The 57671-nt window shown below is 69.5% G+C and carries 44 protein-coding genes and 3 pseudogenes (1 of these 47 running past the window's edge); 26 read left to right on the forward strand and 21 right to left on the reverse strand.

Annotated elements, in window-relative coordinates:
* Window positions 1-747 precede the first annotated feature (747 nt).
* Window positions 748-1212, reverse strand: coding sequence for a hypothetical protein (locus tag C7M71_RS00005; RefSeq protein ID WP_111489427.1), 465 nt, complete (start codon window positions 1210-1212; stop codon window positions 748-750).
* A 472-nt stretch (window positions 1213-1684) separates the two neighbouring features.
* On the opposite strand from C7M71_RS00005, the gene C7M71_RS00010 reads away from it, so the two are divergent.
* A complete protein-coding gene (locus C7M71_RS00010; RefSeq protein ID WP_111489426.1) occupies window positions 1685-1924 on the forward strand; it encodes a hypothetical protein in 240 nt (79 codons plus the stop codon).
* Window positions 1921-2775, forward strand: a complete 855-nt coding sequence (locus C7M71_RS00015; protein ID WP_111489425.1) for a hypothetical protein — start codon at window positions 1921-1923, stop codon at window positions 2773-2775. Before C7M71_RS00010 ends, C7M71_RS00015 begins: the two co-directional genes overlap by 4 nt.
* A 325-nt stretch (window positions 2776-3100) precedes the next feature.
* Here the strand turns inward: C7M71_RS00015 and C7M71_RS00020 are convergent, their stop codons facing one another.
* Complete coding sequence (locus C7M71_RS00020) at window positions 3101-3418, reverse strand: hypothetical protein (RefSeq protein WP_111489424.1); 318 nt, start codon at window positions 3416-3418, stop codon at window positions 3101-3103.
* A 117-nt stretch (window positions 3419-3535) separates the two neighbouring features.
* Between C7M71_RS00020 and C7M71_RS00025 the strand changes: the two genes are divergently transcribed.
* A complete protein-coding gene (locus C7M71_RS00025; RefSeq protein ID WP_111489423.1) occupies window positions 3536-4618 on the forward strand; it encodes a CHAT domain-containing protein in 1083 nt (360 codons plus the stop codon).
* Window positions 4619-4712: 94 nt separating this feature from the next.
* Here C7M71_RS00025 and C7M71_RS00030 read toward each other — a convergent pair whose 3' ends face one another.
* From C7M71_RS00030 to C7M71_RS33040, 12 genes and pseudogenes are all read right to left on the reverse strand, one after another.
* Window positions 4713-5471: a hypothetical protein gene (locus C7M71_RS00030; RefSeq protein ID WP_162824073.1), complete on the reverse strand. Its 759-nt coding sequence runs from the start codon at window positions 5469-5471 to the stop codon at window positions 4713-4715.
* A gap of 101 nt (window positions 5472-5572) precedes the next feature.
* Window positions 5573-5746: a hypothetical protein gene (locus C7M71_RS30410; RefSeq protein WP_162824074.1), complete on the reverse strand. Its 174-nt coding sequence runs from the start codon at window positions 5744-5746 to the stop codon at window positions 5573-5575.
* Window positions 5740-6585 (reverse strand): hypothetical protein, encoded by an 846-nt coding sequence (locus C7M71_RS00035; RefSeq protein ID WP_111489421.1) that lies wholly within the window; start codon window positions 6583-6585, stop codon window positions 5740-5742. Before C7M71_RS00035 ends, C7M71_RS30410 begins: the two co-directional genes overlap by 7 nt.
* Window positions 6586-6670: 85 nt before the next feature.
* A complete protein-coding gene (locus tag C7M71_RS00040) occupies window positions 6671-9025 on the reverse strand; it encodes a DEAD/DEAH box helicase (protein ID WP_111489420.1) in 2355 nt (784 codons plus the stop codon).
* A 120-nt stretch (window positions 9026-9145) separates the two neighbouring features.
* Window positions 9146-9853, reverse strand: coding sequence for a helix-turn-helix domain containing protein (locus tag C7M71_RS00045; RefSeq protein WP_111489419.1), 708 nt, complete (start codon window positions 9851-9853; stop codon window positions 9146-9148).
* A complete protein-coding gene (locus C7M71_RS00050; RefSeq protein WP_111489418.1) occupies window positions 9850-12144 on the reverse strand; it encodes a hypothetical protein in 2295 nt (764 codons plus the stop codon). The genes C7M71_RS00045 and C7M71_RS00050 overlap by 4 nt, the downstream gene beginning before the upstream one ends.
* 7 nt (window positions 12145-12151) lie before the next feature.
* Complete coding sequence (locus C7M71_RS31170) at window positions 12152-12727, reverse strand: DNA-binding protein (RefSeq protein WP_229758420.1); 576 nt, start codon at window positions 12725-12727, stop codon at window positions 12152-12154.
* Window positions 12728-13115: 388 nt separating this feature from the next.
* On the reverse strand, window positions 13116-13595 hold the full coding sequence (locus tag C7M71_RS30415) for a hypothetical protein (protein ID WP_162824075.1): 480 nt from the start codon (window positions 13593-13595) through the stop codon (window positions 13116-13118).
* Between the two features lie 268 nt (window positions 13596-13863).
* Window positions 13864-15813, reverse strand: a complete 1950-nt coding sequence (locus C7M71_RS00060; protein WP_111489417.1) for a DUF3732 domain-containing protein — start codon at window positions 15811-15813, stop codon at window positions 13864-13866.
* A gap of 31 nt (window positions 15814-15844) precedes the next feature.
* Window positions 15845-16330 (reverse strand): three component ABC system middle component, encoded by a 486-nt coding sequence (locus C7M71_RS00065; RefSeq protein WP_111489416.1) that lies wholly within the window; start codon window positions 16328-16330, stop codon window positions 15845-15847.
* Entirely contained in the window at window positions 16327-17277 is a 951-nt protein-coding gene (locus C7M71_RS31175; protein ID WP_229758421.1) for an ABC-three component system protein, read from the reverse strand. The genes C7M71_RS00065 and C7M71_RS31175 overlap by 4 nt, the downstream gene beginning before the upstream one ends.
* A gap of 109 nt (window positions 17278-17386) precedes the next feature.
* A pseudogene (locus tag C7M71_RS33040) lies at window positions 17387-17926 on the reverse strand (DEAD/DEAH box helicase family protein); the annotation flags it as partial.
* A 557-nt stretch (window positions 17927-18483) separates the two neighbouring features.
* On the opposite strand from C7M71_RS33040, the gene C7M71_RS00080 reads away from it, so the two are divergent.
* The 5 genes from C7M71_RS00080 to C7M71_RS00100 all read left to right on the forward strand — a co-directional run bounded on the left by C7M71_RS00080 (window position 18484) and on the right by C7M71_RS00100 (window position 23082).
* Entirely contained in the window at window positions 18484-18894 is a 411-nt protein-coding gene (locus C7M71_RS00080; protein WP_111489413.1) for a TniQ family protein, read from the forward strand.
* Window positions 18891-19487, forward strand: a complete 597-nt coding sequence (locus C7M71_RS00085; RefSeq protein WP_114914109.1) for a hypothetical protein — start codon at window positions 18891-18893, stop codon at window positions 19485-19487. Before C7M71_RS00080 ends, C7M71_RS00085 begins: the two co-directional genes overlap by 4 nt.
* Window positions 19488-19622: 135 nt before the next feature.
* Window positions 19623-20324, forward strand: coding sequence for a TnsA-like heteromeric transposase endonuclease subunit (locus C7M71_RS00090; protein WP_111489411.1), 702 nt, complete (start codon window positions 19623-19625; stop codon window positions 20322-20324).
* Window positions 20321-22729 carry a Mu transposase C-terminal domain-containing protein gene (locus tag C7M71_RS00095; protein ID WP_111489410.1) on the forward strand — a complete coding sequence of 803 codons (2409 nt, stop codon included), beginning with the start codon at window positions 20321-20323 and terminating at the stop codon, window positions 22727-22729. Before C7M71_RS00090 ends, C7M71_RS00095 begins: the two co-directional genes overlap by 4 nt.
* The gene (locus tag C7M71_RS00100; protein ID WP_111489409.1) at window positions 22726-23082 is read left to right on the forward strand and encodes a hypothetical protein; all 357 of its coding nucleotides are present in this window, start codon (window positions 22726-22728) and stop codon (window positions 23080-23082) included. Before C7M71_RS00095 ends, C7M71_RS00100 begins: the two co-directional genes overlap by 4 nt.
* Window positions 23083-23203: 121 nt before the next feature.
* Here C7M71_RS00100 and C7M71_RS00105 read toward each other — a convergent pair whose 3' ends face one another.
* A complete protein-coding gene (locus tag C7M71_RS00105; protein ID WP_229758422.1) occupies window positions 23204-24325 on the reverse strand; it encodes a tyrosine-type recombinase/integrase in 1122 nt (373 codons plus the stop codon).
* 282 nt (window positions 24326-24607) lie between these two features.
* Between C7M71_RS00105 and C7M71_RS31180 the strand changes: the two genes are divergently transcribed.
* From C7M71_RS31180 to tpg, 6 genes are all read left to right on the forward strand, one after another.
* Window positions 24608-24982 (forward strand): KTSC domain-containing protein, encoded by a 375-nt coding sequence (locus tag C7M71_RS31180; protein ID WP_229758423.1) that lies wholly within the window; start codon window positions 24608-24610, stop codon window positions 24980-24982.
* A 45-nt stretch (window positions 24983-25027) separates the two neighbouring features.
* On the forward strand, window positions 25028-26881 hold the full coding sequence (locus C7M71_RS00115; protein WP_111489408.1) for an AAA family ATPase: 1854 nt from the start codon (window positions 25028-25030) through the stop codon (window positions 26879-26881).
* A gap of 545 nt (window positions 26882-27426) precedes the next feature.
* Complete coding sequence (locus C7M71_RS00125) at window positions 27427-30576, forward strand: ATP-binding protein (protein ID WP_111489406.1); 3150 nt, start codon at window positions 27427-27429, stop codon at window positions 30574-30576.
* Between the two features lie 140 nt (window positions 30577-30716).
* The gene (locus C7M71_RS00130; RefSeq protein ID WP_407675841.1) at window positions 30717-32945 is read left to right on the forward strand and encodes a DEAD/DEAH box helicase; all 2229 of its coding nucleotides are present in this window, start codon (window positions 30717-30719) and stop codon (window positions 32943-32945) included.
* 277 nt (window positions 32946-33222) lie between these two features.
* Window positions 33223-34188: a hypothetical protein gene (locus tag C7M71_RS00135; protein WP_111489405.1), complete on the forward strand. Its 966-nt coding sequence runs from the start codon at window positions 33223-33225 to the stop codon at window positions 34186-34188.
* A 292-nt stretch (window positions 34189-34480) separates the two neighbouring features.
* Window positions 34481-35035, forward strand: coding sequence for a telomere-protecting terminal protein Tpg (gene tpg, locus C7M71_RS33045; RefSeq protein WP_111489404.1), 555 nt, complete (start codon window positions 34481-34483; stop codon window positions 35033-35035).
* Window positions 35036-35067: 32 nt separating this feature from the next.
* Here tpg and C7M71_RS00145 read toward each other — a convergent pair whose 3' ends face one another.
* From C7M71_RS00145 to C7M71_RS32415, 4 genes are all read right to left on the reverse strand, one after another.
* Window positions 35068-36180 (reverse strand): hypothetical protein, encoded by a 1113-nt coding sequence (locus C7M71_RS00145; protein ID WP_229758425.1) that lies wholly within the window; start codon window positions 36178-36180, stop codon window positions 35068-35070.
* Window positions 36181-36193: 13 nt separating this feature from the next.
* Window positions 36194-36937 carry an ATP-binding protein gene (locus C7M71_RS00150; protein ID WP_111489403.1) on the reverse strand — a complete coding sequence of 248 codons (744 nt, stop codon included), beginning with the start codon at window positions 36935-36937 and terminating at the stop codon, window positions 36194-36196.
* Window positions 36934-38763, reverse strand: coding sequence for a transposase family protein (locus tag C7M71_RS00155; protein ID WP_229758426.1), 1830 nt, complete (start codon window positions 38761-38763; stop codon window positions 36934-36936). Before C7M71_RS00155 ends, C7M71_RS00150 begins: the two co-directional genes overlap by 4 nt.
* A gap of 326 nt (window positions 38764-39089) precedes the next feature.
* Window positions 39090-40127, reverse strand: coding sequence for an ATP-binding protein (locus C7M71_RS32415; protein WP_162824076.1), 1038 nt, complete (start codon window positions 40125-40127; stop codon window positions 39090-39092).
* A 357-nt stretch (window positions 40128-40484) separates the two neighbouring features.
* Between C7M71_RS32415 and C7M71_RS00170 the strand changes: the two genes are divergently transcribed.
* The 9 genes and pseudogenes from C7M71_RS00170 to C7M71_RS33055 form a co-directional block, all read left to right on the forward strand.
* Window positions 40485-42746: a preprotein translocase subunit SecA gene (locus C7M71_RS00170; protein WP_229758427.1), complete on the forward strand. Its 2262-nt coding sequence runs from the start codon at window positions 40485-40487 to the stop codon at window positions 42744-42746.
* Window positions 42747-43366: 620 nt separating this feature from the next.
* A complete protein-coding gene (locus tag C7M71_RS00175) occupies window positions 43367-43732 on the forward strand; it encodes a hypothetical protein (RefSeq protein ID WP_111489400.1) in 366 nt (121 codons plus the stop codon).
* 197 nt (window positions 43733-43929) lie between these two features.
* Entirely contained in the window at window positions 43930-44154 is a 225-nt protein-coding gene (locus tag C7M71_RS30925; RefSeq protein WP_175607611.1) for a hypothetical protein, read from the forward strand.
* A 293-nt stretch (window positions 44155-44447) separates the two neighbouring features.
* Window positions 44448-44771, forward strand: a pseudogene (locus C7M71_RS33050) (DDE-type integrase/transposase/recombinase); the annotation flags it as partial.
* A 148-nt stretch (window positions 44772-44919) separates the two neighbouring features.
* Window positions 44920-45165, forward strand: a complete 246-nt coding sequence (locus C7M71_RS31200) for a hypothetical protein (protein WP_229758428.1) — start codon at window positions 44920-44922, stop codon at window positions 45163-45165.
* 365 nt (window positions 45166-45530) lie between these two features.
* A complete protein-coding gene (locus C7M71_RS00195) occupies window positions 45531-47027 on the forward strand; it encodes a TniQ family protein (protein WP_229758429.1) in 1497 nt (498 codons plus the stop codon).
* 89 nt (window positions 47028-47116) lie between these two features.
* A complete protein-coding gene (locus tag C7M71_RS00200; protein WP_111489398.1) occupies window positions 47117-47893 on the forward strand; it encodes a TnsA-like heteromeric transposase endonuclease subunit in 777 nt (258 codons plus the stop codon).
* The gene (locus C7M71_RS00205; protein WP_111489397.1) at window positions 47890-50025 is read left to right on the forward strand and encodes a Mu transposase C-terminal domain-containing protein; all 2136 of its coding nucleotides are present in this window, start codon (window positions 47890-47892) and stop codon (window positions 50023-50025) included. The genes C7M71_RS00200 and C7M71_RS00205 overlap by 4 nt, the downstream gene beginning before the upstream one ends.
* 83 nt (window positions 50026-50108) lie before the next feature.
* Window positions 50109-50375, forward strand: a pseudogene (locus tag C7M71_RS33055) (ATP/GTP-binding protein); the annotation flags it as partial.
* Here C7M71_RS33055 and istA read toward each other — a convergent pair.
* Complete coding sequence (istA, locus tag C7M71_RS00215) at window positions 50316-51425, reverse strand: IS21 family transposase (protein WP_407675962.1); 1110 nt, start codon at window positions 51423-51425, stop codon at window positions 50316-50318. The pseudogene C7M71_RS33055 and the gene istA overlap by 60 nt on opposite strands.
* Window positions 51426-51606: 181 nt before the next feature.
* Between istA and C7M71_RS00220 the strand changes: the two genes are divergently transcribed.
* The 3 genes from C7M71_RS00220 to C7M71_RS00230 all read left to right on the forward strand — a co-directional run bounded on the left by C7M71_RS00220 (window position 51607) and on the right by C7M71_RS00230 (window position 57177).
* On the forward strand, window positions 51607-53199 hold the full coding sequence (locus C7M71_RS00220) for an ISL3 family transposase (RefSeq protein WP_111495531.1): 1593 nt from the start codon (window positions 51607-51609) through the stop codon (window positions 53197-53199).
* 448 nt (window positions 53200-53647) lie between these two features.
* Complete coding sequence (locus C7M71_RS00225) at window positions 53648-55672, forward strand: ATP-binding protein (protein WP_162824078.1); 2025 nt, start codon at window positions 53648-53650, stop codon at window positions 55670-55672.
* Entirely contained in the window at window positions 55582-57177 is a 1596-nt protein-coding gene (locus tag C7M71_RS00230) for a hypothetical protein (RefSeq protein WP_111493789.1), read from the forward strand. Before C7M71_RS00225 ends, C7M71_RS00230 begins: the two co-directional genes overlap by 91 nt.
* Window positions 57178-57596: 419 nt before the next feature.
* On the opposite strand, the gene C7M71_RS00235 is transcribed toward C7M71_RS00230, so the two are convergent.
* Window positions 57597-57671 carry the final stretch of a hypothetical protein gene (locus C7M71_RS00235; RefSeq protein WP_162824079.1) on the reverse strand. It continues 393 nt past the right edge of the window, so the window shows 75 of its 468 coding nt (coding positions 394-468); the start codon falls outside the window, past its right edge; its stop codon occupies window positions 57597-57599.

Here is a 57671-nt window from a genome sequence, read left to right on the forward strand (position 1 = left end):
CTGCGGCCCTCGGCGTTGACGATGTGTCGCGGACTTCGGGTACTGGCCACACCCCCACCCCCGGGAGTCCTCCCCCGGTCCCGGCCGGTGGCCGGTTCAGCCTTGCCGTTGCTGGGCCGACGGCCCATCCGCCACCCCGGGGGCGGGGCCTGCGGCCCTCGGGGGGCACCGCTGGGCCCCCGGTCCCGTCCGAGCCTCACCGGCCCCGGTCGCGGGCCCTCACCAGCGACCCGGACAGCGGCCCCTGACGAGCCCTCAACCGAGAATCCCAGACCGCTTTCCTAGAGACGTTCGGCGCGTTTCCGACGGCACTTACCGGAACGCCGAACGGCCCTATCCTACCGATCCAAAAACGGGGGAATGACGCGAACACAAGCCGTTACGGCAACCGCCCTTACGGCCCTATCCGGCGACGCCCTAAGCCGGAATACGGATTCCCCTCCGCTGTCCTTTCAGGGCGAAATCCGAAAGCACCACACGGCGCGGCAGGCAGAAACCGCATTCCGGCGCGCAGGAAAGGGGCATACGGCCCCAGAACTGACACCACGGCCGCCCTTCCAGGTGCAGCCAGAAAATCCCACCAAGCGCCAACCCGGCAATCTTCGGAGCAGCACCACCAAACCGAACGCCGGGGCCCCGAACTGCTGCCCGAGCGCAGCCCCGCGACGTCCTGGACGGTGGCCGAGCCAGGCCAGCGCGACGGCCTGACGGCCGACCAGGACGCAGCCGTGCAGGCGTCGGGTGTCCTCACCTGGCTGGCCTCCTGACTTTCAGCACACGGCGGCCACTCTCCTTGGCCTCCCGCAGCTTGATCACCTCGGCAGGGTCCGGGTCGAGCAACTGCACAAGACTCTCTGCTCCGTGCTTCACGCTAAGCGCGTGCGCAAGGCCGACGAGGAGCTTCAGGTCCTCGTCGTTCTTGACCCCTCGCGCCACGGCCATCAGGTGGCGCAGCCGCTCGGGGACCGTGTCATCCGGTCTGACTCCGCACCACTGCTCGGCAACCATCTCCGCCACCCTGCGCTCCGGAACTTCCAGCGCCTTGGCCATGCGCGGGTACAGGCCCGGCTCCGGCGGGATCTTGATCTCGTTCCATCGCGCCTTGTTCCACCAGGTCACAGACGGTTTCAGGTCACAATCGACCGCCATCTCCTGGTAGGTCTTTCCCGCTTCGTTGAGGTGGGCCACCCGCTCGCTGAATACGTTCGCCATGGCGAGAGCATCAACTCAAAAATACGATCCGTCAACTTTCGATGATGACGCCTGCGGCCGTGCGCCCTCCACGAGCAGCCACCAGGCGGCCTGACGGCCACCCAGCCGCCCAACCGGAACAGCGGCGCCCAGCAGCCCCCGGACGGCGGCGCAGCACCGCCCAGACACAACAGGCCCGAAACGACCGCGCGGCCGAGACGGATGCACCAGCGGGACGGCCTGGCGGCCGACCAGAACGACGACCGGGCCCAGCGGCGGGCGAGCAGGCGGGCGCCGGGGAGGCGGGCATGGACAGCCGTTGCTCGCTTCTGGTTGTTGAGCTGCACACACCTACGGAGTGCGGAAAGTACGTCAGGGGCGGCGTGGGCCGTGGGCGGCTCGCGTAGTCAGGCCGGGCGCTGTCACCATCGCCTCATTGCACCGGGCCGACTCCCCGCCCGGCCACCCGTATCTCTCGTCTGGAGGCGCCACCATGCCCACCGAGTCCGCCCCCGGTGCCGAGCTTGAGCCGGTCCCGCCCGGCCCCGCTCGTCTTGGGGCCGGCGAGACCGCCGTCCTCATCACCGCGATCACCGCGGTGACCGTCCTGACCATCATGCAGCGCCCGATCCCCGGCATTCTGATCGCACTCACCTCGGTCCCCTGTCTGCTCCTCGTCCCTGGCCGCGTGGGCCGTCTGTTCGCCGCGCTCGCCACCAGCAACCGCGGATGACCACCTCCGCCCGACCCGCCGGCGCTCGCCCGTCGGCCGAGACTCAGGAACTGGCGGCGCTGCGCGGCTGGCTGCGTGGTGTGAAGCGCCGCATGACCTTCGAGGGCCTCGCGCGCCGGGCCAGCGGGAAGAAGCTGCCCATCTCCGAGTGCACCCTGCGCCGGGCGCTGGACGGCCGGCTGCCCACCCGCTACGCCGTTCTGGCGTTCGCCCGGGGCGCTGGCGCCGACGAGAAGACGGCCGAGCGGATGTGGGCTGCGGCCTCGGAGGCGGGCGCGAACCTGGTGGTACCCCGGGCCCGTCCACCACATGTGCCCGGCCGGATCACCACCCAGGCCGGACTGGCCCGGGCCCTGACCCGGCTGAAGTCGGACGCTCGCCTGAGCCTGCGTCAAATCGCTGCCGCCCCCGAGGCCGCTGGCCTGCTCACCCGTAGTTCCCTGCACAACGCCCTGACCGGTCGGCGGCTGCCCTCCGAGCAATGGCTGGCCGCCTTCACGGCCAGCTGCGCAGCCGGCAACGTTGCCGTCCTCGTAGCGCTCATTGATACCCGCCACCGGATCTTGGCCGGACCGCGCCCACCAGCGGTATATCCGTGCGAGATCGTCGAACTTGCCGACTCGCGGCGCCAACGCGACGAAGCCGCCCGCCCCTGGCTCGCCGAACCCGAGCTCGACTGGTACGACCAGCAGTTGCGCGACGAAGAAGAGGCCGAGTTCCAACGGCAGATCGCCTGGGTCGACGACCTCACCAAGGACGAACTCGACGAGCTCGCGCACGAGGCTCAGACCACAGCGCAGCAAAACGACAGGCCATCACTCGCCGATCTACTGAACCGCTACCGCGCCTGACCAATCCACCCCGACCAGCACCACCCGGCGCCGACCCCGCAGACCCGAACACCAACCCCGCCACCACCCCAATACCGCAAATCCGAACCGAATTCAGACCACCATCCGTCAACCAATCCAATAAAACGAACAGACGGAATTACTGACCGAATTCACCCCCGAATACAGGACCGCAACACCCGACCGCCCTCCAAGCCGCCCCACCATCACACGCAGTCACTGCCCCTCGGACAACACCCACCCCGTCGGCACCTCCAGCGGACACCAGAAAAGGTCCAGACAACTCGGCCTCCGTCCCCGTTCCACACCCGCCACAGCCAACAGGTCACACCTGACGGGCCCTCGCCGGGTAGAGCTTCGCGTGCAACACCCGCACCTCCCACCACGGATCGTCCGGAGTGGAGACCAACGCGGCCACCAGCTCGCGCCTGGTCGGGACAGGCAGCACCAACGGGCCCAAGTCCTCTGCGGCGCGGGCCTGTTCGCAGTCGGGACACTCCAGCCGGCCCGGCCGGGCCTCCTGGCGCAGCTCCAGCTTCGAGCCCTCCTTCCCACCGATCGAGCCCCGGCACGTCCAGCACGGGCGCAGCGCGGCGTTGGCCGTGCGGGCGGCCTCCAACCGTTCCTCGGCCTCCCGCTCCACTGGACGACACAGTCGAGCGGATGCGCGTCCTCGGAGCACAGATCTGTCCGACCCGACCGGTAGCGTCAAACGGTTGGCGCTGCATGTGTTCAACCGCGTCGGCCGATTGGAGATCCAGTGAGTTCGAGCCAGTACCGCAGCCAGCTGGAACGCAAACAGCGACAGCAGGCGGATGCCGTGGCCAAGGCCGCGGACTTGCGCAAGAAGGAAGCAGGCCACCGAGCCGACGCCGCCAAGGAACGTCAGGCAGCAAGCCGGACCAGTTCGCCCGGCACCTCGAAGACCAAGCTGAACCAGGCGACCAGGTCCGAGGAGAAGGCCAACGTGGCGGGCAAGAGCGCCGCAGAGGTGGAGAAGAAGGCAGCCGGGTTCGCCAAGGAAGCGGCAGGCCTTCTGGTCAAACTCGCGAAGGCCGAGGCGGGCGAGCGGGCAGCCGCGGACAGGCGTCGCGCGCAGGTGGAACGGGTGGCGCAGCAGGCGACGGTCGTACGGCAGGCCAGGGTGGATGCCCGGTTGGATGCAGCGGAGGCACAGGTGGAGGAAATCGCGCGGGAGTTCCGGGTGCCGAAGGCGGAGCCGCTACGGATCCTGATGCTGGGGGCGTCGAGCGAGAGTGACCCCCTACGGGTCGGGCGCGAGCAAAGCCGGATCCGGAACGCGGTGCGCAGCTCGCTGCATCGCGACCTGGTCGAGTTCGACGTGCGCGGGTCGGCGACGACTGCCGATCTGCTGGACGGGCTCACCGGGTTCCGGCCCCATGTGGTCCACTTCACCGGGCACAGCGCGGAGCATCTGCTGGTCTTCGAGCAAGACGTCGACGCGCCCAACGACGGGCTTGTGGTCTCGGCCGGGGCGTTCGGCCGGGCGCTGGCGGCCACCGACAACCCGCCGCTGCTGGTCGTCCTGAACTCCTGCAGCTCGGCACCCCAGGCGCAGCGGCTGGTGGACCAGGAGGTGGTTCCGTTCGCGATCGGGATGTCCGACACCATCGGCGATCTCGACGCGATCAGCTACGCGGCGCAGCTCTACGCGGCCATCGCCAACGGGCAGTCCATCACGAGTGCCAGCGCCTCCGGGCAGGTTGCGGTCGAGATGGCCGGCCTGGATGACCACGATCTGCCCACGCTGTTCCATGCGCCTGACGCCGACCCGCGCGCCGCTGTCCTGGTCAAGCCTCCGGCGGCACAGCCAGTCCAGTGACACGCTGCTGAACAGCGAGGTGGCGGCCCACCGTGTGGTGGGCCGCCACCTCGCTGTTCAGCATCAGAATGCTCCGCTCATCAGCTGCGCAGCGTCAATCTGTGGGCTCTGTCGAGTTCGGGCCCACCCAGAGCGAGACCATCGGAATCTCCTCTGTAGTGCTTACCCCTGGTCCCCACCCTCCGATCACAGTGACCCCTGGGGTGTGCTGGAGCGGTCCGTCGAAGAAGCCGCACCGTATGCCGAAGTACAGGCGGTGGTCCATTTTCTCGCGCTCGAAGTACAGCAGCTGAGCATCCTGGAGGAACTGGTACCGATCGCGCATTTTCTGTTCGTCGGTGCCGGTGAAAATGGCCACGTTGAGTCGCGCGGTGCCCTGGCCGGGGGCCGGGACCACGTAGTCGATGTTGGTCGTGGTCGCTTCGAGTCCCCGTTCCAGCAGCGGAAGTTCCGCAAGGTCGAAGCAGACGATGGACGCGACGTGGCCGCCGGCCGGATCGTCCAGGGGAAGGCCGTGTACGGCGGGAAGGCGGTTCCGCGGGCGGCGGGGCCCGACGTAGACGTGGGTCTGCCCGGTGTGGTGCAGGGAGATCTTCGCCTCGTCGAACACGGCGTTGACCTCGCGGTCGGCGGTTACCGTCATGTCGGCGCCCAGGGGGACTGCCTGCGTCACCGCACCCTTCGCCGTCCATCCCTGCCCGAGGAAGGGGCGAATGTAGAGGCTGGCGTCACCCGGATTGTTGGAGCGGGCCCAAGACAGGTGCGCCACCTTGGCGAGCCCGTCGTCGCGTTGGGCAATGATGTGGACCGTCTCAAGACCGTGGTCGGTACCGGGCTGCGGCTGCGCTGTCACGGCCGACACGATAGGCCGCGAAGCCCTTGCACGGCCCCCGATTTTCGGCGGCGGTCTCATTGCGGCGCGCTCGATCGGTCAGCGGCCCGCAGGTCCCGTGGTCAGAACCGGCTGCGCTGTACGACAGGCCGGGCCAGCGGGGGCTGCTCGGTGCCGCGCAGCGCGAGGGCCGCGGTACGGGTGCGCTCCAGCCAGCTCATGACCTGGCGCAGCGTGGCGGGGTCGAGGTGCCGTGTGAGGTCGCGGACGGCCTGGTGGTCGTCGTCGGTCAGCATGTAGAGGCCGGCGCGGTCGAGAGCGGTGTAGAGGGGCTGGGCTGCGGTGCCGCCGAGTCGGCGGTGGGCGGTGTCGGTGATCTGGCGAGCCTGGTGGGCGGCCTCGCGGGCGCATTCGGCGACGTCCTGCCGGTGGCCTCCCGGCGCAGTGCGTGCTGGAGGGCGGTGTCGTGGTCGGGGTCGTAGCGCTCGGCCCGGGTGGCGGCGGTGTGGTCGCGGACGCGCTGCCACTCGGCGCAGGTATCGGCCGCGGTGGCGTAGGCGCTCTCGTCTCCGGCGTCGGCGTGCCGGTCGGCGACGCGCTCGTCGTCCCGGGCCCGGTGCAGGGTCTGCTGGATGGTCTCCAGGGTCATCCCGGCCGCCTGGCGGCGGACCCGGGCGCGGACGGCGCCGAGCAGGGCGTGCTCCTGGTCGTCGGGCTCGTCCTCGCCCTCCTCGGCGAACGGGTCGCACTGGTCGGCCTTGGCGGGGTGCTGGGCGAGGGCGGCGTGCAAAGTCGCACCGGCCTTCCACGCTTCGGCGTGCACGACGGGTTCCGTCACAGCGAGGCCTGGGCGGGCGCTGCCGACGATCCGGCCCTCGACCAGGGCCACCCAGCCGTCCAAGCCCTCGACGTCCTTCTCCACCCAGCCGCGGGCCAGGCTGGCGCCGTGGTGGAGGGTGCGGATGCCGTCGTAGCCGCTCCAGCGCAGCCACATCGCGCCGCGCACCAGCGGGGAGTCCAGGATCGGGCGGCCCAGATCCCGGTCGGCGGGCGCGGGCCGGCTGCTGCATGGGGCCAGCTCCAGCCGTTCAGGCGCGGCGGCGCGGGCCGGTTCGGGGCGGGTGGTGTCGGTCATCGCGCAGTACCTCCGGAAGTCGGGAACGAGGTGCGACAGCCGTCCCGGCCTGGTGGGCCGAGACCGCGGGGGCGTGCGGTGCAGGTCAGTCGGTGACGGTCTCGGCGTACCGGGTGAGCGCGTCCAGGAGCGCGGCCTGGTGGTCGGTCAGCTTGCCCTCGGTGCGGGCCTTGTCCTGCTTGCGCAGCCAGGTGCCGGGCCGGAACGTCGGGTCGTCGGCGGCTCCGGTGCGGTTGGCGGGGCCGTCGAGGGTTCCGCCGGCGGCGAGGTAGGCGAGCAGGCGGCGGTAGGAGCGATTCCAGTCCGGGTCCAGGCGCCACAGCTCGTCCAGCGCGTCGAGCTTGGCGACCTGGTCGGTGGTGAGGCTCGCGGCCTTGCGCTGGCGGCGCATCCAGGCGCCGACCGCGTAGTCGTCGAGCTTCGCGGTCGCCGGGATCGCCAGGTGGCCGTGCTGGCGGTGGAACGCGGCGGCGTACGCGTAGCCGCGTTCCCAGGCGTTGGCGTTCTTCGACCAGATCATGCCGAGCGCGTCCAGCTCGCTGACCCGGGCGGCATCGAGCAGGCCCTGGCCGTTCAGGTGGCGCTGGCGGGTGAGCCAGGAGATCAGCTCGGCGTGCTTGGCCTTGTCGGTGGGGTCGAGGTGGCCGTGCTGCAGGTGGAACACGGCGGCGACCGCGTGCATCCGCTGCCATTCGACTGCCCGGGGGTTGAACGCCCGCAGCTTGACGGTCTGGAGGATCTTCGCGGCGTGCTGGCAGGCGTTGATCCGCAGCCACTCGATCGGCGACTCGGCCAGTACTGGCGGCTGCTCCCCCTCGCTGCCGGGCTCGGCGGCCTCGGCCGGCTTGGCCGCGGTGGTGTGCGCGGCGGGCTGCGAACGCGCGCCGCGCAGCTCGGTGAGCCGGCCGACCACCCGGGCGTCGTGCGCCGCGAGGGCGCGCAGGACCCGCCAGATCGTACGGAAGGAGGATGCCTCGATCTCGGCATCGGCCTCAGCCTTCACGGCCTCGCCCGCGTCGTGGACCTCGGCCGGGTCCGCGGCCGCCGTGTCGTCGCCCACCTCCGGGGTGGGCAGGTACACCGGGATGATGACCCAGGACACCTTGCCCTGCCGGTAGGACTGGCGCAGCGCCCTGCCCACCGCCTGGACGATGTCGATTACGCTCGACTTCGGATCCGCGAAGCACACGGCATCCACTGCTCTGACGTCGATTCCTTCCGACAGGAGCCGAGCGTTGCAGAGGATCCCGCACTCTTCTCCGTCGTCGCCGGTGTGGGCCTTGAACTCGGTGAAGGCGGCGCGGCGGTCCTTGAGGCGGTCGGTGCCCGCCACCGCCTTCGCCCAGATGCGCTCCGGACGGTCCTTGTCCTCCAGCAGCTGGGAGGCGTCCAGCAGGCTGGCGGCGAACTCTCGCGCCGCGCTGACGCGGGAGTGGAAGGTGATGACCCGGCGCAGGCCGAGGTCGGCGACCGCGCGCAGCACCGCGATCTGCAACGCGAGGCGCAGCAGTTCCTCGTTGCTGCGCTGGGAGCGCAGGTCGGCGACGGCGGGCAGGTTCAGCAGCTCGCGCAGGTCCTCGTCCGTCACCACCGGCACCAGGACGCGGTAGTCGGCGAGGTAGCCGTGCTCGATTCCCTGGCCGAGGGTCCAGGTGAAGCAGGTCTTGCCGTAGATGGCCTCCGAGTCCATGGAGCACAGGACGGGCAGCTTCTCCGCGCCCTCGGCGTCGGCGAGGTCGGCCAGGCCGTCCTTCGCCCGCCGGTCGTCCGCGATCCTGGGGGTCGCGGTGAAGTACAGCCGGCGCTTCGCCGGGACCTGGGCGTCGTCGTGGATCGCGGCCCACGCCTTCCCCTCGGCACCGGCCGTACGGTGGGCCTCGTCGATGACCACCAGGTCCCAGGTCGGCAGGCGGAAGTCGCGGTGGGCCTGGACGATGCGCTCCAGCGAGGCGTAGGTGGCGTACACGGTGACCGGCTCGTCGGCCTTCTCCTTGGCGACCAGGTCGGCGATCCGGGCCGCCTGCGTGGTCACCTGGGCGTGGACGCGCCCGCCGGCCTCCGCGCTCTCCAGCGCCTCCTCGCGCGAACAGGCCGCGATGGCCAGGCCGCGGCGGCCGCCCCGCAGCGACCAGGCTTCGGCGGTCTGCTCCAGCAGCTCGATCGTCGGCACCAGCACCAGCACCCGTCCGCGCGCGACCAGGCGCCGGGCACACCCGGCCGCGATGAGGGTCTTGCCGGAGCCGGTCGCCGCGATGACGGTGGCGCGGCCGCCGTCCTTCACCTCGCGCACCGCGGCCGCCACCGCGTCCTTCTGGAACCAGTGCAGCGGCAGCGGGTTCACCGTGGCGGTGCCGGACGGCTGCGCGGGGACCGGCTGGGCGGCTGCGGCGCGGAACGCGGCCGGTACGTCCTGCTCGGCGGTGGCGGTGGTGGTCTCCACGGCGGCGGTTTCTCCTTCGGATGCTGAGACGGCGGGGCCGGTACGGGTGGTGCTGTGGAAGGGTCGGTGCGGGCGGCTTCTCCCCGGGGCCAGGTCATGGTTGGGGAGAGGCCGCCCGCACTACTGCTGGTCCTCGGGGATCCAGCCGCGGACCTCGAGGTAGGCGATGTCGGCGTCCTCGACCGCGCGGCCGGTCTCCACCAGCCACTCCCGCATCGCCTCGGTCACGTCGCCGTGGTGCTCGGCGACCCGCTGGGACCACTCGGCGGCGTCGAACCCGCCGGTGGAGGCGGAGCCGTAGGTGCGCTCCTCGGTGCCGTCCGCGCGGGGGATGAACCCGCGCCGCACGCCGCCGGAGTCCTTCTCCGACCCGGCCGAGTAGACGTACTGGTTGGCCTTCATCCGCACGGTGAAGGCGAGGCGGCCGCCGGCCTGGCCGGTCTCGTGGACAACCGGGGCGAGGTGGGAGGCACCGGACTTGATGGCCTGCTTGCCCGCGCGGCCGGCCATCGACTCGCCTGGCTTGCCGACCGTGTCCTTGCCCCGCACCCGGGCCTTCTGGCCCGCCTTGGTGGTGCGGCGCTTCGTGTTCGCCTCCGCGATCCCGGACAGCGCCTCGGTGTCGCGCTCGCCGCCGCGCACCGCGCGCACGACCTGGCGCAGCGCGCCGACGAACGCCTTGCCCTTGCCCTTGGTGAAGAACTGGCTCACCAGCGAGGTGTCCCGGCCGAGCATCTTGGCGACCTGGCGCTTGCTGTAGCCCTGGTCCAGCAGCTCCTGGGTCAGCCTCGCGGCCTCGTTCGGCTGGTTCGGGTCGGCCGGGCTCACTGGTCAGCTCCCTTCGCGGCGAGTTCGGCGCGGCCCAGGCCGCGCAGCTTCAGGTACTCCTCCTGGCTGGTCGGGTGCTCGACGGGGCCGGTGAGGTGGCCCTTGAGAAGGTAGTCGCCCGGCTCGCCCCGGTAGGGCCACATCTGGCGCTCCGTCAAGGCGATGCCGTCGGTGCCGAAGTACACGACGCTGCCCGGCTTGGCGTGCAGGGCCCCGGCGTAGCCGATGACCTCCTTGCCCTGGCGGTACTTCATGTCCAGCAGCGCCGCCCGGGCCCCCGACCACACGTAGGCCGCCCACTCGGGGTGGGCGTACGGGTCGCGGGAGAAGCCGGCCTGCCGCTGCCACGTCACCACGCTCTCGTCCTGGCCCAGGATCTCCACCCCGGTCGGCAGCGCCTCGCCGATCGGCGTGGTGCCGGAGACCAGGCGCGGGCGCTGCGCGAAACCGCCGAGGCCGAACAGCAGCACCGAGCGAACGGCGCGGGAGGCGAGGTACGCGGCGGTGCGCTGGCGCTCGTCGCCGTGCAGCTTCGACAGATTGGTCAGGTCCGCCCAGGCCGCCTTCAACCGCTTGCCCCACTCGTCCAGCGGCTTGCCGTCCTCGAACAGCAGGCCGCCGAGGACCTCGATCCGCCAGGGAGCGAGGTGGTTCGACAGCGCGAGGTGGATCTCCGCGCCGCCCGCCCACGTCACGAAGGTCTCCCCCGGCGTCGAGGGGTAGACCCAGGCGCGGTCCCCGGTCACCGGGGCCGGGAGCAGGCCGACGTGGTTCCACCCGGCCGGGACGGTCACCCGCACGTTCCAGTGCGAGCACGACATCAGCGCCTTCGTCTGCTCGACCTCGCTCATCGCGGCGAACGCGGCCGCGGTGATCCGGCGCGGGGTACCCACCGGGGACTTCCACAGGTGCTTGGCGTAGGCGAAGGTGCGGTCGTACTCCACCAGCGCCGGGAGCTGCTCCGGCACCCGCGGCGGCAGGATCAACTCGGTGCGGCCCTGCCCACCGGTCGCGTGCAGCAGCCCGCGCAGCTCCTCGGACAGGACCGGGTAGCCGCCCGCCCACTTGCCCGTGGTGGGGATGGTGCGCGACCACAGGTCCCGGCCGGTCTGCGACGGGGAACCCATGAGCACCGCGTCGTCCCAGTGACGGCGCAGCGCCTGCCACAACAGCGTGAACGCCTGACGGCAGGTCACCACGTCCGCGCCGTCCGGGTCGAACCACTCCCCCATGCTCCGGATCTCGGTGCTGCCGCTGTCCGGCGCGCTCGCGGGGGCGTAGCGGCCCACCGGCTGGCGCTGGTGGACGAAGTGCCCGGCGAGCTTGTCCCGGCCCGACCCGACGGCGGTGGTCCACCGCTCGGACGGGGCGTTCAGCCAGGCGGCGACCGCGTCCTTGAGCGTGGAGTAACGCTCGGCGCCGTCGTGCCACGGCGCACCGGCGGTGATGTAGACCCGCTCGGTGCCGGGGGCGGTGGCCTGGACGGCGTCCAGGATCTCGCCCGGGGTGCGGGCGCCGAGGTCGACCCGGACGACCTGGTCGCGGATCGCGAGCATCCCGGCGGCCGCGTCCAGGAACACCGTGGCGCGGGCCTGCTGCGTGAAATTGGGGCGCTTGGAGACCAGGCCCGTGGTGACAGCCTCGAACCGCGCACCCGCCGGACCCTCGGGAAGGGTGGGCAGCTCACGCGGACCGGCCTCGACCACCGGACGCGGCGCGGCAGCGACCGGCGCGACCGGATGCTGCCCAATGGCGCCGGGGATCGATGTAGTGGTGCGGTCGGAGGCTGCCTGTACGCCGGGTTCTGTCTCCCCGGGGGCCGATGTGGCCGATCCTGTCTGCAGCACGGCGAGCTGCTCGGCGCCGACCTGGTCCTCGACCTCGGTCGGCGCCTCGGTCACCGGGACGGCCGGGGCCAACTGCTCGACGGCAGGGGCCGGGCGCGTCAGCGTCGGGGCGACCGCAACGGCAGGCTCGGCCTCCGGCACCTCGGGCGCCGGAGTCGGGGCGGCGGCCTGGCCGTCGGCCTTGGCGGCGCGAACGGCGGCCGGGGTCGGGTCCAGCAACGGGGCGATCCGCACGACGTCACCCACCGACAGACCCGAGGCCTTCGCGATGGCCGGCGCTTGGGCGCCCTCGTACCCCGCCAGGCCGGCAACCCGGCGCGCACGCCGGTCGGTCAGCTTGTCCAGCTCCTTCTGCGCGGCCGCGACCGTCTTCTCGGCGGCCGTGATCTCGATGCGCAGCTCGCGCAGACCGGCGAGCTCGGCGGTGTACGTCTTACGGTCCATCAGCGGGTCACTCCCCCTCGGTGGCGGGCTGGTCGGCGGTGGTCGTGGTGGGGACGTAGGCGATCGGGCCGCCGGAGACGGACGGCAGGCGGGTGCCCAGCAGCAAGCCCGCCAGCCGGGCGTACTCCGGGTCGGTCGGGTCTGCGGTGTTGGCGGGAGCAGTGAGGTCGGTCAGGTAGCCGGCCAGCCGTGCCTTCGGGAAGCGGTAGCGCCCGGTGGTACCGACGGTGCCGTCGGCCTCCCACTCCTGAATGCCGGTCAGTACCGCGACGACGAACCCGGCGACCGTCACCGGCAGCACGGCGCCGGCCGCGACCCGGGCCGGGTCGCACCGCCACCAGCCGGACAGCGCGGCCAGCAGCTGCGCCTGGTCCAGTGCGGTGCCGAAGCCGATCCAGTCGCGGTCCGGCTCGTCCACCCGGGCCGGGGCGTCCGAGCGCAGCACCGCCACCTCGGGCGTGCCGAACACGGTCAGGTCGGCGGCCGGGCGGGCCTGCAACTGCTGGAGAGCGGCCAGCGGGAACACCTGCCGACCGGTGTCGCGCACGCCGGGGACCACCCCCGTGGCCATCAGTTTCTTCACCGTCGGGATCGAGCACCCCAGGGCCGTCCCGGCTTGACCGGTCGTCACGAACACACCCACACCCTCCACGCCTATTGATCTAACTTGAAACGCTAGGGCGACTCTACGCCTCCCCACCGACACTTTCCACGCCTTTTTAGTAAGCCGTACAAGCATGCCCAGTGAGGTGATCCGCCCCGGTTTGTCAATACCTGGTGGGACCGTGATCGGTTACCAACCCCGGAAGGAGGTGAAGAAGATGACTCCTCGCCAGCAGAAAGCCACGGTGCTCCGCAGTGCGGCCCCTTGGTCGACACCTACGTGCTCGGCAACCTCGCCAAGGGCCAGGCGCGCGTGCCCGGCCTCAACGCGACCCAGCTCACCGCGCTGAGCGCGGACATCGCGTTCGCTATGCGCAACGCTGAACAGTTCTACTCGGTCCCGGTCCTACTGCGCGCCGACCTCCGGGTGGAACGGGAACGGGCCCGCAGCAGCACCGGGCCACAGGTTGTTCCACCACCGGGTCTGCGGCGTAGCACCAAGGTTCGGTACGGAATTTGGCGAACCGCCGGTCGCCGACTCCCCACCGGTACTCAGTGCCGGCGCGGAACGCTGCAGCCAGTTCACGCAGGGTCAGGACGCCACCGTTGCGCAGGCGCAGCTGCCGCGCCATGGCGGGGTAGCCCACCTCTGCCGGGGACACGGTGAGCAGCAGTCCGTTCCCGGCGGCACGGACATCGAGGTGTACCAGCCACAGGTCGGCGCGCACGGCGCTGCCGAACCGCTCGGCCTGCGGCTGCCTCTCCCCCTGCAGTCGACTCTCCCTGCTCGCCTTAGCCTTGTCGTCCTTGTCGTCCTTGTCGTCCTTGCGGGGCTTGGCCCCTGCCATGGCCGTCCTTGGGATACCTCATGGTGGCGGACCGCTCTGCCAGGCCGCGCCATGTCCGCCTGGACAACGCCCCCTGGCCGCACTCGGACACACCGGAAAACGACCTGTCCCTCCAGCCGCAGCGGCCGGTCGCAAGTAGGCCGAGTCCCGGCGATGGCGGCTTCATCAGTTGGAGCACCGTGGTGGGCGGACGGAGGACTTACCGGTCGGCACCTGGCATACGGGATGCAGCGGCTGCCGGACGGCGAGCCCGACAGCCGGCGAACCGTCAGCCGAGCCACCCCGGGGGAATGAGGGCGTTTCGGTTCCCGTCCTCGTCGGGGCGCCAGTTGGCGATGACCGCGTCCTGGAACCAGCTGTCGGGCAGGTTGGCGTGATCGCTGACGATGATCTGGAGGCTGCCCTCGTTGAGTTGTGCCACCTCGTTGAGGAGGGTGAAGTAGGCGGTGACGGTGGCCCAGTCGGCGTCCTGGATCTTTGAGGCGTCGCGCGGCCTCTCGGGGAAGAACGCCTGAGTGGGCTGGTCGAGCATGAGGAAACCGGGTACCGGCCGGTCGTTGCGCCGCAGATAGGTGTGCAGGGCAAGATGGGCCACAAGGTGGTAGCCAATCCAGTTCTTGGCACTGCCGATCCGGGTGAGGGGCAGTCGGCCGGCCGGGCGCCTGACGACGACGTTGAGCAGGTTGAGACTGATGCTCACCTCTGTCGCGTCTGCGGCCTGTCCGAGGTCGAGGCGTTTCGCCCACGCCGTCATGTCGGTGGCGATAGCGGCCAGGCAGCGTTCAGTCTCGGCGGCCACGTCGTCCTCATCCGCGAGGACTTGGAGCGCGGCGGTCTGTTCCTCGGCCAAAGCCAGGTTGTGGCGCAGCCTGCTGATGTCGCTGTCCGAACCAGTACGGGTGAGGGCTTCGGCGATCCGTCCCTGGACGTGCGCGATGCGGAGGTTCTGTTCCTGCAGGTTGCGCATCCGTTCGTCGCTGGCCATCAGTTCTCGCAGTTGCACTCCGTTGAGCCGCAGGCGTTCGGCGACGCCGTCGCGTTCGGCCCGCAAAGTGCGCCGGTGCTCTTCACGAACGGGCTGCAGAGTCTGCGCGTGGGCAAGTTCCTCGGCCAGGTGGCCGGTGAGTTCGGCGATGTCCTGGGCCGACGGGTCGGGTTGCGGAAGAGGCTGGGTACACATCGGGCAGATGCTCGTGTCGTGCTGGTGCTCGGGGCCGAGCAGGGCGAGCGTCTTGAGGCGGTCAAGCTGGAGGTGGAGTTCCCCGGTGAAGGCGCGCCCCTGCTGCTGCCATCGGTCGACTGCCGCCAGGGCCTCGTCGTACTCCTGGAGCTGATCGCGCAGCGTGCGGCGTTCGTCGTTCAGTCCCTGACGCCGGTCGGACAGGTTGAGCGGTGCTGCGGTTCGCGGCGAGGCGGCCAGTGCCTGCTGCAGAAGATCGACGACCTGGGTGGTGTTCGGTGCGGCGGGAACGTCGGTGAGCAGTCCCTCATTCTGCGCGAGGCGCACCAAGGCGAGCCCGTTGGCCTCGGTTGCGGCTTGGTGGCGCAGGGCGTCGTCGTACTTGCGTTGCGCCGCACGCTGGGCACGGGCCGCTTCCGTGAGGTGGTGGCGCCGCAGGGCTTGTTCGGGGCCCGCGGCCCCGAGGAAGTAAGGCAGCGTGTCTTTGAGCGTCTGCGTCATTCCAGTTTCGGTCTGCCGGTGGAACAGCGCTTTCTTATCGGCGATCTCGTTCTGGTTCTGGAAGCAGAGCAGGGCCGCGTGGGCGATCGAGACGTCGAAGGCATTCCGCCCGGCGCCGGCAGGTGGCTGGAAGCGGAAGTCCTCGATCCCGAGCCTGGCACTGACCTCACTGCGCAGAGCCGCCACGTTGGAGTTGGGGACGAGTTCGCCGATCGCGGGGACATCGAGTCGGCTGTCGCCGGTCTGCACCATGGCGTGGAGTGTGGAGGCGCCGACGGGACGGGGCCGGGCCAGGACCATGCGGCTCCCGTCGCCGAAGACGACGAGGAGTGCGTACCAGCCGACGGTCTGGTCGATCGGCTCGTCGGGCAGGTTCGGTGTCCTTCGTCCGAGGCAGTAGTCGACGATGTCGAGCACCTCGGACTTCCCGGTCTCGGACTCACCCGTGATGATGTTCAGCGCCCCGGGACGGAAACGCAGGACTCTCGGGGCTGTCCCGCCGTCTCGGTGGTACATGGCCAGGGCGAGCAGCTGCATGGCGGTTCCAGAACTCCTTGTACGGGGCGGGTCAGGGACGGACGCCGAGAACGGTGAAGGCGCGAGCCGGGTCTGTCGTGGCAAGCCAGCGGCCGACTAGTACGGCGGCGCGTGCGCATTCGGCGACCTCCTCGCCGGGGGCTTGCGAGGAAGGTTTCGGAGCGCGGGGGCATGTCAGGCCTTGCGGACTGGTGCCTATGGCCTGATGGCGCAGGGCGGTGCGCAGGCTGGCGCGGGTGTAGTCGGTCAGTGCGGCAGCTCGTTCGGCGAAGGCCGCCTGGTGGCGCGGGTTGGCGTGGGCCCAGGCCATGAGGGTCACAGTGGACTTACCCGGCAGTGAGCGTCGGGTGTCCTCTGGAAGGACGAGCGGGAGGACGAGGAAGGCGCTGGGCCACGGCAGAGGGCCTTCCACCTTCTTGACCGCGGCGTGGACGCTGCTGGCCAGGAGATAGGCGCCGAAGGCGGGGTTGAAGAGGGCTTCTGCCTCGGGAACGCGGTGATGAGGGGTCGTGGTCACTGGTCCTGCGTCTCTTCCCGGGGCTTGCACAGGTCCTTGTAGTCCGGGTGCCAACCGACGGCACGGTCCGGGACCGCGGTGTCCGCTTGGTCGGCCAGGCTGTGCATGGTGCCGCGGCCGATCCACGGCGCGGTGATGCTGCCGGGGCGGGCGGGCCTGTCGGCGGCCCTGTCCATGGTGTCGTCCAGTACGGCCTGGCCGAGGGACTCGCGTTCGGGTGCGGGCATGTCGCCGTGGAAGCGGCGGGTGCGACGGCGGAAGACGTGCTCCCACTCGTCGTGCAGTTCCTGCTCGTACTCACCGAGCCGCTCGGGTGTGATCTTGAAGGTGCGCAGCCATTCGGAGCGCTGGGCGCGTGCGTAGTGGTACTCGCGCAGGTGCATGGCGATCTCCGGATCGGGCAAGCTGATCCATCGCATCTGATTCACGACGAGTTGGTCCTCGTAGCCGGCGATCTCGGCCTGGGTGAGGTTGCGCAGGGTCTCAGTGATCGGCAGGTTCTTTCCGGCGTACCGGTCGAGGACTTCGTCCCTGCGGCACATGAGCTCCTGGGCGCTGACCGCAGGTCGCTTGCGCTGGGGGTTCTTGCGCTCCAGCAGTCCGACAGCCATGCCGTACCACCACCCTTTGATGTCGTCGAGAGCGGCTTGAGCGTGGTCGCTCGGTGTGATCCCCAGCTCTTTGGCCAGACTAGGGTTCAGGTCCGACATCACCGGGGCGCCGTCATCGACCGTGATGGCGTCGACCAGTTGGTGGCGCTGCGACGGAGTCAGTGCCATGAACAGTTCGCGGTCTTTCGCCGTGCCGTCCGCGCCGTTCTCGTCTCCGGCGATCTTCTCCATCCGGGCCAGTGCGGCACGAGTGTCCCGGTCGGCTCCGGAGCGGAGCATGGAGAGAAAGGTGTCGGCGGGAGCGACCTGGGTCGAGACCAGGCGCAGCAGCGGCATCGCTGCGCTCGAGGAGGCTGCGATGGCTTCCAGGGTTGTCCATCGATGCCAGTGGTTGCTTGTACGCGCCGGGTTTTCTGGACTTCGGGTGGCTCCAGCGGCGTGGCGTCGCCGTCATGTAGAGGCGGCGCTGCGCGGGGATCTGGGCATCATCGTGGATGTCACCCCAGCTCTTGTCGAGGCTGCCGGTGGTGTGATGGGCCTCGTCAGCGACGGCGAGGGCCCACTCCGGCAAGCCGTGGCGGCGGTGGGCCTCGACGATCGCGGGTAGGGACTGGTAGGTGGAGAAGACGATGGTCGGGCCGCTGTGGTCGGCGACACGGCGGGCGAGTTCGGCCGGGCTGGTGGTGAAGGGGATGCACAGGGCGCCTCGGCCGGACGGGGGCAAGGCGCAGACCGCGATGTGCTTCTCGTCCGGGCGGCCGCAGTCCCACTCGCGTGCTGTCTGCGCCACCAGATCCTGGCTGGGGGCGAGCACGAGGATGTTGCCGTGGGGGGTGTAGGTGTCGGCGCTGGCCCGGGCGATGACGGTCTTGCCGGTGCCGCAGGCCGCGACCACGGTCACTCGTGAGTGGCGTTGGAGGCCTGCGGTGATGGCGCTGACGGCGCGTTGTTGGTGCGGGCGTAGTCGGATGGGCTTGTGGGGCACGTGGGCGTCCTCGGCGACCGGCAGCTGGATCGGCGGGGCGGTCGCCGTGCCTGCATGGCTCGTGCCCCGCTCCGGACACCAATTCGATCGGCTTTCCGGTGTTCCTTGTCAAGCGGGCTTTGGAATTCTCGTCGATTTGACTGCCGGGGTGGCGCGTTCAGGAGCGTAGATGTCATTCTGATTCGTTCGGTTCGCCTTGAGGTCGCTGTTCCGCGTGAATCGGCTGAGCCGCGGGCGCCGGGGAGCCGCCTCGCGGCTCACCGAGCCAGTGCCCTCAGCCGGGTTTCAGCAGGCAGGACAGGAGTCGCCCCGCCAGGCGGCCGAAGGTGAGGTGTCCCGCGCCCCGCCGTGCGGTGGCCGACCGCTTCGGCCGCCTTCTGCGGCGGCGGCCCTTCGGGCGCGAGGAAACAGTTCTCCCATTCGGCCGCCAGGGCAGCCATTCTCATATTCGGCAGATCGCTGTCAAGAATTGGCGCGCTTTGCAGGATTCTTTTCCCTGTTCCTGCTCCTCGCGCCGCTCGGCGTGGTAGCCATGGCCGCAGAGGCGAGGGAGGGTCATGGATTCGGTGGCGGGGTTGGATCGGGTACGGGTGCGCGAGCTGCCGTTGCACGTCCGGTTCATGGCGGGCGAGTCGACCGGTTCCTATGTGACCCGCCTGGCCGGCCGGAACGGGCTCGAGGTCCAGCAGTTGCTGGACGAGGTCGGGCAGGGCAGCACGAGGGCTGTCGCGCCGCATCTGACCGAGCTCTACCTCAACCGTCCTGCCGCCGAGCGCTTGGCCGCGCTGGCCAGCCGTCCGCTGGAGGTGATGCGGCGGGCGCTCGCGAGCCTGGGCGCGGCATACCTGCTCGACGACGGTGACGGAACTCCCGCCTGGTCGTTCCCGTGGGCGGTGCGGGACGGCTATCTCGTGCGGGCCTGCGGGTTGTGCGCGGCCGCCGCGGCATCGGTGAGCCGGCCTGGATGATGGTGGCGGACCCCTGGCACCTGTGCGCCCGGCACGCACGGTGGTCGGACAACTCCCGTGATCCGCAGACCCCTTGGATCGACGTGGCTGACTGGCCGCAGATCCTGGCAGCGGAACGCCAGCGGGTGGCCATGGTGCGGTGCCTGGGCCGCACCGCACGCGCGTTGTTCGCCGACGCGCGCACGATGAGCAGAGCCGAATCGAGCGCGCCGGACAGGCTCCGGGTGATGGCCGACCGTCTCGGGGAGGCCCGTGCTGCCTCCTTGTTGCTCTACCCGCACACCGTGCGCATCGCCCGCGTCCTGGCGCAGGCCGAACGTCGCCGGCTCGGCCGGGAGCTGACGGCGGACTCCTACGAGGGCTGGTTCGCTCGCAGTTCACAGGAGTTGGGCCCCAGGTACCGGGGAGTGCTGAGGCGGTGGATGGAGTGCCACAAGCCGGTGCCGGGCCCGGAGCCGAGGCGCAGAGGTGAGTTGGGGCGGGCCGTGCTGGTCGCACCGCACACACGGATCGCACCGCTGGATTCGACGCAGCAGCTCAGCTGCCTGCCCTCCGGCCCGGTGGCCAGCCCGTTCGACCGGCCCTTCCTGTGAAGGGAGCCGCAGTGCGCAGAAAGCGGGCCAGCAGCCCGATGCGGTCGTCGGCCATGGGTACCAGCAGCCGGAGTCGGCAGTACTCAAGACTGATGCGCCGGGCTCCGGCACAGAGCCGGCGGAGAGGAGTTCAGGGTGGATGTCTGGGCCTCGGTGAGCTCCGGCGAGGACGGGGCGTCGTGGGTTGATCCGCGAGTCCTGCGCGGGGAGGTGCTGGAGGAGGCGCTGTCGTCGATCCCTGCGACCTATCCGGGGCGGCAGGGCATCGCGACGGGGTGGTGGGCATCCACCACCGGCGCTCTCGTGGAGTGCGGTACGGAGGTGGAGCGCCGAGGCGCCGTGTTCCTCGACTTCGATCCGTCGGTTGCGGATTTCGCCGCGTCCCGGGTGCGGCTGCGATGGCAGCATGAGGACCAACGAGGCACGGTGGCAACGGTGTTCTTCGCCCGCACCTGCGCCGGGCGGCGCCTGGCGGTCGTCCACCCGGCCCGGCCCGGAACTCGGGGGCGGTACGAACGCGAGGCATTGCAGGTGGCTGCTGAAGCTGCCGGGTGGGCCCTGCGCGAGCTCGGGCCGCCTGACGGGATCCGGATCGCCAGCCTGGAACGCGCCGCAGCGTTCAGGTTCCCCGAGTTCGGCGACCCCCAGGTACGGACCGCACTACGGAAGACCTTCAGCGTGCCGCGCCCACTCCAGGACGGCGTGGCAGCCGCAGGCCTACTGCCGGGCAGCAACTCCCGTGCCTACCACCTGCTCTGGACCGGTGACCTGATGACCGACTGGAGCCGGCCGCTACTGCCGACATCGACCGTGTGGACCAGTACGGAGGACACGTGACCGTCACCCAGGACAGCACACCGCCACTTGCCGAGAGCTCGGCGGCCGTGTGCGCTCTCGAGCCCGGCCAGCGGGTCCGGTTCGACGGCGAGGAGTACGTGGTCGCCGGTGTCCGGGGCCCCAGCGTGCAGTTGCTGTGCGAACAGGAGCCCTGCAGGTCGGCCGCCGTGCTCCTCCAGGTGCTGACCGGTGCTGCGGACTTCGCGGTCCTCGACGCGGTCGGCGCGCCCAGGCCGCTGCAGCAGGTCCCGGACGTGGACATCCTCGACGTGCTTGATCAGGGCAGGCGCGAGCGGATCCGCGCGTGGGAATGGCATCTGGTCGAGCTGCGCGACGGAGTCCCGCCCGACTCAGCAGCAGGCACGAAGCCGCGCTCCGCCTACGAGACGACGAGGTCGCAGCGGGAGCGGTTCGCCGCCAAAGCGGCGGAGCTGACAGCACTGGGCTGGCGCGGTGTGTCGAACAGCACCATCCGGCGCAAGTTCCTGGCCTACCAGGACCAAGGCGTGGCCGGGCTCGCGCGGCTCGCTATCGGGCAGGTCCGCACCGACGAGCGGGTGATCCAGCTGCTGCTGCGCGAAGTCAAGCTCGCGGTCGGCGAGTCCTCGGGATGGGCGAACCGGGTCTACGAGCGGCTGCTGACCGCTCTCCACGCAGAACACCCTTCCGAGTACAAGAAGTTGGCAATCTCACCGGCGACGTTCTACCGGCTGATCAAGCGTCTGGGGATCTCCGCCGCCTATCTGCAGGCCCCGGTACGGAACCGACTCGACCAGGAGAACTCCCCCGCGTCGCCGTTCACACCGACCACGGCGACGATGCTGGGCGAGCAGGTGCAGATCGACTCCACCGGCCTGGACATCCTGGCGGTCGGCGACGACGGATTCACCGTGAGCGCGGAGCTGACCTGCGCCATCGACGTGGCCACCCGCAGCATCATCGGCGCGATGATCGTGCCCAAGAGCCCGGGCCGGGGGCCGCGCGGCCGCAGGCTCGGCGGGCGCGCCACCCGGACATTCGACGCGACGCTCCTGCTCGCGCAGGCCCTTGCCCCGATGCCAGGCCGGGCCGGCTGGTCGCCCCTGGCCCTGGCCGAGCGGTCCGACCTGCCCTACGCGGACCTGGTGGCCTGCGATCCGCGGATGACCGGCGCGGCCGCCCGCCCGGTGATCCGTCCCAAGATGGTCGTCGTCGACCACGGGTCGATCTACCGCAGCGAGCACTTCGTGGACGTGTGCACCTCTCTGCAGATCTCGGTCAGGCCCGCGCGGGAGCGCACCCCCACCGACAAGGCGGTCATCGAGTCGACGTTCTCGGCGATCAAGAAGATGTTCTGCCAGTACGTGTCCGGCTACACCGGCTCCAGCCTGGCCAAGCGCGGCAAGCTGGTCGCGCAGCAGCCACTGTGGAGCATCAACGAGTTGCAGGACCTGCTGGACGAGTGGATCGCCCTGCGCTGGCAGCAGACCCCGCACGACGGGCTCCGCAGCCCCCTGCTGCCGGGCATGAAGCTGACCCCAAACCAGATGTATTCGGTGCTGGTGGCCTGCGAGGGACAGGTGCCGCTGCCGCTGAGCGCAGAGCAGAACCGCAAGCTGCTGCTGTGCGAGCGCCGGGTAATCACCGAGAAGGGCGTCACCATCAACAACCGCACCTACAACAGCGATGCCCTGCAGGCCTACGCACGGCTGCACACCGGCATCACCGGACAGGGACACCGCTGGGAGATCCGCCACCACCCCTACGTGCCGCGGTACGTGTGGCTGTACGACCACCGGGACGGGCAGTGGGCCGAGGCCGAGTTCATCCACCAGAAGCAGATCGGCGACGAGTGGACCCAGTATGAGTGGGAGGTCGCAACCGCCCACCACCTGGCCCGGGGCAGCACCAAGGAGCAGCAGCAGGCCATCGCCCAGGCGGTACGGGAACTGCGCGAGCGCGCCCGCCGCGGCCCCAAGGACCAGCCCGCCCCGGACAGGACAGGGCGACGCCCACGGCCCGCTGCCCCGTTCACCGGTCCCGACCTGCCGGTGCGAGTGCCCGAGGTCGACCCCTACGAGGGCATCACACTCCCCACCCCGGAGACCGTGGCAGCCGCACGCGTGCTGGACGCGTCGGTGAAGAACCTGTTCCCCGGCCAGTGGTCGCCCGCGACGCCACCGACGGTCTCCACAGCCGCCGCACCCGCCTCCGGGCAGACGCCCGCACCCGCCGCAGCCGCAGACACCCCGGACGACGAAACCCCTGGACTCGGCTCCCCCGACAAACGGGCCAGAGCTTCCCGGCCTCGACTGGCCGCCAGCGCCGCAGGCCTGTTCCGAAACCTCACCGCTCCGCCCCGGGCCGACAGCCGGCCGCCCACTGGCACCCCTGTCCCTGATGACCCGTCGAAGGAGCCCGCATGAACCGCCTGGACCTGATCCGGTCCACTCCGCTCCCCCACGGCATCGCGGTCACCGGCGCCTACCGGCCCGCCCGGCTCACCACCAAGGAAGGCTGGAACGAGTTCGCCCACCACATCCTGGCCGCGCCCGACCTGCAGGACTGCGCACCGCTGGGCACACCCGTCCGCGACAACGACCCGCGGATGCTCCACCACGGCGAGATGCTGCCCGTTGACACCGACGACCTGTGGCGGGGCCTGATCGACGCCCGCCGGATCCTACGGGCCAACCGCTCACGCAGAGGCCGCCGGGCTCATGGGCATTGGAGCACAGTTGCAGCTCCTGAAACATCCCAGTTCAAATGCCCTACATAGAGCACTATCTGACGCGCCGTCCACCAAAGAGTCAGGTCAAGACCCTGTTGCAGTACACCCACCTGCTCTCTCAGTTCATGAAGCAGGGCAGGTAAGAGGCCATCAGATACCCCACTGCATTTCAGATCCACTGAGACCACATACCCCACACCTGCTCCAGCGCCGCGGTGAAGACCGGGTCGTGGACGTCCACGTGGCCGTAGACCTGCTCGACGGTCGCGGCCGAGGCCCAGCCGCCGGCCTCCCGCGCGATCACGGCGTTGCCGCGTGCGGCGTCCAGCACCGCGGTGGCGAAGCTGTGCCGGAAGGCGTGCGGGACCATCCGGCCGATCTCCACACGGGCCGCGGCACGGCGCAGCATGCCCCGGGCCGCGGCGGTGGTCCACGGTTGGCCTCGGGAGGGGCCGTGCAGGCTGACCAGGAGCATGCCGTGAACGCTCTGGGCGGGGTACTGGGTGGTGATGTACTCGAAGTAGGTGTGGATCATCGCCGGGCTCGCCCGGCGCACCGTCCCGCCGCTTACGGCGTTGTCCTGCCAGGTCCATGGTGTCTTTGTCTTGACCCGGGCCCGGTTGGCATTGTCCTCGCGGTGGCAGATGTGCACATGCGGCCCCCGGCATTGACCGCACGCGGCCTGCTCGCGCAGGTGCAGGTCGGCCAGGCGCAGCCCGCACAGCTCACCGATCCGGAAACCGCCGTCGGCCAGCCACGTGACCACCATCCGGTCCCGCGCGCACGACACCGCCCTCAGCAGCAGATCCCGGGCGCCCTCGGGCAGCATCTTCGGATGCCGGCGCACCCGCTCCGCCGGAGCCAGAGGGTTCGCGGGCATGCTGTGCAGGACGTGCCCGAGCATCGCCCGCCGCCTATCCGCCCGCGTCGGCAGCCGGGTCACACGCAGCGCCTCCGCCAACAACGGGTTCATGCCCCGGATGCCCAGGTGGAGGTAGAAGCCCTTCAGGCAGGCCGCCGCGGTCTTCAACGCGCTGTGCCCGTAAGGGCGTTTGTTCTCCCGCCACGGCAGCCCGAACGGCCCCGGATAATCCGCCCCGAGTGCCGCCATGTAGTGCCGCAAATCCTCAAGCGACACCGCCCCTGCGTCCAGGCCCGCGAACCGCAGCCACCGCAGATGATCTACCAGCACATACGCGTACGTCCGGTCCGTGCCCGCCCGGCAGGTGCGCAGGAACCCGTCCGCCTCCGCCACCACCGAGCAGTCCGTGTCCACGACCGTGTAGGACACCCGCCCGCCCCCGCGGACGACCTCCTGCACCCGTAACTCGCCCACCACCAACCGACCACCCACCCGCGTGCCGCCTCTCTCCGGACCCAGGGCCGCCCCCTGGCGGCACTCCCGGCCCCGAGTCCACACCCCTTCCCCACACCCACGGACCACTCCACGCGAACGTCCCACACACCCAGGTGACGGTTGGTAAAGTCCGTCACCCTCACACGCCAGAACACCCCCTCAGGCCACGTTGGCGGCAGGCACCCTCAGGGGCAAGCGTGGCCCTGAGCACGACGGGTGAGCGGCCAGATCTCCGCGTTCACGCCGATGAGCCGCTGTGCATTCGTCCCGAGCGCCGGGACGGGTCGAGGGCGGGCGTTTTCTGCCAACTCCGCCCGGGCGGCGCTACTATCGGTCGATCACGCAACGCCTGACACGTTGGCCGCAGGAGGCGCCTTGTTGCACGAGCAGGTTCGCTCCTCGAATGTCCGGTCGGTGGGCTACAGCCAGCAGGAGCGTGTGCTTGAGGTCGCCTTTCACAGCGGAGGGGTGTACCGCTACGTCGACGTGCCGGCGGACGTGCATACGGCCTTGATGGCGGCTCCCAGCAAGGGCAGATTCCTGGCTCGCTTCGTCAAGGGTCGCTACGTCTACCGCCGTGTCTCGGGCTGACGCACCCATCCAGGTCCCGTCCATCGTCGTCGAGTTGAGGCACGCGTGCAGATCTGTTCCGTTTCCGTTGAGGGCTTTCGCTGCCTTGCGGACGTCGCCGGGGTTCCGGTCCTTTCCCAGACGATTCTGACCGGGCAAAACGAGGGCGGGAAGACCGCTCTTCTGGACGCGCTGAACTTCCTGCTGCACGGAACAGCACTGAGCGAGCACGATCTCACCTACGTCGGCGACGGCGATCTCCAGGAGCCAGAGGGCGACACAGCCGCCCTGCACGCGCGTGTGCCCCAGACGGTCGTGACGGGCAGCTTCAGCCTTAATGCCGAGGAGCAACTGCGTCTCGAGCTGCCCGAGCAGGTACGAATCCGGCGGCGTTTCCGGCCGGAGGCAGGCATGTTCCTCGAGGTCCACCGACGTGTCTGCCAGGACCCTCAACTGCGTGACCTGGCGGCGGTGAAGCTGCCGGGGTTGAAGGAGCTCGCGGCGGTTCACGGGGTCGAGCCGGTCGGGCAGGCGAGTGCCAGGAATAGCTGGGAGCAGCCGCTTCGGGCGTTGGCTCAGCAATTAAAGCAGGTGGACGCGTGGGTGCCGGCGGCCTCCGAGGTGGCCGCGGCCCTGCCGACGATGGTGTACTTCAAGGGAGACTCCGTCCAGGCACCCGAGGCCGTGATCCAGAGTCTGCTCAACTCCCGGCTGCGGGAATACACGCGGGCCGACGAGGTGGCCAAGCGGGTAACGGACCTTGAGGGCTATCTCGCTGAGTCGCTGAAGGAGGACATCGACAGCATCCGCAGTCACATCGCGCAGCGGTGCACCCTGCCGTCGGTGGAGCTGGCTCCCCAGGTGCAGGTGCGTCCGACCCTGGTCGGCGTCGAGCTGAACGTGCTGGACTCCCAGGGCCGCCGCTTCCCGCTGTCGTCTGCCGGCACCGGCCGCTCGCGCCGGATCTCGCTGGCCCTGTGGGAGAGCAGCAACGAACTCTTGGGGCAGCACGACGCCACGCAGACGCCCGAGTCGGATGTCCTGTTCGTCTACGACGAGCCCGACACCCACCTCGACTACTCCCATCAGCGGCGCATCATGGCGCTCCTCCAACTGCAGTCCTCGCGGCCTAACGCGCGCGTCATCGTCGCGACGCACTCGCTCAACCTGATCGACGGCGTCGACATCTCCTCCGTGGTGCACCTGCGTACCCAGGAGGGCCGGGTTCGGGCGGAGGTCCTGAGCGAGGACAGCGCGGACAAGGACGTACGCCGACACCTGTCGACGATCGCGACAACACTGGGGTTCCGCAACAGCGTCCTCCTGCACGAGCGGTTCTTCGTCGCCGTGGAGGGCGTATCCGAGACATCCGCGTTCCCCATCCTCTTCCGCAAGCACGCTGGCTTCCCGATCCAGTCCGCCGGGATCTGCCTGTGGGCCGGCGGCAGCAACGAAGGCGCGCTGCGATTCGCCCGGTTCCTCAAAGATCACGGGCGCGACGTCGCCTTCGTAGTCGACAAAGACAGCCGCACCAACCAAAGGCACGTCTTCCGCGACGACAAGCTCAAGGAGCACGGCTTCGACCTCAAGCAGGAGTGTCTCTACCTTGGCTCCCCCAACGAGCTCGAAGACCTGTTCACCAACGACGACTGGGCCGAAACAGCCAACGCGCTGTGGAGGCCGAACGCCGAACGCGGCCCCTGGCAGCCTCAGGAGATCGAAGAGCTGCGGGCTGGCAAGTTCAGCTCGCATCTGCTGGACCTGCTCAAGGGCGGTTCCCCTGAGGGACCGAAAAACAAGGAAGACCTCATGGTTGGCATCGCCGCCCACCTCGCGCAGGACCGCATCCCCGCCGCCCTGTCCACGGTCTTCGATGCTCTCGTCAGTCGCGCGCAGGACGCGGGGCCGCATCTTTGGTAGCCGCCCCGGCCTGACGCGCCGCGCGCCGCGCCTTCATACGCATCAGCCGCTGCTGCGGCGTCGGCGCCTCCCACGTATGCAGGCCGGCCGAAGCCACCCACTGAGACCCGTGGTGGCCCGGATCGTCGCCACACCAGCGGCAGCCGTCAGGAGACGGCAGGTCCCTGCGATGCACGCGTATCACCCGACCACCGCCCATGGAGCACCGCCCGTGTACGTCGGAATACCTTCGATATGACACTTTCCCCGGAAGGCCATGCTCAAAGAGTGCCACCTGCCACTGACAACCGGACGGATGCATTCCGCTCCTTGTGTCGGCTGCGGCTGTCATACGCATGTCGGCCTTGCTCCAAGCACTCCCCCCTGTCCTCCGCCCGATCTCCCCGCCTTAAGACGCACCCAGTCCCGGGGAAAAGCGGCCACACCAGATGGCAACCCAGCCCCGAAGCAGCGTCGCAGATCTGCGGCGTACGTTCCGGTAACGTCCGCCGTGCCTGCCGGAGGCGAGCAAGCGCCGCAGGTCAGTGGCGAGTAAGGAGTGCAGGATGGCTGCGAGGCTGCCCGCGGAGGAAATCCGTCTCAGTGCGCTTGTCAGCCGGCGCAGCGAACTACCCCTCACCCCGCCCCTCTCTGCCCCCGATGCGCTGCCCTTCGGCGAGCTGTCCCCGCCTGTATTCGAACGCGTGGTCTGCGAGGTCATGTGGCTTGTCGATGGGATGAACGACATCCGCGGCTACGGCCGATCCGGACAGGACCAGGGCGGACTCGATCTCATTGGTAGGCGGAAAGGGAAGACGCACGTCTACCAGGTGCGCAGGATCGTCTCCCTGTCCGCGCCCGCGCTCCGTGCGGCCGTCACCGACTTCACCGGTCCATCCCGCACTACGACCCCCGAAGAGGGGTGGTCCGAGCGTCGGTTCAATACGGTGCGTTTTGTCCTGGCAACAGGGTGCATCGTCGATGACACGGCCGTGGAAGACGAACTCGTCGCCTTGCAGGAGCGGTATCAGGACGACATAGACGTCGATCTCTACGACGCACGTGCCCTTTCCCGATTCCTGCGGGAACGCCCGTCCATTGTCGCTGGCGTCTTCGGTCCCGAGTGGGCCAAGGCATTCTGCGGTGTAGAGACGCCACCGGTGCCGTCCCTGCCGCATGGCTACGCGTTATTGAACGACCCCCTCGAGCATCTGGGCCTGGCGGACGCTCTGCACCGCGCTCAGCAGCTCGCGGAGACGGAGCCTGAGCCGGCTGCCGAGCTCTTCGGCGAATTGGCGGATGCACTTGAGCAGGCCTCGTTTACCGGGCATGCCCGCCAGCTACGCACTCGGCAGCGCGACCTGTTGGCATCCGCAGGACAGGCCGACGCAGCATTCACCGTCGCGGCTAAGTTGATGCTTGACCGGTACGAGTCCGGCGATCGTATGTTTGTGGATGAGCACCTGAAGCGGCTGGCTCCCGACGCCGGTGGCACGGCATCCGACATCTACGTGGTCTTGAAGGCGCTGGCGGACTGGTTCGAGTACGGCTACGACCTCCCGCCGGTGACCACCGCGCTCGAGACTGTGGTGCAGGCGTGCGATCCCCTGGCAGCCCGCTTGGTGCTGGCAGTCATCGAGCAGATCGTTGTCGACGAACACCCCGACGATCATCCGTCGAGGCTGTCTGACCTGGCTTCCGAGGTTGTCCCCTCCCAGACAGGGCTTCTGCGGATTCGGCTGGAGTGCTGTCTCGCAGACCTGGCCGTCCGCGGCGGACAGAGCCCGGAAGAGTCTTATGCCGACCTCGACCGGCGCGCTCTGAGCGGCCGCATACCGGAACGGCACGCGGTCCTGGTGCACATGCGCCGCGGACGCGCCCTGGCCCTGGCCGACCTCGGAAGCGAAGCCATCGAGGCCTACCGGCGCGCTGTACTGGCCGCTACCCGAGAGGGCCTGGGAGGCGATGCCCGGCACGCCCTGCGGTCCATTTCCTATCTGTCCGACCAGTACAACGTCGGATTCAGGGAATCGTCCCAAGCCATGCTCTCGGCCCGCACGGTCGGCGCCAAGGGCGCGCGCCTCATCGACCTCTCCTTCAACCCGGCAGTCAGCGCGCTGGAAGCCCTGGTCGACGACAAACTGCCGGACGCCTCACGAGCCGCGCACCAGTGGCTGTGGCAGGACCGGATCTCCGGTGCGTTGACAGACGAGAACCTCGCCCACCAGCGCTATGGCGAAGTCTTCAACCGCGCCGGAGAAACGAAGCACGCCGTGCGTCACTTCGTCCTTGCCGGCCGCAGAAAGGACGCACTCTCCGCCACCGAATCGGCCTGCGAGTTTCTCGACGTATGCGACCTCTTGGAGGTGCGTGCACGGTGGGTATGCAGCGCAGCCGCAGCGGTGATCGGCCAGCAGGCGGATCTCATTCCTGATGATGCTGTCGCAGGCATCGCTGCCCGCCTGACGGACATCGTCATCACGGGCCTGCAGTCGGAGCTGGCGGGCCTTCATCCGGTCATGCAGGCTCTCGGAGCGCTGGGAGCGCTCGATGAGCGACTGCCAGCAACGTCAGCGCAACAGGTGCTGCCCTTGTTGATTGAATGTATTCCCAGAGAGCCGAACATCTCCCGGCACATCGATGAACAGATGCTGGCTTTCCTCGGTGCCTGTATCAAGGCTGAACTGCCTGTAGCGGACCGAGCCATCCAAGCCTTGATGGACGCGTGGAAGCTCGATGTAAACGGCGCTGAGAGTCTGCTTGCCGGCCTCCATGCCCACGTGCCGTCGGCCGTGCCAGCGGTACGCGAACGGGCGCAGCAGGGCCACCGCGGAGCCACCGCCGTCCTGGCCGACTGGCGGGTGGACGACCCCTCTGTCGCTGAGACCGCGCGGGAACTGGCCGACACCGTGCTGGCCGAACCGGTCGGGACCGTCCGCCCCTTCTATGCCATGGGAACCGTCGCGCGGCAGTGCGCGGCCTTCCTCATAGCGTGCGAGGGCCAGAGCACCGTGGACGCAGGTGAGCCGATCAGACTCTTGCGTGAACGCGTCGCAGCACACCTGCTGTTGTGGGCCCAAGACCTCAACGACACAGCCGACCGGCGCTCCGAGGCCGTGCGCGCACTGTCCATCCTCGCTGAAACCCTGCCGGCGCCCGTACGAGACGACATGTTCAAACGGCTCATGGGTCTGTACCCAAATCCGGGAGAACACCCGGTCGACGCCTTCGACCGACGCACCCAGCACCCTCTGAGCCGATACAAGATCAATGCTCAAGGAGACCGGCGTCTGCCCGCAGAGATCCTGTACGCGACCGCGGTCTTCGCCAACACCACCGAGCAAGCCATGCGCGTCCAACAGCGCCTGCTCCCGCACCTGAGCCATGCCGAACAAGAACGAGGCCACGGCTGGCTACAGGCACAGACCATGCTCGCACTCGACCGGTTGGCCCCCACGCCGACGTCCCTGACGGTCAACCACCCCTCAAAGTTCGTGCGGCAGACGGCCGTAATCTGCTGGGGCCACGCCGATCAACGGGATCCGTCTTTGGCACGCGTCTTCGCCGAGGACTCCAACACCAGCGTCCGCCACAATCTGGCCCGTATCCTCGCTGAACTCCCCCCAGGCGAACGCCTCAAGTACGAAGCCATCACCGAACGACTCCGCACCGACAACAGCGCACGCGTCCGCCAAGCCACCGCCCAGATCCCATGAGCCGGACGCTGGTCGCCACAGCGCTGGGCACGACAGAAAACACCTGTCCAGTCACACAGTGCCCATCCCGCTGGCTGGTCTCTGACCGGATCTGAAGGCTGAGGTAACGACGGCAGAGGGCACGTCGTCGGCACCTGCCAGTGTCACCTCAATCTATACGTCGCGAACATGTCCGCGACGCATCGAAGCAGCTCAGGAACATCCCGATCACTTCTAGAGTCGGTAAAACGGACGAGGCCCACGGAACCGCTGGTGATCTTGGGCGGCCGTGGGCGGCGATCCACGACAACCAGCGGATCCCGGCGGACTTCCGGCTCTACCTCACCGCGACCCCGCGCATCCTCGCCGCGGCCCGCCCGCAGAAGGGCGCGGACGGCCAGGATGTGGAGCTCGCGACGATGTCGGACGACCCGGAGGGCACCTACGGCGCGTGGCTCGCAGAGCTCGGTCTGAGCGAGGCCATCGAGCGCGAAATCCTTGCCGGATTCGAGATCGACGTCCTGGAGATCCGCGATCCCTCGCCTGTCCTCGGGGAGTCGGAGGAGGCGCAGCGGGGCCGGCGCCTGGCCCTGTTGCAGACCGCGCTCCTGGAGCACGCCGCCGCGTACAACCTCCGTACGGTCATGACGTTCCACCAGAAGGTCGAAGAGGCCCGAGCGTTCGCGGACAAGCTGCCCGAGACGGCTGCCGAGCTGTACCTGAACGACGCCTCCGACGCCGATCTGGCCGCCGCCGACAAGCTCCCGAAGTCCTCGATCGACGCGGAGTTCTACGAGCTGGAGGCCGGCCGCCACGTCCCGCCGGACCGGGTGTGGTCGGCGTGGCTGTGCGGCGACCACACCGTTGCCGAACGGCGCGAGAAGATCCACCAGTTCGCCAACGGCATCAACGCCGCCGGGCACCGGGTCCACCGCGCCTTCCTCGCCAGCGTCCGCGTCCTCGGGGAAGGCGTCGACATCACCGGCGAGCGGGGCGTAGAGGCGATCTGCTTCGCCGACACCCGCGGCTCACAGGTGGAGATCGTCCAGAACATCGGCCGGGCGCTGAGGCTCAACAAGGACGGCTCCACCAAGGTCGCCAGGATCATCGTGCCGGTGTTCCTGGAGCCGAACGAGGACCCCACCGACATGGTCGCCAGCGCCAGCTTCAAGCCGCTCGTAGCGGTCCTCCAGGGCCTGCGCAGCCACGACGAGCGCCTGGTCGAGCAACTCGCCTCCCGCGCGCTCACCAGCGGCAAGCGCAAGGTCCACCTCCAGCGCGATGAGGACGGGCGGATCGTCGGGACCGGCGGCGAGAGCGACGGCGAGGACCAGGAGCACGACGACGACACCAACGCCGCTGCCGAGTCCGCGCTGCTGCACTTCTCCAGCCCGCGCGACACCGCGACCATCGCGGCCTTCCTGCGCACCCGGGTCTACCGGCCCGAGTCGCTGGTGTGGCTCTCGGGCTACCAGGCCCTCATCCGCTGGCGGGCGGAGAACGGCATCACCGGCGTCCACGCCGTCCCCTACGACGTCGAGGTCGAAGTCGGCGTCACGAAGGACTTCCCGCTCGGGCGGTGGGTGCACCAGCAGCGCAAGGCCCTGCGCGCCGGCGAACTCGAGAAGCGGCGCAAGACGCTGCTGGACGCGCCGGAGGCCGGGATGCTCTGGGAACCGGGCGAGGAGGCGTGGGAGGCCAAGCTGGCCGCCTTGCGCTCCTACCGGCGGGCCTCCGGGCACCTCGCGCCGCGGCAGGACGCGATCTGGGGTGAGGGCGAGGCGATGGTGCCCATCGGACAGCACATGGCCAACCTGCGCCGCAAGGGCGGCCTCGGGAAGGACCCGAAGCGGGCGGCGGAGCGCGCGGAGCAGCTGGCGGCGGTCGACCCGGACTGGAACTGCCCGTGGCCGCTTAGCTGGCAGCGCCACTTCCGGGTGCTCGCCGACCTGGTCGACGCCGACGGCGTCCTGCCCTACATCGCGCCCGGCGTCACGTTCGAGGGCGACGACATCGGCACGTGGCGGTGGCGGCAGCAGGAGCCGGGCACGTGGGCGCAGCTGATGCCCGAGCAGCGCGAGCGCCTGGAGGCGCTGGGCGTGCGGGGCGCGACCCTCCCCGTGGCCATCGCCCCGGCGACGACGTCCGCGACGAAGGGTCCGAGCAAGGCACAGCAGGCATTCCAGCGCGGCCTGGCAGCCCTCGCCCAGTACATCGCCCGCGAAGGAGAGTCCTCGGTGAAGCGGACTCACCGGGAGAAGGTCGTCATCGACGGCCAGGAGCACGACCTGGCGCTGGGGATTTGGTACTCCAACCAGAAGCAACGCCGCGACAAGCTCACCGCAGAACAACTGGACGCACTACGGAAGCTGGACGTGAGGTGGGCGTAGAGCCGGAGGTCAGCCGCAACTGCCTGCGGCTACGCCGCTCAGCGAGGGGTTCCGTCAGTTCCGCAACGCGCCGTGGCAGCTGGAACTCGCGGCGTTTGTGCTGCGCCATGCCCCAGTGCGTGCTTGCCGGGGGTGTTTGCGTGCTGCACGGTGGGCGGTCAGCATGCCGGAGACACGATGCAGAGCGGGGGGAGAAACCGTACAACCCGGCTGCCGCCCTACTGGTCTGTCTTGTGCAACCCGGCACGGGCATCCCAGGCACACGGAGTGAGGCGCAGTGTCTAAGGTCATCTACCTGGATCAAAATCATTGGATCACGATGGCGCGGGCACGCTTTGCGCCCGAGAAGATCCAAAAGGCTGAGGAGCGCGAAGCCGCCACTGCATTGTGGGAGTTGGCCGCGACCGGGCAGGTCCGGTTGCCGCTGTCGATGGCCCACCTCGTAGAGACCGCTCACCGCGGCTTGAAGTCCAGCCGTCGTCGGCTCGCACGAGCCATGTTGGACGGCTACGGCGGGTGGCACATGCTCAATCCGCTGGTCGTCCGACGGTACGAGTTGGTGGGCGCGTTCAGCGGGACGAAGCTGACGGCAACGGACGTCTTCACCACCGCCGCGAACTCCCCCTTCTTCAACTACACGCCCTCGATCAGCGCTGCCGCGCCGACCGCCGCCCATCGCCCGGCCGGCCTTTCCTGGCAGGTGGCCTGGGCAAGCGCCCTGCTGGAGGACACGCTTTCTCCGGAGGAACTGGCCGCCAGCAATGCGGTCATCGAGCGATGGGCCGCTACCCTCTCGACGCTCGCCCAGTACATGCGGGACCATCCAGGAGATCGCGGCATACGTCTGGTGACGGCCGCACACATGCTGGGTGATCAGGGCAGAGACATCGCCCAGGCACTCCTGATCGCTGGTATCAGCAGCGAGAACGCCTCTGCTCTCCTGAACGAGGAAACGGTGGTCGACTTCTTTGCTCGCTTGCCCTTCAACGGCGGAGTACTGGAGATCACCCAGGCCCGCTTGCGCAACGCATCGGACAAGTGGGTACGCAACGACCTAAATGATCTGTTCTACCTTGCCTGCGCCGCAGGCTATGCCGACCACGTCGTCGCGGAGAAGAAGACCGGCGTCTTCCTCCAGCAGGCGTCGCGCGGGCTCAACACCCCGCGCGCCTTGGTTCACGTCAATCTGCGCTCCCTCGTGCACGACCTCCAGACGCCGCAGGAGACGGGCCGTCACCCCTAGCATGGGCGCGGGTCCGCTCGCGGCGCCAGCGTAGACAGCCAGCCCGGACCACCTCGCGTGTATGGCGGCCGGGACACAGACTCTCACCACGTTCGGCGGTGATCCTTGAGCAGGCCCCGCTGACCGGGGCACTCTGACCTCTGTCCGTCACCATCTCCGTCCCCCGTTCTGCGCCTATAGCCCAGGTTCGCCGGTCGTTCGCCCTATACGGCGGATCTCGGTCACGAGTGGCCACCTCTGTGAGAGAGCTGGCAGCTCCGATAGCCATAGGGGTCAAGAGCCGGGGAGAGTCATGGGAAAGATCAGCAATGGAATCGAACGAGCACTGCTGACGCGCCCGGTACCTACAGGCACCTCGGCATTGCGTTTCCTCATGAGATCCGAGAAAGGCTCCACGAGGAAGGTGGCACGTCTTCTGGGCGTTTCACAGCGAACCGTGCAGCGGTGGGTGACGAAGAGGCCCGGGGCGCGGCGCACGCCGGGTCCGCTGCAGGTCCGGGCTATCGAGGAAGCGGTCCTGGCTCGGTGGCAGCCCCGGATACGAGCCCGTCGGCGTGCCCAGGCAGAGGCAGAGGGGTTCGTCTTCCATACCCGGGCGCGATTTGGCTTCGCCGCGCCAGCAGGTTCCTCGGACGATCCGCGGGTGCGGTGGATCACCCAGGACCTGCCGGGAGAGGTAGCCCGGGAGCTATTCGCCGCCCGGGACGCCGGCGCGGGCGAGCAGCAGCAGAAGGTGATCCTCGCCCGCGCGCTGGGACACAGCTACTTCCGCGAATGGGGCCGCCGGGCTCACGGTCTGCACATCGTCTTCAGCGACGTCGAGTTCGCCGACTTCTCGATCGACTGAGCCTGCCTCTTCGAGCGAACGCGTCAGGGTGTTCAGTGTCGTGAGGCTCTGATGCGACTGATCGGCACCGCTTCGTACCTCTCGGCTTCCTGCCGCTCACGCCAGTCCCACTCAACACGGCCGACCGGGCCTTGGCGGCGGGCTGCGGGCGGCTGGGGCGGGCGCAGCTTGGCCGTCTCCGCCACGCGCAGCAGGTGCGCACGGTCACCTGGCGCGGCGAGCAGTTCCTGGTCCTCGCCGGAGACGAGCCGGGTGAAGCAGGCCGCCGCTCGCAGGAAGACGCCCGCCCAGGGTGGTACGGGGTAGGCGGCGCAGCCGTCGGTGTAGCGGGCGCGGTCGTGCAGGGCGAGCGTGGCCGCGGCGGTGTCGTAGTCGCGGGGGCGGGCGGTGGCGAGTTGCTGGAGGGAGGCACCGGTGAACAGCGCGGCGGCAACGGCCGCGGCCAGGCGAGGGTGTGCGGTCGCCGCGTGCAGCCGGTGGGCGACTTTCTGGGTGGTGTGCGCGGTGAGAACCACGGGTGGTGGGCGGTGCCGGAAGGCGATCGGCGGCGGCATGCACGGATCGATGCAGGGGCGAGGGCTGTCGTAGGAGACGAGGCGGTCCAGTGCGGGCAGGGTGAGCCACCGGTCTGCCGGCCCGGCGGGTTTGTCTGCGGGCGGGGGTTCGGTGATAGGCGTGCCGTAGTAGTGGCGGCGGGCTGCCTCGAAGTCGGTGGTGACGGAGTAGTCGGCCGTCCGCAGGGCCTGGTGCAGGGCGGCGGGAAGGTGAGGGCGGTGGCAGACCAGGGTCAGGTGGATACCAGTGAGGGCATGCAGCCGCAGGAGGCGCATCGCGCGGCGGGCGGTGAGGCGGTGGGCTCGCAGGACGGTCAGCCGGGTCACGGGCAGGGCGGTCATCCAGGCCGTGGCGGCTTCCCAGGCGGGCTGACGGCCGCCGGGAAAGCGGCCCGGGAGCAGGGGCGGTTTGCCCAGGGCGGCGAGAAGATCGTGGGCGAGGCCGGTCTCGCTGGTGGTGCCCGGGCCGGGGTGCAGGGTGATCCGGCCAGCCGGCAGGTGGTGGGCGGCCAGGGCCGTATGCGTGTACAGCGCGTCGTCGTGGCGGTCGAGAACCACGGTGACGGGCGGCAGCGGCGGGGCGAGAGGCACGGGCGGTGGGGTGTCAGGCGAGGCGGCTGAAGGCCCAGCGCAGCAGCTCTTGGTCGACGCGGGGGCGGCCGGTGCGTGCCAGGGCGGTGCGGGCGTGGGCGGTCAGCTGGGCCCAGGCGCGGAAGTTGCCGTGCGCGGCATGCTGGTCGGCGAAGGCGATGTCGTCGAGGTCGGCGTGGGCCCAGATCGGGTGGAACAGGGGGATGACGTCGAGGACCTCGCTGGGGGTGAGGCGGGTGAAGTGCTGCCAGATGAAGATGCGGGAGGAGAGCATCGGTTCGCGGCGCAGCACGGTGTGGCAGCCCTCGCCGCCGACGAAGACGACCGCGAAGCGGGTGGCGGGCTCGTCCCAGAGGTAGCGGAAGTACTCGAACGCCTCCCCGTTGAGCCACTGGGCCTCGTCGACCAGAAAGGTGCGGGGGCGCTCGGCCAGGGCGGTCTTGAGCAGACGGTCGAATTCGCTGGGGTGGCGGGGCGGCTCGCCGGCCAGGTCGAGCGCGGTGAACAGCTCGTAGCGCACCGCTCGGGCGGTGGGGCGGGCGCGGAAGGTGACCCGTCGTACATCCTCGCTCGGTTCGAGCTCGCGCAGGCAGGTGTTGACCGCGAGCGTCTTGCCGAAGCCGGCGCCGCCGTGGATGCACATCATGGCCCGCGCGGCAACGGTGTCGGCGATGTTCTCCCGTGCGGTGAGCAGGGCCCGGGTGGTGACCACGGAGGCATCGGGCAGGTCGACGTACTGGTAGGTGGCAGCGGTCACGTGGCGTCTCCTGCGGGTCGGGAGTCGGGCTCCGGCGCAACGTCCGCTGACGGGTCGGCTGGAGCGGAGGCGGGCGGGGCTGGCGCTGTGCTGGCCGCGAGGGCGGGCGGGGTGCGCCAGTACGCCGGAGGCGGCGCGGGCGGGATCAAGTCGGGGAGTGCCAGCCGTGCGACGTCGGTGTAGTCGGCGGCGGCGAGTTCACGATCGGCCTGGGCGGCCGTGACGGCTCCCAGCCGCTGGGCGGGCTCCGCGCTGGTGGTGGGGGCGAATCGCTGGCGGCGCAGGCGTTCGGCGGCCTTCGTGTCGGCCCGCAGGCGCCGGGCGCGCTCCGCGCGTGCCTCGCGCAGCGCCTGCAGTTGCTCGGGAGTGGCCGCGTCCGCGAGGTGCGCCGGGCCGAGGTGGCGGCCGCGGGCGTCGCAGACCTCGATCTCGTGGTCGTGGTGGGGCATGTAGCGCACGCGGACCTGGCGGCCGGTCTGGCCGGTCATCCACGCGGCGGTGTAGGTGCGGCCGCGCCAGCTCACGCCGTGGCTGGTCAGCTTCCGGGGCCGGCCGTCGTCCTCGAGGGTGAAGGCCCACAGGTCGGCGGCGGGGATGTCGGTGACAGGGGTCGGATCGGCCTGCCACGCCTCCAGCGGCGTACGGCCCGACAGGGCTTTCGGGCGGTGCGCGGTGTTCCACCAGTTCGTCCACTCCAGGACCTCTGCGGTGAAGTCCTGGAACGACAGGGCGGACAGCGCCCCCGCGGGACGTCCGCGCCGCTCCGAGCGGGGCCTGGTGGGCCCGGCGGTGTAGCCGGGCAGGGCGGCGAACAGCATCCGGTCCGCAGCCCGGTTGAGGCTTTCCACCGTGCCTTTCAGATGCGGGCTGTAGGCGGGCAAGTCCTTGACCGTCACACCCATCGCACCGAGCGCGGTGGTTACGGCGGCCGACAGGAAGTCCTTGCCCCGGTCCATCCTCACCAGCTCCGGCACTCCCCCGGCCGGGCCGTAGGGATCGTCCCGCACCACTGCGGCGCGCAAAGCAGCCAGTACCGACGCGCGGGAGGGATGGCCCGGGGTGACAGCGGTACCGGTGATGACCTTAGTGGCGGTGTCGATGAACCAGGTGATCCACGGGCGCACCAGGTCGCCGTCAGCGTCGACCAGCAGCGGGGCCTGGACGTGGTCAGTCTCCCAGGCGTAGTTGCGCCATGACGCCGGCCGCTTGCCGAACACGTCATGGGCGCGTGCTGCCTCCGGTCCGCTGGCGAGACCGGCGCGCTCCCCCGCCGTCAGATCGCGGCGCAGCGCGCGCAGGAACGTCAACAGGGACGGGACCGGATCCAGCAGCGGCACCTGCGACAGGGCTGCCCCGCCCGGCACAGCCACCAGGCCGGGCGGGACGGGCCCAGCAGCGCCGGACGTATGTGCTGGTACGCCCCCGGCCTCGGCTGCGGCGCGCTCCACGAGCTGGCGGTGGACTGCGGAGGCGTTGCCGTGCCAGTACGCCAGCAGCACCCGGATTTCCGCGGTGATCTCGAACCTGCTCGTGTGGCGGGCTCCGGGGTGCGCAGCCGCCTCCGGGCTCTGGGACGCCTCAGCCAGCCACCGCCACACCGTGCGCTCCGATGCCCCCAGGCACTCCCCCGCCAGCCGCACGTGCTGCCGCGATAGACCGCCCCGGGCCCGCAGCGCCAGCAGGCGGCGCACCGCAGGCGCCCGCAGCGCAACCAGCGACTGCTTTCCGAGCACGCCGGCCGGATCCCCCGACGGTGGCGGCCGCTGTCCTCCCGCGTCAACGCCGTGGCCGCCGTTGGTGTCCCTCGATCCGCTGTCCGTCATCATGCCGTTTCCCTCCTTGCCGAACGGGGTGAGGTTCTCTGCCGCCGGAACCGATGCGTCCCGGGCGCGTGAGAGTGGCGGTCATGAGTACGGACCGAGCCGGGCGCAGGCCTGGTCGATCGCGTCCCGATCCACACCCGCACCGGGGTCGCGGCCCCGGGCTGCACAGACATGTGAGGTGATCTTCGCCCAGGTACGGAAGTTGCCGCGGGCGGTCTGCTCATCCGCCCGCCCCAGGTCGGCCGGGTCAGCGTCCTCCCACACCGGGTGGAACAGACCCAGCGTCCGCGGTACGTCCTGCGTGTCGAGGCGGCTGACCTGGTGCCAGGTCAGAACCCGGGAACGCATCGCCGCGGCTCGGGCCAGCGCCCGCTCGCTGCCCGCCCCGCACAGCACCAGGGCAGCCGCACAGCCGGCGAGTCCCACAGCTGCCGCAGGTAGTCCAGCACCGGCGGCGACAGACGCTGCGCGTCGTCGAGGAACAGCACACCCGGCTCAGCCAGCGCCTCAGCCAGCGCTTGGTCGGCCGGTCCGGCCCGGTGGGTCAAGGACCCCGACGGCAGTCCCAGCGCCTCGCACAACGCGGCCCGCACCTGCGGCAGCCCGGGCCTGACTCCCACCACCGCCCGCCACACCGGCACCCGGGCAGGCAGCAGATGCAGAGCCTGCTCGACCGCGACCGTCTTCCCCAGCCCCGTGTCCCCGTACACACAGCCGATCCCCCGCGCGGCGACCGTATGCCCCACCGCCTCCACCACCCCGGCCACCTGCCGCGTGGACACCAGCCGCGCTCCCGGCGCGTACAGGCGCACTCCACCCGACACCCGGGTACGCGAAGCGGTCTTCACCGCGCCGGGCCGCTGTTCACCGCCCGTGCCGGACGGCATGGCATCCGGGCCGTCCACGACCGGCGGACCGTTCGCACCCTCTGCGAAGCCGAGTTCGGCCAGCGCCCGGTCGTACCGGCTCGGCTCCACCCGGCCCGACGCCGCCCGGGCGACCTGAAGCACCCGGCCCGCCCGCAATTCGTCCTTGATCGCACGGTGCAGGGTCGCCAAGGACGGCACAAACTCCGCCCCCCAGTGCTCCAGGACGCCCTCGTCCTGCGCCCGGAGCATCCTTCGGCGCAGTTCGGCGACGTTCCCGCCCGCCTGGGTCAGCACCTCCCACAAGGCGTCCCCCACCACGAACCCGCCCTGCCGTGGCCGCGCCTCCAGCCGCCCCTCGCGTCCCTCGGCCAGCCACCGCCATACCGTCCGCTCCGTCACGCCCGCCAAACCGGCCGCGATCCGCACGTGCAACGACGACAGACCGCCCTCACCCCGGTCCACCACGAGCAGCCGCCGCACCACCACAGCCCGCGCCACCCGCCCGGCCTCCGCCGAACCAGGCGGACCCGGCGCCGTCTCCCCCACCGGGGTTCCCGAACCCATCACAAGGCCAACCCCACCGCCCCGGCCACCCCCTCCACACGAAGACCGGCAAACCCAACACAGCCGGGCCGCGATCTGCTAGCCGCACCGTGTCAGCCACCCGGTCACCCCATGACAGCAGCGGTCTCCCACCCGCGACCGCCGACCACCCGGCTAACCGCAGACAGCTGTCGAAGGTGGCTGCTGTGCAACGCCAAATCCTTTGCTGGCCGCCCGTATTGTGTGGTGAAGTGCCCCATGGGCTCCCGCACGAAGCGACGCGAAGCGCGCAACAAGAGACATCGCCGTTCCGTGCCGGAGACGCTGGTGCTCGATCCGCACGCGCAGGTCATAGCGGATTCCTTGACCACCATGACCACGCTCATGGCCTCCTTCACTGGCGACGACCCTGCATCTGAGGCTGACGCGGCCTTCGCCACGGCGATCGAGGAGTTCGTCGTGGAGGTGCGGCGTTTCGACGCGATGCGGCTTATCGAGGTGGCTCGTCAGCGATTCTTGCCGATGGCCCGCGAGGGCGAGATACCTGTCACTGCGGAAGCGGGCACGGTCTACGTCGAACTGCTGGCGCTGATTGCTCTGACCGCCCGGCAGGAGGCAGGGACGACGGTCGGGCCCGAAGCCGGATTTCAGGAGATGAGCCACTTCGTCTCCAGCGCGAAGGAAGAGCTGAGCAAGGTCCTCCACCTTGCTCAGCTGCGTTCATTCGCGCGTGCTGACCCGAACGACAAGTTCGCCATGGTGTCTTTGTTCATTCGGGGCGCCGAAGTATGGATGCGCAATCCGTCATATCCGGAAATGGTAGAGGAAACCAATCTGGCGCTCCTTGACGGCGTTGAGAGCGTCCGCGCAGCCCTGCAGGCGCAACTGGGCTTCGACGCCGCGGATGCAATTGCCGTCCTCAACGTCTGCCACGACCTGCAGCAGGACAGACTGAACGACCGCATTGAGGCGATGGGCAATGCGGTCCTGGACGCGATGGCGGCGGAGGACGAAGGCCGGGCGGACAGGCAACTGACGGAGCAGGCCATGCTCAGCGTCACGTCGATGTTCGAGCCATCTGCCGAGCAGGCCACTGTCACGATCGACGACATCGTTGCGCATACGAGCCTGCCGGAAGAATGTGTCCGGGCCGTTGTCGAGCGGTTCCGCCTGGACCTGGGGACGGACAGTCCGATAGATGTCGTCGAGGCGTTCACCAGCGGAAGGAACCCGCTGCGAACACGGCCACTCATCGTGGGCGCAGACGGGCGTCTGATGCTGCCGCACGCGGCGTTGAACGTGTTCGCTGTGCGGGAGAACCTCGAGGAACACCTGAAGAAGACAGCTCCGGTGTGGAGCCAGTACGCCAAGCATCGCGGAGACCTTCTCGAATCCCGCACACACGCCGCGCTGGAGCGTGTCCTTCCCGGCGCTCGTTTCCGGGACGGATTGGAGTACTACCTACCCGCGAGCGATGATGAAGCTGAGGCCGCCGACCCCTCGAAGTACACCAAACGGGCCGAGGGCGACCACCTCATCGTCCTCGACGATGTCGCCATCATCGTGGAGGACAAGGCCGTCGCTTTGAGCGCCCTATCCCGCGGGGGCAAGGCGGCACGGATCCGTACCGACCTGACCGGCATCATCACCAAAGCAGCCGACCAGGCCGGGCGCATGCGCGACGCCATCGAGCGGGACGGCGGCCTCCGCACCAAGAACGAGGGATGGATCGACCTCAGCCAAATCCGTGAGATCCACACCATCGCCGTCAGTCTCGATGACCTATCAACGGTCCTGACTGCCACCGCCGAGCTGGTGCGGGCCGGCCTGCTGGCCGAGGGCAACATTCCATGGACGGTATCTCTGCACGATCTCGAGCTGATCACCGAACTGGTGGCACGTCCGGCCGAGTTCCTGCTGTACCTGCGTCGCCGCCGCAACCCCGACGTCACCGTGATGTTCCACGCGCCCGACGAAATGGATCTGTTCCTGTACTTCTTCGAGGCAGGCCTTTGGGTGGAACCCGACCCGGTGCAGGTGCGTGCGGCGTTCCCCTTCCTGCCCGAGCCGGCCACAGCCGAACTGCGCCGCTACCGAACAACAAGTCCTGCGTTCCTGACCAGCCGAACCGATGCGCTGGACCAGTGGTTCCACACCCAAGACCGCGACGGCGCGCGCTCAGCACTGGCGCCCAAGCCGGCGATGGTGCCATCACCGCTCGCGCCACTGGTCGACGAGTTGCAGTCCCGCAATGTCACTGGATGGCTGAGCATCGGCGCCACGCTGCTGTCTGGGGCAACCGACGTGCAGCACAAATTCGCCCGCCACGGCAGCGAACTCCTCGACAGTCCGAGCCCCAAGGGCCGTAGCCTGACCGTGCCGCTCACGGCCAGCGTCGACCCGGCAGAGGGCTGGCTGTTCGTGTGGGCCACCCATCCGGCTGGTGCCGACCCCGACGAGACGGACAGGAGACTCCGCGACTACCTCCGGGCCAAGAAGCACCAGCTCGGTCTGCCGCGAGGCGTCGCCTTCCTCTACGACCAACCAACCCGCAAGCTCCTCGACATCTGCTAGGGCACACCGGGCCTCTTGATGCTGCACTGACGGCCAGCTTGTCGTCCTTGCGGCCGCCCTCAGAGCTCCATCGCTCGATCCACCCGAACGCCAAGCGGTCGCAGAGCGGCACGAAGAACGCAACACGGCACAAGCGGAAGCGATAGGAACAGCCCTCGCCAGAAGCCCCTCCGGCGACACCAACGCCGCCGATCATGGGCCTACGTCACATCTCGACGCACTGCGGCGTCGGTGAGCAGCCGGATCCGTAGGACAGGCTCGTGCGCCTTCTGCGGCCCTCGGCTTCGTCCACGAGCGCCTGGAAAGATCTCCGTCGCGGTATGCCGACAACATCGGCCTACGACAAACCCCCGACAGGAACAGCCACCCCCACGACAGCGAACCTGCCCCACCCCAGCTGTTCAACGGCAGCCATCTGGTCACCTCATGGCAGCAGACCAGCGCACGTCCACAGCGCATGACCAGGCAATCAACAACCGAACACCGCTGACGCACAACCCCTGCCACTAACACGCCCACTCACAGACGAGGAGCAGGACGGCGCGGGCGAGGTCGCCTGCGACCGGCTGCCAGTCGTCCTCCTCTCCCTGGTCGTCGTCGGCAAGATCCGTTCCGTCGGGTTGGCCGAGGGTGCGCAGGACGTTGTAGAGCTCGGCTTTGGCGCGGTCGGTGAACGGTGCTTGTTCGAGTGCGGGCAGACGGGTGGCGAGGGTGGTGATGAGCGAGTCTTCGGCGGTGTCCGGGTTGTCGGGGACGGGGAGGTGGGCGGTGGCGTCGGCGAGAGTAGGGGCGAGGTCAGCGTCGACTATGAAGCGACTGGTGAGGCGGCCGAGTTCGGTGGCTTCGATGCGGTCGTCGCCACCGTCGGGGTCGGGGTGCGGGTGAGGTACGCGGTGTCGGTGAGGAAGTCGGTGGCGTCGTGGAGGGGGTCGAGGGGGTGGCCCTCTCTGACAGCCTTGGCTGAGACGCCCGCTTTGCCGGGTTAGGCTGGAAGGGCGAGACAGGAGTACACCCCGGCCTGGCCAGCACCACCCCCCGTGGCTCCGGATCGGATCCGGCGCCCCGCCCGAAGCGGCGGACGTTCTCCGCGGAGTACAAGCTGCGGATCGTCGCCGAGTACGACGCGGCCCCGGCCGGGGAGAAGGGCGCGATCCTGCGGCGTGAGCCGCTGTACCACTCGCACGTGATCGAGTGGCGCCAGGCCCGCGATGCCGGCGCCCTGGACGCCCTGACCGATCAGCGGACCTCTGCGGTGCGGCCGAAGAAGGCGGCCGAGCAGGCCGAGCTGGAACGGCTGCGTAAGAAGGTCGCCCGGCTGGAGAGGGACCTGGCTCGTCGGGACGCGGCGCTGGAGGTCATGGGAAAAGCCAACGCGCTCTTGGAACTGCTCTCCGAGAGCGCGGACTGAAGCACGCCGCCGCACCGGTGATCGACGAAGCTTTCGCGGGTGTCCAGGGGCAGTTGGGCACCACGGCGGCCTGCCGGCTGACCGGACGCTCACGCGCCACCCACTACCGCCACCTCAGCCCGAAGCCGAGGCCCGCAGCGTCCCCAAGACCCACGCCCGCCTCGGCCCCGCCACCGGCCGAGCGGGCCGCGATCCTCGCACTGCTGAACCGGCCGGAGTACGCCGACCTGCCGCCCGCCCAGGTCTGGGCACGTGAGCGGGACGCGGGGAACTACTGGTGCTCGGAGCGGACGATGTACCGGATCCTGTCCGCCGCCGGGCAGAACGGCGAACGCCGCCGCCAGGCCACCCACCCGCCCAGGACGATCCCCGAGCTCGTCGCGAACGGACCCTCGGAGGTGTTCACCTGGGACATCACCCGGCTGCCCGGTCCGGCCAAGGGCGTCTGGTTCCACGCCTACGTGATCATCGACATCTTCAGCCGCTACATCGTCGGCCACACCGTCGAACGCGCCGAAACAGCCGAGCGGGCCAAGGAGTTGATCAGCGAGGCCATCGAACGCAACGGCATCGTGCCCCACACCGTCCACGCGGACCGCGGCACCTCCATGACCAGCAAGAAGGTCTCCCAGCTGCTGACCGACCTCGGCGTCACCCGCAGTCATTCCCGCCCCCGGGTGAGCAACGACAACCCCTTCAGCGAAAGCCAGTTCCGCACCCGACTACCCCGAACGCTTCGACTCCCTGGCACACGCCCGGGAGTGGATGGACGCGTTCACCGGCTACTACAACCACGAGCACCGGCACTCCGGGATCGGCCTGCACACCCCCGCCTCCGTCCACTTCGGCACCGCCGAGGAGGTCCGCAACCAGCGGGCCGTCGCCCTCGCCCAGGCCTACGAACGCCACCCCGAACGATTCGCCCGCCGACCGAGACCACCCGAGATACCCAGCCAGGCCTGGATCAACGACCCCGCGAAACGAAGAGAACCCGAACCACACGGTTCATAGCACCACAAACGTCTCATTTGACTTGACAACTACCGAAACCCGACCGCTCCTGCCCAGTACGACCAAGTCATCGACCAGGCCTCCCAGTAGAAACGAACTCGTTGATGAAGGCCCAAGGGCCTTCACTCCCTTACACGCCGCCGGAGGCCAGATCCGGATGCCGATGGCCAAAATCTTTTCCCAACTCCCCCTGCCTCCCGACCTGTCGCATCGTCTTCGCAGGTCACAGGGGTAGCAGGAGATGACAGGAAAAACGGTCTGAAGGTGGCCCCGTCGAGTGGAAGTGACGGCCCCGGGAGGACGGGGCGCCTGGGCATCCGCTGCAAAAGCGCCCGCCGGGACGGCGGACACGAGACCGTGGTGAAGTGACCCATCATCCCGGCCTGCTGCGGACAGTTCCCCTTCAGGGGGAGACGACCTCGTCGCTGATCTGCCGCATCGCGGGCCGTTACGGGATGGAAGCGAAGGTGTTGCGGTCGTGCTGGCAGTGGCGCAACTACCCGCCGGGGCACGACGGCGGGGGCACGCGGGCCGACGCCGAGGTGCTGCTGAACACGCCCGGACGGCAGCTACTGGCAGGCATGTGCGGCGTCGAGGAAGACGTGCTGGCGCGGGCGTTGCCGTCCTGGGGACAGCAGGACGCCAAGCTGTCGGCCGGAAAGAACGGCGTGCCGGCGGCCGCGTGGCGGACCGGGGGCGCGGTCGCCGGGCCGGTCGCCTTCGGCTGCCGTCTGTGCGCGGCCCGGCGCACGGGGACGGCCGTGCGGGTGGTGCGGTACGCGCCGCGATGGGAGCGGGTGTGTGTCCGGCACGGGCGGTGGCTCCTGGACGCCGACGCCGACCAGCCTCTTGAGTATCTGGACGTACAGGGTGTGCCGGAAGTGGCCGCGGCGCAGCGGCGGTGGACTGGTGTGGCGCGGCGGGCGGTACGGGCTGGAGCGGAGCCGGAGAGGGTGTTCGCTCTGGCTTATGCGGTGGTGGCCCGGTGGTGGGAGCAGGCCCTGCACTGGGAGCGCGAGGCGGTCTGGCCTCAGCGGCTGCACCAGGTCGCGGGCGGCAACGCCGGGACGGAGCTGGAGCGGTGGCGGATCGTGGGCCGGGACGCGGTCGTCTTCCCCGAGGTGGTGGCCGTGGCCGACGCGCTCCTGGACCCGGCGATGGCCGAGCTGGTGTGGATGGACAGCGGTGCCGGGCGGCCGCAGGCGCTGCCCTCCAACGGGGCGTTCTGCCGCCGACTCGGTGAGCGCGTCGGGCGGGGGTGGCTGGGGCCGCTGGCGGCAACCGACTACGGCGGCCCGCTGACCTCGTGGATGGGCGCCGTCATCCGCATCCGTCGTGGCGCCGGCGGCCCGCCCGGCTACGACAACGATCCGTGGTGGCTGCGCCAGGAACACCAGCCCGCGACCATGGCCGGACAGTTGCGCGTCCTGTCCAAGGAACGCAGCGCGCCCGGCTCGGGCACCACGTGGCGCTCCGCGGTGCCGGCCGAGCAGCGGGCGCTGATCAGCAGCCTGGTCAACGACGCCGAAGAACAGCTGACCCAGCTGCGCGGCGCCCAGTACGGCAAGACCGCCGACGCCGCGCAGCAGTTGCTGGGCAACCTCGGCCATGCCGCCACACTGATCGAGCAGGCCGTACGGGAGAGCGCAGCAGCAGCCCTCGCGGCGGGGATGGCGCTGGAGGATCTGGCGCGCTGGGCCCGTCTGCCGGCCGATGTCCTGGCCGAGGCACTCGCGGGACCAGCGCAACGAGCGGCCGGGAAAGGAGCAGTGAGCAAGTGTCAGGAGGCAGGCAGGCTCTGCACGGACCGCGATCCGCAGGGCACTACCTCATCGCCCGGCACTCGTGATCAAAATCCGTGAAGCCGCCCGCCAAGCAGGCAGAACGGGCTTGACTGGGGCGCGTGGGCAGCAAGAACACAGCGGCCGCGTCGGGCGGCCGCTCACAGCACATGCAGACGGATACCGGATCCGAGTGGGAGGCGGTCTTCGTCGACCCCATCGGGCAGGTGGTGCAGCAGCGGTGGGCGGACGCGGTCCTCGCGGTGGCCTTCGAGGAGCTGGAGCCGGTGTCGGCGTTCCCGGTGGTGCCGGGGCGGCGGTGGGGGCCCGGCCAGTGGTGGTCGGCCACGACCGGCCGGCATGTGGCCTGCGGGTCGGCCGCGATGCGGGCGCAGCTGATGGTGCTGGACCGCGATCCTGAGGTGGTCGGCCTGGCCGGGCGGCCAGTCCGTCTGCTGTGGCGGGACGCGCGCGGCCAGGTCCGCTCGTGGGTACCGCAGCTCTTCGCCCGCCACCGCGACGGCACCGCTGTGCTGGCCGACTGTCCCAGCCATCCGGAGGCCGGCGGTGAACGGGCCCGGAAGGCAGCGAAGGTCCTTGAGGCGGCGTGCGCGCAGGCCGGCTGGAGCTACCGGCGCCTTGAGCCGCTGGAGAAGACCCTGACGGCGAACCTGAAATGGCTGGCCGGCTACCGCCACCCCCGCAACGCCGGCCGTCCCCGTCTCGCGGCCGCCGTACGTGAGGCGTTCGCACAGCCGCGGCCGCTGATCGAGGGCGCCGAAGCGGCGGGCGACCCGATCGAGGTCCTGCCCGTCGTCTTCCACTCCCTATGGCACGGAAAGCTGACGACAGACCTGGAGACGCCGCTTAACGAGCGGGTCCTCGTCAGCACCGGCGCCGACGGTGCGAACGGCCGCGGCGGCCCGGGCAGCGGGGATGGACGATGAGCGTGCGGCGTGGCGGACGGCCGGTGCTGCAGGTGGGAGCGCACGTCCGTTTTCGTGACCGCGTCTGGCAGGTCATCGCTGTGGCGGGGCAGCAGGTCCACCTAGCCGGCGAGACAGGCGAAGACGAGACGGTCGTGGCCGGACATCTGTTCGCCGACCCGTGCTTCACCATCGTGGGCGCCGAGATGCCCCAGGCCGTGACGCAGTGGGGTCTGTTCGAAACCGCGCCCGAGGAGGCGCGGCGCAAGGCGCTGGCCTGGCAGCGGCACATCCGCGAGGTGGAGTCCGGCCTGCCCGGCGGGACGGACAGCGGCGGGGTGCCTCGGGCCGAGTACGATCCAGACCGGTTCACGCTCGCGCAGCGCGAGGAGGCCAAGGCCGCGGAGCTGACCGCGATCGGCTTCGGACCTGTCTCCCGGACCACGGTGCAGCGCATGCGCCTGGCCTACCGCAAGCAGGGCCTGTGGGGGCTGGTCGACCACCGCACCACCCGCCGGCCCGTGCCTACCGGGCGCACCGACGAACGCGTCATCACCGCCATCGAGGAAGCGCTGCGCTGCCAGCGCGGCCGCTCCAAAGGCACCGTCAAGGGCCTGATGCCCCTGGTCACGCAGATCCTTACCGACCGGCACGGCCGCGGCACAGTGACCGTCCCTTCCCAGGCCACCTTCTACCGGCTCGTCCACCAACTCGCCGGTCCCGCCGAACACCCCCACCGCCCCGCCCGCACTCTGCCCTCCCCGGCCGGCAGGCGGGCGTTCACTCCGACCGTGGCGCTGCGGCCGGGCGAGCAGGTGCAGGTCGACACCACGCGGCTGGATGTCCTGGCCGTCTTCGACGACGGCACCACCGGCCGGCCCGAACTCACGATCGCCATAGATGTCGCCACCCGCGCCATCCTCGCCGCCGTCCTGCGCCCGGCCGGCACCAAGGCCGTGGATGCGGCCCTGCTGCTGGCGGAGATGGCCGTCCCGCACCCGGCCCGCCCCACCTGGCCCAACGCGCTGCGCCTCGCCCACACCCAACTCCCCCAGCTACAGGGGCTGATGACCCTGGACGAACGCCTTCAGGGCGCCGCCGCCCGTCCGGTCGTGGTGCCCGAGACGATCGTCGTGGACCGGGGCAAGATCTACCTGTCCACGGCGTTCAGCGCCGCCTGCGAAACTCTCGGCATCAGCGTCCAGCCCACCCCTCCCCACGCCCCCGCCGCCAAAGGCATCGTCGAGCGCACCTTCGGCACCATCAACGCCCTGCTGTGCCAGCACCTGCCCGGCTACACCGGCTCTGACGTAACCCGCCGCGGACCGGATGCCGAAACCGAGGCCTGCTTCAGCGTCGCCCAGCTGCAGGACCTGCTCGACGAATGGCTCATCCACTACCACCACCGCCCCCACGAAGGCCTGCGCCACCCCACCCTGCCCAAGAAGGCCCTCACCCCGAACCAGATGTGGGCCGCGCTCATCGCCGTGGCCGGCCACGTGCCCCTCCCCCTCAGCGGCAGCGACTACCTCGAACTGCTGCCAGTGCGCTGGCAGGCCATCACCGAACGCGGCATCCGCATCGACCACCGCACCTACGACCACGATGTCCTCATCCCCTACCGCGGCCAGCCCTCCCCCGTCACGGCGCGCGGCGGCAAATGGGAAGTCCACACCAACCCCCACGACGCCCGCCAGGTCTGGATCCGCCTGCCCGACGGACACCTGACAGAGATCCCGTGGATCCACCGCGACCACATCCACGAGCCGTTCAACAGTGCCACCTGGCAGCACATCAAAACCATCACCGCCCGCCACGGCGACCGCGACACCCACGAGGCCGACCTCGCCGACGCCCTCGACCAGCTCATGCGCCGAGCCCAGACGAGCACCGCCACCGCAGGCGAGCAACGCCTGATCACCCGCACCGCACCGCTGAAAACACCCCCGCCGGCGGCCGACCACCGCACGCCCCACACCCCGGGCCCTCAGGCCGACGGATGGGACGACGATAGTCTCGACGACCTCGACGACCCGCCTGACGACCCAGAGCAGGCTGATGGCGAGGAGGAAACCCTCGACGACGGCGACGCGCCCGTCCCGTACACCGGACTCGGCCTCTACGACCCCGCCCAGGAAGCCCTCAACTGGTGACCCACCCCGCACACAACCACCACGCCACCACCGACACCGAGGCACCGCTGCCCGGCACGCACCCTGCAGAGCCGGCGTGGCCGATCACCACCTGGCAGGGCTGGCAGCACTTCGCCACCACCCCACCCCTCGCCCCGCCCAAGCCCGGCGACGCACCCCGCAGCACGGAAGAACGCCTCGCCTACCACTCCGCGTTCGTCACCGTCCGCACCCCAGCCATCAACACCCTCGCCACCCAGGTCCGCACCCTCATGCTGCTCGGCCGCCACCAGCAGAACACCGCCCGGCCCTCACTGATCGTCACCGGCCCCGCCGCGGCCGGAAAGACCACCGCCCTCGGCGTGCTCGGGATCGGTGATGGTCTGCTGGCGGGCCCAGCAGCGGACGTGCCGGGCGACGATCTCCCCCTCGGTGGTCAGGACGATGACCTCCTCGTTGTCGGTCAGCACGGTGACGTGGTGGCCGATCGCGGCGGGGTCGACGGAGTAGTCGCAGGTGTCGACGCGGACGTAGTGGTCCCGGCCCAGCCGGGTGGAAAACCGCCACCAGGTCGGCGGGTCGACCGCCGGCAGGGTGAGCATCCCGGCCCGGTCCGCCTCCCAGCGGTCGACCGGGCGGGCGCCCAGGGTCCGGTGGACGCGTCGGTTGGCGACCTTCAGCCAGGCATCGAGCTGGGTGTTGAAGTCGTCCGGGCCGCTGAAGTGCCGGCCGGGCAGGAAGGAGGTCTCCAGATAGCCGTTGGCCCGCTCCACCAGCCCTTTCGCCTCCGGATCCCGCGGCCGACAGAGGTAGATCCTGGTGGCGAGCAGGCCCGCGAACGCGGCGAACTCGGATGTGGGACGGCCCTGGCCGACGCCAGCCTCGTTGTCCCAGACCAGCGTCTTGGGGACGGCGCCCCACTGCGACAGCAGCCGCCAGTGACCGTCGATCAGGTCGCCGGTCCTCCTGGAGGGCAGCATCCGCGCGGCGATCACCCGCGAATACCCCGACACCATCACCAGCACCGGCGGCCGGCCGGTCTGCCCATAGCCCAGCGGGACCTGGACATCCGGGAACCACAGGTCGCACTGGGCCAGCCCACCGGGCCGATAGGTCGTCCGGGACACCGGATCGACCGGGAGATAAGCGGGCCGAAGGTCACGGATCCGCTCCTTCAGGATCGTCATGCCCCGGTCCCAGCCGATCCGCTCGGCGATCACGGTCGCGGGCATCGTCGGCGTCTCCCGCAGCAGTTCCCTCATCTGCACCTCGACCGCGTCCACCACCGACCCCTTCGCCGGCCGCTCGTACTTCGGAGGCCGGTCGTTGGCCAAGGCCCGCTTGACCGTGTTCTTCGAGATGCCCAGCTGCCGTGCAATCGCCCGGATCGGCATCTGCTCTGCCCGGTGCAGTCGACGGATTTCTGCCCAGTCCTACACGAGGACCACCCTTCCTCCTGACCTTGATCGCCAAGGCCAGAGTCAGACGAAGAGCACCAAGTGGGTCACTTTTGATACGCCGTCAGAGGGTCAGGGTTCGGGTTCTGGATCACTTTTGGTGCCAGTGCCACGGAGGGTCACCGGCCCGCGATCATGAACGGTCGTGACCCACGACCTGCTCCAGGACCTCTGGCTCCACCAGACCACCGACGTCGCGGTCAGCGCCGTCACAATCCACGCCAACCGCATCACCGTCCACGCCACCACGACCAGGGCGGGAGCGGAGTGTCCGTCGTGCGGAACATCCTCGGGCCGCGTCCACAGCAGCTACGTGCGGAGGCTCAACGACAGCGCCGCGGGCCAGCGCCGGGTCGTGGTCGAGTTACGGGTCCGCCGGTTCCGATGCCGTCAACCAGCGTGCGAGCGCGCGACGTTCGTCGAGCAGGTCGAGGGCGTCACCTTTCGATATGGACGGCGAAGCCAACAGCTCCAGGCCGCGTTGCAGCGGCTCGGGCTGATGCTCGCCGGCCGGGCCGGCTCCCGCCTGGCCGAAGCGTTCGCCGTCCCGGTCAGCCGCTCCACGCTCCTTCGCCTGATACGCGCTCTGCCTGAAGAAGCCCCGCCGGCACCGCGAGTGCTGGGGATCGACGAGTTCGCCCTGCGCAAGGGCCACGTCTACGCGACCATCCTGGTCGACATCGAGACGCGCCGACCGGTCGACCTGCTACCCGACCGCACAGTCGAGACCGTTCGCTCATGGCTGGCCGCCCACCCAGGAGTGAAGGTCATCTGCCGCGACCGCTCCGCCCTCTACGCCGAGGCCGCGCGGCTCGGCGCCCCGGACGCAATCCACGTCGCCGACCGCTTCCACCTCTGGCAGAACCTCGCCGACGCCGTCGAGAAGACCGTGCTCCAGCACCGCGCCCTGCTGCCCGAACCCCCGCCACCCACCGGTCCCACCCAGCCCGTGACCCTGCCGGCCACCGCGGCCGAGCCCCGCCGGACCGGACGCCTGTCGGACCGCGTCCGCGAACAGCACGCGGCCGTCCACGCACTGATCCGCGAGGGCGTCAGCCTGCGTGCCATCGGCCGACGGCTGGGCCTGGCCCGCGGCACCGTCCGCCGTCTGGCCCATGCTTCGGACCCGGACGAGCTGCTGATCGGCCGCTGGACCGGACGCACCAGCATCCTCGACCCCTACAAGCCCTACGTCAACGAGCGGTACGCCGAGGGCCTCACCGTCGCTCGACGGCTGTTCGAGGAGATCCGGCAGCGCGGATTCCCGGGCCAGGAGCAGATCGTCCGCGTCTACGTGCGGCAGCTGCGGGAGGCATTCCCGCACCAGGATCCGCCTCGCCGCAAGCCCTCCGTCCGGGACGTGACCGGGTGGATCACCCGCCACCCCGAGAAGCTGGCCGCCGACGACGCCCTGCAGCTCAAGGAGATCCTCGCGCGCGTCCCAGCGCTCGCCCGCACCGCCGAGCACGTCAGGGCATTCGCCGAGCTGATGAACGACCGCCGCGGCCACCAGCTCAAAGACTGGATCGCCCGCGTCCAACAGGACCAGGTCCCTGCGCTGCAGAGCTTCGCCACCGGCCTCCTGCAGGACCTCGACGCCGTCATCGCCGGGCTGACCCTGCGCTACAGCTCCGGCGCGGTCGAGGGCCACAACAACAAGATCAAGATGATCAAGCGCCAGATGTTCGGCCGCGCCAACTTCGACCTGCTGCGCAAACGCATCCTGCATGCGGCATGAGTCTGGTCGTGGTGGCGTGGACGGTGATGCGGTTGGCGTGGATTGTGACGGCGCTGACCGCGACGTCGGTGGTCTGGTGGAGCCAGAGGTCCTGGAGCAGGTCGTGGGTCACGACCGTTCATGATCGCGGGCCCGGTGACCCTCCGTGGCACTGGCACCAAAAGTGATCCAGAACCAGGGTTCGGCCGTCGTCGAGACGTACCTGGCAGGCGCGCTATCAGTTCGTGGCTGGGAACGAGCAGCCGACCTGACGCAGAGGCCGGCACGGCCGGGCCTCTCCAGGGCCCGGCCGTGGAATTCGACCCCACGGTGGCCTCGATGTGTGTCAGCCGGGCGAGGCACCATGCTCATATGGACCCTGATCGCGTGGCCCCGGTCTCACGGTCCGTGGCTCGTTGCACGGTTCAGGCACTACGTGTGCCCTGTTGAAAGTGAGCCCGCGGCAGTCATGACCCCACTCTTTCGTCGGCCCAAATGGCTGGGCGGCGCCAAGCACCCGGCTCCGTCGCCTGCTCATGGGCCGACGCCGGTCGCTTCGCCCGCCAAGTCGGTCGGCAATGTCCACGTGGAAGGCAACGCCAACAGGTCCCTTGGAGCGGGAGCCCATCACAACAACGCAGGGGACCTCACCGGCTCAGGCGATGCCACCGTCTCGCAGTCGCCCGGTGCTGTCACGGTCACCGGCATCAACACCGCACCGATCACAGTCATCAACCAGCCAAGAGCCCAAGCCAACACCTGGTTGGCGCCAGATGAGTACCTGAAGCAGATGAACAGGGGGCCGATCTACTCCCACCGGTGGCGGCTCGCCGGACGAGCCCAGATCATGAACCGCCTCCTGTCACTCGCCGACAACGAGGAAGGGTCTGTAGCCCTCCTGGTCGGTAGGGGCGGAGTCGGAAAGACCAGGGTCTTGACCGCCTTCTGTGAGGCGGTCGAAGGCGCAGCGCCTTCGGTGGCGGCACGCATCCTGGGTCAGAATCCTGAGATCAACCAGGAAGCATTCGAACAGTTGCCGCACGAGGGCAAGTTGCTGGTCGTGATCGACGACGCACACGATCCGACGTTTCCCCTCGGAAGGATCATTGCCGGCATTCAGGAAGCCAACGGTGCCGCCAACGTGCTGGTCGCGCTGCGCCCCTACGGGCTCCCCCATGCCCACCGCGAGCTGTCCCGAGTCAGCATGCACTCAAGCGAAGCAGCGCAGATCGAAGTCGAAGATCTGGAGCTCGAAGATGCTGAGTCCCTCGCCCGTGAGGTCCTCGACGATGCGAACCATGGCTATGCGCTGCGGCTTGCGGCAGCGGCACGGGACTGCCCACTGCTGATTGTCGCTGGGGCCGCACTGATCAATCGCGGAGACCTGGATCCCCGCCGTTTCGAGGGCGAGCAGCACCTCCACGTCGAACTCACGCGCCGCCTGGCCGATGTACTGGCGATTGATTCGAACTCGACCGCGCCGCGGCACGACCTACTAAGCGCCCTGGCTGCGTTCCAGCCGGTCCACTTGGATGATCCCGCCGCCTTCGCTTCGCTGGAGGTACTGACCGGTTCTCCCCCTGAAGTCCTCGCCTCGCATCTGACTGCTCTGGAGCAGGCCGGGGTGGTCCTGCGCCACAACACCGCCGTGCGCGTAGTTCCCGATCTGCTGGGTGACGCACTACTGATCAAGGCAGCGCGACATCCCGGAACGGGGATCGCTACCGGCTACCTCAACAGGGCCTTGGAGGCAGCCCAGGGCAAGGCGCTGATCAACCTCGTCGTGAACACCGGGCGAGTGGACTGGCAGGACCGAGAGGTCAGCGCCAACGGGCTTATCGATCCAGTCTGGACGTGGCTCGCGGAATCCTTCATGGCTGCGGACGCGCAGGAGCGCACCGGGGCCCTGGAAGTGGTGGCGAAGGTGGCGTTCTTCCAGCCTCGCCGGGCACTGGAACTGGTCTCTTGGGCGATGGCCCATCCCAGTGCCCCGATCACCGCGGACATCGGCTTCGGCTACAAGCGCGCCTTCACGGACGACGATGTCCGACAGGCCCTGCCATCTGTCCTGCGGGCGGTCGCCTACCATCCTGAGTTCCATGCCGGTGCAGCGGGCTTGTTGTGGGAACTGGGGAGGGACGACTCCCGCCCCACCAACCAGCACCCTGATCATCCCTTGCGGGTTCTGGAAGAGTTCGCCGGCTTCACTCGCTTCGGCCCCACTGTCTACCAGCAGATCCTTGTTGCGCAGGTCGAACGCTGGCTTGGGCGCCAACCTGCCGAGTCGCTTCACCAGCCGCTGTCCGTGCTGTCGCCCATCCTGGCCACGGACGGACACGACGAGGTGTGGCACAGGCCTGACACTTTGACGTTCATCGCCTACATGGTCCCGCCGGAACCAGGGTGCTTGAACTTCGCGACCAGGTACTCGAGCTCGCATTCACAGAGCTGGGGAACGCCCAACTCGAACGCGCCGCGGCGGCGGTCAAGCTGATCGGCGCGGCACTCAGCCTGCCTCACGGCGGCTTCGGGATGACAGTGACGCCCGAGATGCGCCAGCCGTGGACGTCCTACATCGAGGCTGTCGTCGGTCGGCTGCAGCGTTGCCTTGTCGACCACCCACTGGCGCCCACGATTCTGGTGGCTGTCCGGGAAGAGCTCGGGTGGCTCGCGCGGTACGGTCCGAACGAGCTTCGAGGGCCCGTCAGAATGGTGTTGGACTCGATTCCGAGGACCGTGGACAACGAGCTCGCTCGTGCTCTGCACGGCGGCCCGACCGATCCTTCCGACTCCCCCGATGTCCCAGACTGGCACCAGGCCGCAAATGACCTGTTCGCACGCGTGGTGGAACAACTCACAGCCTGGCCCGACAGCGAAGTCATCACCCGCATGAGGACCCTCCTGAGCGAGGAGCAGAGGGTCTGCGGCAGCCAGAACAGCTCCGCGCGATTGTTCCTGATGGCGCTGGTCTCACGCAGGCCGTCCATAGGCGAGTTGCTGTGCAACCACGCCCTGTCCACACCAACCGACCCGCTGGCTTCCTTGGGGCTGGTGACGATCACCCTCATCGCGATGGGCCACACCGCCGGCGGCCGGGCAGTTCATTGGGGCCGATCCCTCCTCAGCGACGGCAATGTCGAGCTGGTACGCGAGGTGGCCATGGCCTTCGGCCGCCAGCGCGGCCAGGCGGACCTGCTGCCCGGTGAAGCCGATCTGCTGCGAGATCTCGCTGCCCATGAGGACGGCGCCGTGCACTCGGCGACGCTCGGCGCTGTCTTGCGGCTCGGCGCCCAGCACAACGACCTGGCGATTGAACTGCTCACCGTGCCGCGCGATGATGACGCCGGCCTGCATGAACTGGCAATGGCCCTGGGGCTGCCCCAGCTAGGTGTCATTTCGTGGCCCGACCTGACCGAGCACCAGCAGGACGACTGCCTTGCACGGTTGACCGCATGCCGCTCAATCGACAGCTACGAGATCCAGCAGCTCCTGAGGGTAATCGCACGGACAGCGCCGGCAGCGGTCGTCCAGCTCCTTCAAGCGCGCGTTGAAGCGTGCGAAAACTCTCCCACGTTGGCACCCCAGGCCCTTCCCCATTCCTGGCAGGCGTCTCCTCCCTTCCGCGACCACCAGAGCTTCCCTCAACTCCTGCACCAGATCGGGGACTGGCTCACTGCCGCCCCCGGCTCCGCTTGGAGACGGTTCCTAGGAGCCAGGCTCTTCGTGCTTGTAGCCGGGCCCTATGACGAGCATGTCATCGGCCTGATCGACGAATACCTCGACGATCCTGAGCCTGCGCGTCTGAGGACCGTCGCGACGATCCTGAGCGAAGCTCCTCGGGATCTGGTGTGGAACATCGAGTTCGTGCGCCGCTGCCTGCGCGCCGCCGATCGGCACGGCGACAAGTTCCTTGCCAGCATGCAGGGTGCTCTGGACTCAGCCCTCAACAGCGGTGTTTTCTCAGCCGTTCCAGGACAGCCCTACCCCCAAGGACGTTGAACAGCATGAGAAAGCCGAAGCTCTCGCTGACCGTTGTGCCCCGGGCAGCGTCGAAGAGCAGTTCTACCTAGCCCTTGGGGAGTCTGCCCAGAACAGCATTCGCAGAACTCGTCACGATCTGCCTCCGGACGACCGTGACTGGTGACCAGGCTCGAGCGGTGTCAACGCACGAAAGGTCCCAGCGACGGGATCCACGAATCAGGCCGTGACTTCCGGCGAGCCCAGCACATGGCCGCTGCCCATGGCTGTCGCCTGCCGAGCGCCCCTCGCGGGCGAGGACGAGACAGCGATGCAGCGCGGCGCCACATCTGGACAGCCTGCCCGCGGAGGGCGTACGCCATCGGAGCCCTTGAGGAGGGCAGTCCCTTGCTGGCTGATGAAGGCCGACAGCCAGAAAGGGACCGACCTAGCTCGACGGTCTAAGCGATTTTGCGTCGCCCTGGACTGCGATTCCATCGGGCTGCGAATGACCTGATGGACTCAGCCGTGAAGAC

It is taken from the genome of Peterkaempfera bronchialis (genome assembly GCF_003258605.2).
In the GTDB taxonomy this organism is placed as follows: domain Bacteria; phylum Actinomycetota; class Actinomycetes; order Streptomycetales; family Streptomycetaceae; genus Peterkaempfera; species Peterkaempfera bronchialis.

Excerpts from the sequence above, each read along its gene's own strand:
- C7M71_RS00005 (WP_111489427.1), bottom strand. The coding sequence starts at position 1,212 with ATGGCGAACGTATTCAGCGAGCGGGTGGCCCACCTCAACGAAGCGGGA.
- C7M71_RS00010 (WP_111489426.1), top strand. The coding sequence starts at position 1,685 with ATGCCCACCGAGTCCGCCCCCGGTGCCGAGCTTGAGCCGGTCCCGCCC.
- C7M71_RS00015 (WP_111489425.1), top strand. The coding sequence starts at position 1,921 with ATGACCACCTCCGCCCGACCCGCCGGCGCTCGCCCGTCGGCCGAGACT.
- C7M71_RS30410 (WP_162824074.1), bottom strand. The coding sequence starts at position 5,746 with ATGCTGACCGACGACGACCACCAGGCCGTCCGCGACCTCACACGGCAC.
- C7M71_RS00035 (WP_111489421.1), bottom strand. The coding sequence starts at position 6,585 with ATGACCGACACCACCCGCCCCGAACCGGCCCGCGCCGCCGCGCCTGAA.
- C7M71_RS00050 (WP_111489418.1), bottom strand. The coding sequence starts at position 12,144 with ATGGACCGTAAGACGTACACCGCCGAGCTCGCCGGTCTGCGCGAGCTG.
- C7M71_RS30415 (WP_162824075.1), bottom strand. The coding sequence starts at position 13,595 with ATGGCAGGGGCCAAGCCCCGCAAGGACGACAAGGACGACAAGGACGAC.
- C7M71_RS00060 (WP_111489417.1), bottom strand. The coding sequence starts at position 15,813 with ATGCAGCTGCTCGCCCTGGCCATGTACCACCGAGACGGCGGGACAGCC.
- C7M71_RS31175 (WP_229758421.1), bottom strand. The coding sequence starts at position 17,277 with ATGCCGCTGCTGCGCCTGGTCTCGACCCAGGTCGCTCCCGCCGACACC.
- C7M71_RS00080 (WP_111489413.1), top strand. The coding sequence starts at position 18,484 with ATGGATTCGGTGGCGGGGTTGGATCGGGTACGGGTGCGCGAGCTGCCG.
- C7M71_RS00085 (WP_114914109.1), top strand. The coding sequence starts at position 18,891 with ATGATGGTGGCGGACCCCTGGCACCTGTGCGCCCGGCACGCACGGTGG.
- C7M71_RS00100 (WP_111489409.1), top strand. The coding sequence starts at position 22,726 with ATGAACCGCCTGGACCTGATCCGGTCCACTCCGCTCCCCCACGGCATC.
- C7M71_RS00125 (WP_111489406.1), top strand. The coding sequence starts at position 27,427 with ATGGCTGCGAGGCTGCCCGCGGAGGAAATCCGTCTCAGTGCGCTTGTC.
- tpg (WP_111489404.1), top strand. The coding sequence starts at position 34,481 with ATGGGAAAGATCAGCAATGGAATCGAACGAGCACTGCTGACGCGCCCG.
- C7M71_RS00155 (WP_229758426.1), bottom strand. The coding sequence starts at position 38,763 with ATGATGACGGACAGCGGATCGAGGGACACCAACGGCGGCCACGGCGTT.
- C7M71_RS31200 (WP_229758428.1), top strand. The coding sequence starts at position 44,920 with ATGGACGCGTTCACCGGCTACTACAACCACGAGCACCGGCACTCCGGG.
- C7M71_RS00200 (WP_111489398.1), top strand. The coding sequence starts at position 47,117 with ATGCAGACGGATACCGGATCCGAGTGGGAGGCGGTCTTCGTCGACCCC.
- C7M71_RS00205 (WP_111489397.1), top strand. The coding sequence starts at position 47,890 with ATGAGCGTGCGGCGTGGCGGACGGCCGGTGCTGCAGGTGGGAGCGCAC.
- C7M71_RS00225 (WP_162824078.1), top strand. The coding sequence starts at position 53,648 with ATGACCCCACTCTTTCGTCGGCCCAAATGGCTGGGCGGCGCCAAGCAC.